This is a genomic window from Paenibacillus rhizoplanae, from assembly GCF_042684125.1.
Classification (GTDB): Bacteria; Bacillota; Bacilli; order Paenibacillales; family Paenibacillaceae; genus Paenibacillus_AQ; species Paenibacillus_AQ rhizoplanae.
The window spans coordinates 57,672-114,797 of record NZ_JBHUKY010000032.1 but is presented as its reverse complement, the minus strand read 5'-3'; the positions used below and the strand labels follow the sequence as shown (position 1 = coordinate 114,797).

The window sequence follows — 57,126 nt, the reverse complement described above, 5'->3', positions numbered from 1 at the left end:
TGAACCCGCAGCGGATTATCTACTCTGGAGAAACGTACGGCGATCTGACCGCACTCGGTGTACAGGCCATCGGCTATCCGCTCTCCATGGGTGAAGGCCAGGTATTCGAGGACAAGCTCACTGGCGTGGAAGATGTAGGATTCCCGATTAACCTGGAGAAGACGATTGAGCTTCAGCCCGACCTGATCATCTATGCCGGCATTGAGGAAGCAGATTACGAGGCTCTGTCCAAAATTGCTCCAACAATTATCTTCAATACCTTCGCCCCGCTGAAGGAACGGATGCTGGAAATCGGGGATATCCTGGGCAAGAAGCCTGAAGCGGAGGCGTGGCTGGCTGAATACGGAGCGAAGGAAGAAGCGATGTGGGCGCAGCTTAAGGCTGCGGGCATGAAGGACGGCGAGACGGCTTCCGTCTTCACTTATTATCCGGGAGACCGGCTGTTTGTAATGGCAACGACCGGCCTCTCGCAGGTGCTGTACGGAGAGCAAGGCTTCAAGCCTTCCCCGGCCATTCAACAGGTACTGGACGACGATATGGGCTTTCAGGAAATCTCGCTGGAGGTGCTGCAGGAATATGCCGGGGACCGGATCTTTCTCCTGACTCCGGTAGCTGAGGAAGCCAAGCAATCGACGGACAAGCTGCTGGAGAGCGCGGTGTGGAAAAGCCTGCCCGCCGTTAAAAACGGCTACGTCTACACACAGGACATCACGAAGACCTCCAGTGATGCTACCACAAGAGAATGGCTGCTCGGCGAGCTTCCCGCCATGCTGGGCAAGCAATAATCCCGGATAATCATTCTCATTAAATCAAATTCTGATCTGCCCTGAAAGGAGAACCAAGCCTTGCGCCAGCCTGCCCATCCCGCTCAACCTCTGTCGCCGCCCCCGCCCGCCTCTCTCCGTTCTCTGCTGTTTCAAATGAAGAGCATTGAGCTGGTGATGCAGAGTGCTGACACCGTATCGGCCGTGCGGACTGCGGAGCAGCATACGCTTCTGCTGTTTACGGGCGGCCGCGGTGAACTGCACATCACGGAACAGGCCACACTCTCTGTACATACGGACAAGTGCTGTCTGCTGCCTCCCGGAGCCTCATACCGTCTGGATAATCAGGAGCTGACACTCTATTATTATCTGCTGTCCTTTAACGCCGTTACTACTGGGGGTTCCCCTGCGCTCTGCCTGGATGAACTGCTCCCGGGGCGGACAGAGCTGATCTTCCACCCCTTCACCCGGGTGATCCGGCTGGCCGAAGAGCTGCTTGCACACCCTAACGGCGGGGATGATCTCCAGCATTTCAGACAACAGCTTCGCTTCCAGGAGCTGCTGCTCCTGCTGTTAGAGCAGAATTACTCTACCCGCCAGCTGCCAAGTCCGGCGCAATCTGTAGAGAGTACGGTTCACTTCATGCAGAATCATTATAGGGAGAGCATCACAGTGAAGCAGCTCGCGGAGCTGGCCGGTGTCTCCCCCTGGCAATACACTCCTATCTTCCAAAAGCTGACCGGAAAGCGGCCGCTCGATTATCTGACCGATCTGCGCATCGGGCACTCGAAGCATCATCTGCTTGCATCCGCCGAGCCGCTGCGCGAGATTGCCCGGCGGGTCGGCTTCTCCGATGAATATTACTTCAGCCGCCGCTTCCGGCAGAAGACAGGCGTGACGCCCGGGCAATATGCCCAGTCTCAGCAGCGCCGGATTACCGTCACAGATTGGACCGGACATTCCGTAGAAATCCCTGAGCGTCCGAAGCGGGTTGTCTACCACGGGGAGACACTGGGGGATGTGCTCGCGCTGGGGGTTAAGCCTGTCGGAGGCGATGAGGCATTCGCCCGGGGCAGCGTCTATAGCCACCGGGTCAAGCATTTAGCCAATGTAGGATTTCCGCTGGACCCGCAGCTGACCCGGTCCATCCGGCCTGACCTGATTATCCTCGCAAGCCCGGATGAACAGGTCTACCGGAGTGTAGCCGGCATCGCTCCGTCACTCACCTTCGATTCCTTCGCACCGCTTGAGCAGCGGCTGCGGATTCTTGGGGAGTGGCTCGGGAAGCAGCGCGAAGCAGCGGTCTGGCTGCAAGCCTACCATGCCAAAAACGCCGCCATGTGGCAGCGTCTGTACGCCGGGGGGCTCCGGGCAGGTGAAACAGCTTCGGCGCTATTCTATGACCATGGCAACCATCTATACGCCATGGGAATGACCGGCTTGTCCACGGCCTTGTATGCGCCCGGCGGCCTGCAGCCGACAGCGGAGATCAAGGACATTCTGGACAAGGACCTGGGGTTCCGCGAAGTGGACCCTGCGATGCTGCACAGCTACGCGGGGGACCGTGTCTTCATGCTGATTCCAGAGCGGGAGGACTCCCGGAAAGCCATGGAGCAGCTGCTCCAGACGGAGCTCTGGAGCAGTCTGCCTGCCGTGGAGCAGGGCCATGCCTATATGCTGGATGGAGCCAAATGGAATTCCGGCGATGCGCTGACCCGGGAGCGGCTGCTCACACTGCTGCCCAGACTGCTGGGCGGTCAGAAAGGGGAGTAGCCTGAGCACCCTGCTAGGGCTTGAGAAGCCCACGGATGGCTGCGAGCCGCTCGGGGTCTACCGGCTTCAGCGGGTCGCCGTCCTCCCGGACTGCCGAACCGAAGTGTACCCGGCGGACACCGGTCCGCGTAACGAAATCCTTCAGGTCTGCGGCATTCAGGCCGCTGCCTGCGAGGATGGAGAGCGAGGAACCGGCAGACAGCCGTTCCAGCACAGCAAGCCTCACCATACCGCCAGGCGTATTGGCAGCAGCAGTCCCGCCGGAAGTCAGGATATCCGTAATCTGCGGATACCGCTTCAGGACCTCCAGGGCTTCAAGCTGGTCCTTCACCTCGTCGAACGCACGGTGGAAGGTGACCTCCATCCCCGCTGCCCGCTCCAGGAGCCGGTTCAGCAGTTCTTCATCTATCGTCCGGTCCTGGCGGAGCATTCCCATCACCACATACAGCCCGCCTACCCCGGCTATGTGGCGGATATCGCGCAGCATGGTCTCAACATCGGATGTATCATACACGAAGGAGCGTGCATGCGGCCTTACCATCACTCTCACCGGAATGCTGACCTGCTCCCGGACCGCTTCAATCAGGCCCAGACTGGGCGTTAGTCCGCCCTCCCGGATGCCTGTGATCAGTTCAATCCGGTCAGCACCATAACGCTCCGCTATGACCGCATCATTTACTGTAGTAGCTATAACCTCTAACAGCATAATTTGCTGCACTCCCCTTCTTGGTCTTAATTCTTGTAAACCGCCTTACCCTTAGTATAATGAGAAACATAGTAAATAGCAGGAAGGAATGTTTGCAGATGAGCGCAGATCATACATTACGAGTAGTATCCGTTCAAGAGATTAGCCTGGAGCTTAGAGAGGAATTAAGCTCTTTATTAATTGCTGTTGTGGAAGATGGCGCATCCATCGGATTCCTGCCTCCGCTGGGGGAGGACGAGGCCGCTGCTTATTGGCAAAGTGTCTCCGGGCCTGCGGTGCGGCTGTGGATAGCGCTGGAGGGTGAGACGGTTGTCGGCACTGTGCAGCTGCATCTGGTACTGAAGCCCAACGCTCCGCACCGGGCGGAAGTCGCCAAACTGATGGTCCATCCGGCACACCGCCGCAAGGGAATTGCGGGCGTGCTGCTGGAGACTGCCGAGCAGGCTGCTGCCGCCGGGGGACGGACACTGCTGGTGCTGGACACCCGCGAAGGCGATCCATCTAACCTGCTCTATCAATCACGGGGATATATAGAAGCCGGGAAGATTCCTGACTATGTCATTTCCGCCGGCGGAGGTATGGACGCCACGGTGATCTATTACAAACACCAATAACCGGAAGCATTACTGGACCAGAGACCAGGATTTTTCCCGCCTTTTGGAGAGTGTGTTCTCTGGATGAAGCCTCTATACTGAAGAAGTTGAAATTTGGAAATTCGGAATGGAGCGGCCTGAATGATAAGACAAAGTATACACGCGTGGAAAATACTAATGCTCTCCCTGCCCAAAGGAATCATCGCTTTCGTCATTGCTGTTACAGGTCTGAGTGCGAGCCTGCCTCTGATTATTGTATGGGTGGGGCTGCCTCTGCTGGCCCTGACCTTGGCCTGGTGCCGCAGCATGATGTCCAGTGAACACAAGATCGTTGAAGCCTGGTCCAGCGGCAACAGCCGCCAGGGAACCGGGCAGCCCGCTGCCGCAGATCATGCTCCCGCCTTCCGCTGGGAGGGGCTGCGGACATTAGGACACCAGCTCCGCGAAAGGGAGTCGTACCGGGGAATCCTGTACAGCCTCCTCCAGCTGCCCGCAGGCATTCTGGGCTTCACGCTTGTGCTGGTCCTGCCTACGGTTGCCTTCAGTGCTCTTCTGTCGCCTTTGGCCCAGCGAATCAGTGCATCGGTATTCTCCTATGATCTGAATATGCTGGACCCGGAGTTCTTCTTCTTCCTGTCCGGCACAACCTCGGACGAACGCTCGTGGATTCTATGCGGAACCGGATTTGTGCTGCTGCTGATTCTGCCGCTGCTGCTTGTGGCTCTTGGACGTTTGTACGCGGCCTGGATCAGCGCAGTCTCAGGAACACACGTGAATTCCGCCAGTACCCCGCTTGAAGTCATACATACCTGATCTCTTCCCGCATATCTATTAATAGTTCACTTGCCAAAGCTTACGAAGCGGGTTGTGCCCGAAGTGAATGCAGGAAGGGCGGCCCGCACAACCTTGTGAGGAGGCGGTTCAGTGCTCATGATCCTGGTGTATCTGTTTGCTGTGCTTGGCGTGTCTCTCCTGCTGTTGGCTGCGGTTCTTCAGTACAGACTCTCCCGTCCCAGGGCAGCGGGCCATAGCGGGGCTACCCATGCCCTGTCAGCCTTCAGCCTGAAATTCCCCCAGCGGTTCATTACCCCGGACGAATCCCATCTGATTGCCCTGGATGAAGAAGGCCAGGCACTGGCCATCGGTCTGCTGCATCCGGGGAAGCCGGAGCCGGCGACAGCCACCATGTATACGTTCGATGCCATCCTTGGAGCAGAGATTGTCGAGAATGCCCTGACTCTCAGCAAGGTCAGCAAAACCAGCCGGATTAGCACCAGTGCACCCAGAACACGGGCAGGTGCCGCCGCAAGCTATGAGTTCACAGAGGCGGTCCCGGACAGCATTCCTGCCGAAGAGATCCGCGAGCTGACACTTAGAATCTATTTTAGCAGCGCAGATACGCCTGTGGTATCCATTCCTTTTCTCCCGCCGCGCCTGCCGGCCCGAAAAACAGATCTGCAATATTCCGCAGCCCTCCTTGAGGCGCAGCAGGTACATGAGAGAATCCGCGACATCGTCTCTGCATAAGGGAAGCCGTATCCTTCAGAATCAGCAATTACCGGACAACCGCTGTAAAATCCTCCAGAGCCCGCCCCTGTCTCAGCTTATCGATGATGGTCAGCAGGAAGCTCTCCGCGAGGCTGCCTGGTAATATCGCGTCCGCAGCTTCATCCAGGGTGAACCAGGCTGCGTGGTCCAGCTCGTCGCTCATGGCACTCAAGTCCTCCGTATCGGCCACACTGATGTAATTGAGCATTAACGTATTGGACGGGGCGAAATACTGGCTGCGCATATATTCATAAGCAATCACTTCAAGCCCCGCTTCTTTCTGTAGGCTTCCGAACGTACCACGGTAAAATTCAAGAAACCCGTCCTTTATAGCGCAGGGAACAGGGTTTCTTGGCGTGATGTGGAATATAATATAAGGGGCCCGGACACTACGGGCTGCATTAACATCATAGAGATGGAGGGAACTACTCGACATGAACATCATTAATTTCGCGCATCGCGGCGCATCCGCAGCCGCCCCGGAGAACACAATGGCGGCCTTCCGCAAGGGTCTTGAGCTTGGCGCAACCGGCATTGAGACTGACGTACAAATGACCAGTGACGGAGCAGTGGTAGTGATCCATGATGAGAGTCTAAACCGTACCACTTCAGGCAGCGGTTATGTGAAAGATAAGACGCTTCGTGAGGTGCTGGAGGTAGACGCAGGCTCCTGGTTTAGCCCAGAGTTCGCAGGAGAACAGATTCCGACACTGGACGAGCTGCTGGATCTGCTGCAAGGCCGGGAGACGATTCTAAATATAGAGCTGAAGAACGGAACCTTCCTCTATCCCGGCATGGAAGAGAAGGTAATCGCCGCTGTCCGGGAGCAGGGTATGAGTGAGCGGGTCGTGATCTCCAGCTTCAATCATTATTCCCTGGCGTACTGCAAGTCGCTGGCACCGGAGATCCGTACGGGTATTCTCTACGGGGAGGGACTCTACCGTCCTTGGAATTACGCGGCTACCCTGCAAGCGGATGCGCTGCATGCCCATCACTCCTCGGTACTGCCGGAGTTCGTGAATGCCGCAGCGGAGAAAGGCATTGTCTATCATCCGTGGACGGTTAATGATCCCGAGCGGATGCAGGCGTTAATCGATGCTGAGGTGGCGGGGATCATTACGGATCATCCAGATGTTCTGGCCGGGCTTTTGGCTGCCAGAGGCGTCTGAATTATGTTACACAGCTGCGCTGTCCATAGGATGGCGCAGGCTTACTTATAACACTTATAAACCTTATTGCGCTCTTGAGCTGCTGAGCAGCTTCACGGAAGGAATACGGCTCTCCTGCTTGTATACGGCATAACGTCCGCTGCCCAGCTGCTTGGCGTTGTACATGGCGGAATCCGCCTCCTGAAGCAGCTGCTTCGGATCGATACGGCCCTGGCTTATCGTGATCCCGACACTTGCGGACACGAATAATTCATGGCTCTCCAGCTTATAGGTACGGGTGATGCGCTCCAGAACCTTAAGAGCAAGCTGCTCTGCCTCCTTGCGGCTGTAGCGTTTGGCGATAATGACGAATTCATCTCCGCCCACCCGGAAAATATGCCGCTTGCCCTTGCAGGTGAATTGCTGCAGGCTGGTTCCAACGGCCTCCAGTAACAAATCCCCTGTATGATGGCCGAGGGTATCGTTAATCGATTTGAACCGGTTCAGGTCCAGATATAATACCGCAAGCTGCTCGCTCATTTTGCAATGATCCCAGAAATGATCCATTCCGTTCTTATTCAGCAGGCCGGTCAGCGTATCCCGGTATGCCAATTCCTTGAGCTGCTCACGCTCCCCAAGGATCATGCGCATCCGCAGGAACAGATACAGAATACCGGCGAGTGTCAGCATGTACAGGAACAAAGAGATCAGCAGGCTTCTGCCTTCTGTAGTGAAGCCGGTTAAGCCTCTTCTGCCGAGCAGATGCATGCCCCCAAGTCCTGCACTAATCACCAGCACCACAAGACTCGAGCGGACTGCCCGGGTTCTTTGCGTTTGTCGTGAGAAATCACTTGTCAGTCTGAGCGAGCTATATACGGTCAGTACCCCTATAAGTATGGATAGAATTGTCAACATATAATTGCGGGCCTCTTCCACTGGTCTTACGCCCTCCTTCAGCCTATCAATGAATTTATAGATTTATCGCTTTCAAGCGCTACTGTACAGGAACAGACTGAACAAATTCTGAACAACTCCGGCAAGAGATGCTGTAAATGAATACCCGTTCAGGATGAGCACTAAGCATATTATCGGCAGGACCGGCGCTTTATTGTAATGAAATGCCCGGAAATATCCCGTTCTATCCGTCCATATGCTCAGCGCTATTGTACAATTCACAGCTCCAGCTGTCATTCTCCTTGACCAGGCAGGTGATGGAGGTGTTCTTCAGCAGCACGCTCACATCAAGGGAAGGCACAAGCCCGGCCAGCGTACTCCGCAAAATAGCCCCATGGCTGACTACCAGCACATTGCTGCCGGGATGGCGCGCAGCAAGCTCTTCAATCGCCCGGACTCCCCGCTCGCGGGCCAGCTCCTGACTCTCCAGCTTCAGCTCCATCGTCTTCCACTGGCTGCCGAAGCGCTCGATCCGCTCACTCTCGGTAGTTCCTTCAATCAATCCGCCGTTCATCTCCCGGATGCCCGGAACGAGACCGGCCAGCGGGATGCCCAGCCTTCCGGCGATGGTCTCCGCCGTCTGTCTGGCCCGCAGCAGGTCGCTTGAATAGATATAATCCCACGCTTCACCGCTAAGCCGCTCCGCAAGCACGCCGGCCTGCCGGAAGCCTTCCTCGTCCAGAGGATTATCCGTATGACCCTGTACCCGGCCCTCCTGATTCCAGCTTGTGCTGCCGTGCCGGATTAAGCCTATTCTTGTCATGATCGCTACCACCCTTATATGTAGATATTCTAATGTGATCCCATTATAAACTAACAAGCTACTGGATGCATGCTCCATTGACGGTAACGGGAGACGATTATATGATGGTAGCTCAAGTGCTGCATTTTGGGGCCTGTTCCAGTATCATCCTAACCTGCAGATTAAACTGCTACAACCTAAAGGAGATTTTGTGTATCATGAAAAAAATGCTCACCCTCTTTACCGCCTTCTGTCTGCTGGCTGTCCTTCTTCCAGCACTGCAATCCGGTGCCGCTGCGGCGCCGCAGGCCAAGCTTGCCGTATATGTGGACAAGGAGAATCACTCCTTCATCCCGCTCCGCTTCCTGAACGGCTTCGCCGGTATCCAGTCTGTACTCACCGCTTCGGGCGGCCAGATTCAGATGTCACGCGGCGGGAATTCCATTATCTTCACTCCAGGCAAGCCTGGGGCTTCCGTCAACGGCAAGCCCGTTACCGTAAGTGTCCGGCCTTTCAGTGAGAACGGGACCACCTATGTCCCCTTGTCTCTTGTAAGCCAGACACTCGGCATACAGCTCCAGTGGAATAGAGAAGCTGGGTCGCTTACGCTGACAAGCGGGGCTGAAACAGGCACCGCTGAGACAGCCACCCTGCCTGTACAGAACGGCAGCCTGATCAAGAGCGGCTCGCCCGCTGTAGTCAGCGGACATCATACCTACAAGGTCGGCGGCCGCTCCTTCAGCGTCCAGACGGTCACGGTCTCCCTGCTGCATCCTTCGGTGAAGCTGGACGCCGTTCTGGCCGGGAATACCGTCGGCAAGACGGAAGCCCTTGCCAGCATCGCCAAGCGCAGCAATGCTGCTGCCGCGATCAACGGCACGTTCTTCGCTGCCTATACTGACGGCGCCTTCAAGGTTCCTTACGGCTACATCATCAGCGGCGGGAAGATGCTGAAGAACAGCTCCGGAGACAAACGGGCTGTCTTCGCATACGATAGTAATATGCTGGCTGAGCTGATTCCGGGCAGTGAATTCAAGGCCCGCTTCGATTCCGGTTCCGTTCTTGGCGCACTCCAGGCAGGACCACGGCTGCTAGTCAACGGGAAGGTCGCGCTGAATGTGGCGGGTGAAGGCTTCCGGGACCCCAAAATCCTGACCGGCGGAGGCTCCCGCAGCGCGCTGGGCATCACCCGCGATCATAAGCTGATTCTGCTGACCTCCGGCGGGGCAACCATCCCCCAACTGGCGGAAATTATGAAGCAGGCCGGAGCCTACCAGGCAATGAACCTCGATGGCGGGGCCTCCAGCGGCCTCTACTACAATGGCAAGTATCTGACCACTCCGGGACGCCTGATCAGCAACGCGCTGGTTGTCCAGACTAAATAATGCAGAGCTGATTTATTCTAATACGCTGAATCCTATGAAACTGCCTTGATGGAATGCTGCGAAGCTGCCATTCCTAAAGGGCAGTTTCTTTTTTTTGATACCAGCAATTCCCCTACGCGCTCAACTCCATCCGTACATCAGGCAGAATAAGGAATCCTCCTGCGGGGGATAATACAGGGAGCACATCCAGATTTCAGCAGACAGGAGCCCCCGAGATGCCTCAGCAAACGAAGAAGAGCCGCCAGACTACCAAAGATCCCGTAGAAACCTCCGTGCCTGCACCGCTTCCGCTGAAGCTCTCCCTTGAGGATAATTTGCAGGAACTCAGCCGCCGGATCGGCAGCAGCTCGGATATTGTCATCCGCCATTATAAGAGTGAAGCTCAGCCTCCCCTTTCCCTTGCCTTCATCTATATTGACGGTCTGGTCAACGCTGATACTGTCAATCAGTCAGTACTCCAGTCCTTAATGGAGAACAGCACGCTGAACGGAGATCGGATTACCACAGAAGCTGCCTTCAACCTGATTAAAGAGCACATCCTGCCCGTTGGGGGAGTTAAGGAGGCCCGGACCCTGGAGGTGCTGCTGCCCTTGCTTTTTGACGGCTATACCCTGATTCTGTTCGAGGGGCTTCCGGTCGCACTGGCCGCCGACACCTCCGGCTGGGAGAAAAGAAGCATTAATGAGCCGACCTCCCAAGGGGTTATCCGCGGGCCCAAAGAGGGCTTCACAGAGAGCCTGCGCACCGGGACCTCCATGCTGCGCCGCCGCCTGAAAACCACCGATCTGCGGATTGAGGAATATAAAATCGGCCAGCGTACCGGGACCGGGATTGCCCTCGTCTATTTGAAGGGCCTCGCCAGTGAACAGGTGCTAACCGAAATCCGCCGCCGGTTGAACGCCATCAATACCGATGCCATTCTGGAGAGCAATTATATTGAAGAATTCATACAGGACGGCGGCCTGACGCCTTTTCCCACCATTCAGAATACCGAACGTCCCGACGCCATAGCCGGGGGCATTCTGGAAGGTCAAGTCGGGATTATCATTGACGGCACTCCCTTTGCGCTGCTGGCTCCGTCTACCTTCTTCAATTTCTTTCAATCCAGCGAGGATTACTACCAGCGGTATGATATTTCCTCCTTTCTGCGGCTGATCCGCTATGGAGCGTTCTTCGTCTCTATGCTGCTGCCGGCACTCTATATTGCCGTCACTACCTTTCACCAGGAGATGCTGCCGACCACACTGCTGATCAGTCTGGCTGCCCAGCGGGAAGGGGTTCCGCTCCCCGCCTTCGCAGAGGCACTGCTGATGGAGCTGACCTTCGACGTCCTGCGTGAAGCGGGGGTACGTATGCCGCGGACCATCGGACCGGCTATCTCTATTGTAGGTGCGCTGGTGCTGGGGCAGGCTGCCGTTCAGGCCGGGCTGGTCTCGGCGGCGATGGTCATTGTGGTTTCTTTTACCGCCATCTCGAACTTCGTGATTCCGTCACTGGCCATCGCCAACTCCATCCGGCTGATACGCTTTATAATGATGTTTATCGCCGCATCGCTTGGGTTGTTCGGCATCATGTCCTTCTTGATGGTACTGCTGATTCATATGGCAGGCCTGCGTTCCTTCGGGGTGCCCTACCTGTCTCCGGTAGCGCCGATGATTCCGCGTTATCTGAAGGATATCTTCATCCGCGTTCCGCTGTGGAGCATGGACATACGTCCCAAAACTAACCTGGGTAAAGAAACCCGCAGACAAGCACCGCACCAGAAGCCCAAGCCGGCGGAAGGCGCGAACGGGCCCACCCAGGAGCAGCAGAATCCGCAGGGGGAGGGTCCGGCATGAACGGAAAAATCGGCACTACCCAGGCAGCCATGCTCATCGTTAATACCATATTGCCGACGGCCACCGTCGTGCTGCCCATCATTATCAGCACCTATGCCGAACAAGACGCACCGCTGGCCATCATTATGTCCACCCTGGCCGGTCTGCTGATTGCCGCGATCGTCGGGACTGTGATTCGCAGCAGCAACGGCGCTCCTTTTCTGGACTGGGTCGGGGAGAAAAGCTCTCCGGTTGTCTCAACCATCCTGGGTCTGCTGATGCTGCAATTCTATCTGGATACCTCGGCAACGATCCTGCGCGAATTCGTCAATTTCATCAAAGACAATGTGCTGATCAACACGCCGGTCACGGTGCTGGTAATTCTGATCCTGTGCATTACGATCTATATGGTAAGACAAGGCATCGAAGCCATCGCCCGGGTGAACAGCCTGATTATTCTGCTCTATCTGTTCTTCGCACCGCTGTATCTGTTCGGGTTATATCATGATCTGAATGTGCACCAGCTGCTGCCGATGTTCGATCATACCCTGGCGGAGCTGACACTGGCCAGCCTGACGCCGACTGCCTGGATGTCCGAAGTAGCCGTGATGCTGTTTCTGGCGCCATACCTGCAGTATCCCCAGAGGGCGCGGATCATCGGCTGGACGGGCCTGCTGTTCGTCGCTACGCTGATGATGCTCTCTCTAGTCTCCGCTCTGATGGTATTCGGAAGCCAGTTTATCAAGCTGACGGCCTATCCGGGCTTCTCCACCGTGGGGATCGTCAGAATCGGCCGGTTCATAGAGAAGCTGGATATTCTCTTTATCTCTTACTGGGTGCTGTCGATCTATCTCAAATTCGGGATCTTCCTGTTCGTGACGGTAGAGTGCTTCAAGCAGACGTTCCGGGTCAGCAGCAGCCGGCCCTTCATCGGGGCGCTGGGTCTGGTCATTGCGCTGGAATGCCTGTTCTCCTGGCAAAGCTCAGCCGAGCTTAATGACTACAACAAAGAAGGACGGTTCGTGGTCTTCTTCCTGTTCAATGTGCTGGTTCCGCTGGGGGCGGTTCTGCTGAACAGAGTGCAGAAGGCCAGATCCAGGCGGAAGGGGCTTGGGACATGAAGAACAAACAGAGAACCCTGCTGTGCCTGATCCTCTGTCTCCCGCTTCTGTCTGTTCTTCTCTCCGGTTGCTGGGATGACCGCGAGCTTAATGAACTGGGCATTACCTCCGGCTCGGCCTATGACTGGGAGAACAATCAGTGGAAAGCGACCTATCAGGTGATCAACCCTTCATCGGGGGCCAGCGGTATGGGGGGCGGCGGAGGCGGCAGTACCAGTTCGCCGCCGTTCCTCACCTTCACCGTCAAAGGCCGGACGATCATGGAGGCCATTGAACGAACCAATCTGACCAGTACACGGGAGATGTTCTTCTCCCACTCCAGAATAACCGTCATTGGTGAGAGCCTCGCCAGGCACGGGATTAATCAGCTGATTGATATGTTCCTGCGCAAGCAGGATGCAAGGGAAACTGTATTCGTATTTATAACCCAGGGGGACGCCGGTGATATCCTGGATCAGCTTATGCAGATGACCAAAAATCAGGGGGCCGGTATCCAGCTCATGATTGAACAGGAAGCGAAGCTCGTATCCTATTATCCCGGAACCCGCCTGTATGAGCTGGCTATGGCCCTCTCCTCCGAGTCCCGAAGTGCCGTGTTGCCGGAAATTCTCCTGACGGGTCCCCAGACGATGGATGAGACCAGCGAGACAGGCGTTACAGATCTGCCTTCGCGCCTGGCGCTGGGAAGACTCGGAGTCATCAAAGGGGATACGTTCGTGGGGTGGCTCAGCCAGAAGCAGGCTTTTGGCCTCTCTTTTCTGACCAATAGCATCGACTCTGCGACCATCGCCTTCGCCTCTCAGCCTACGAAGAGTGACAAGCTGGACGCCTCATTTATTCTGCAGAATTCGGCCACTACGGTTCGCCCCGTCTGGGATAAGGATCATTATGTGATGAATATTGAGGTCAAAGGCAGCGGAGTACTCACCGAGCTTGGGAGCGTCATGGATCTGAATGACCGCAAGGCCATCCGTGAGATGGAAGCCTCTCTTGAACAGCGGGTGCTGAGTCTTGTCAATGATTCATGGACGGAGGTCAAGCGGCTGGGGGCCGACGTCACGGGATTTGCCGTGAGAATCCACCGGAGCGACCGCAAGCGCTGGAAGCAGATCGAAGAGGAGAAAAGCTGGGACCGCGTATTTCAAGAGATTGAGATCCGCCCGCAGGTCTCGATCAAGATTGAACGGACCGGCCTCAGCAATAAATCGTTCAAATCCGTTCAACAGGAGTAAAGGAGCCTATCTATGAAAATAGCTATAACTCTTATACTCTACGCGATTGCTTATCTCTGGGGGTGGACGAAGCTGCGCGGAGAAGGCCGCCGCCTGCAGCGTCTCTGGTTCGGCTGTATTCTTGGATACTGCGCCTATATTAACCTATGCGGGATAACCAGAACCCCCCATGTATCGCTAAGTCTTCTATATACGGCGTTCTTCCAGCCTATCGGCAGAGCCATCATCTATTGGTTAGGAGGCTGATTCGTAATCATGCCCAACAAAGAACAGGTCTCTTCCCTCCAGATTGCGTTCATGATTATGCTGTTTGAGATCGGCAGCACGCCGCTGTTCCTGCTCGGAGGCACGGCGAAGCAGGACTCCTGGCTGGCGATGTGTATAGGCTCCGCCGCCGGATTCATCCTGCTTCTGCTGCTGATGTGGATTCAGTGGCGCTCTCCGGGCACAGACCTGATCGGGATGCTTAAGCTCCATTTCGGCAAGCTTCCGGGAGCCTTCATCGGCGGTGTCTATAGCCTGTATTTTGCCTATCAGTCCATGCGTAATGTCCGCGATCTCGGGGAACTGACGGCGATGACCATGCTGCCAAGAACACCCATGTCTGTCACGATGCTTGTTTTTGTGTTGCTTGCGCTATACGCCATCTGGAAGGGGGCCGAGGTTGTATTCAGGCTGCCCGAGGTCCTGCTGCCCGTGATGCTTTTCTTCTATATCCTGCTCGTTATCATGCTTGGAATGATGGGATCTATCGACTTCGGCCGTCTGTCACCTGTCCTTGGGGGCGGGCTGATGCCGGTGATTGAAGCTGCGCTGCCGGAAATCGTCTCGTTCCCCTTCGGGCAGATGATTGTTTTTCTGATGCTGTGGTCCTTATGGGAGAAGCCTGGTCTGCCTGTAAAATATACGGTGAATGCCTATCTGCTCATCAGCCTGTTCCTGATCTTCATGAACGCGCTCAATGTGGCTGTCCTTGGCCCGACCATCTCGGGAATCAGCCAGCTGCCTTTTCTCAAAACCGTCCGCACTTTATCCAACCTCAAATTTGTGGAACGGCTTGATATCCTGGTGACTGTCCAGCTCTTCGTGGGGCTGCTGATCAAGATGATGATCTTCTATTTCTGTTCCGTAAAAGCTCTTGCAGAGCTGACCGGCAAACCGGCCAAATGGTGGGTCTTCCCTGTGGGGGCAATCATCTACGGCTCCTCCTTCCTGGAACGGGATTACACCCAGCATATCGCCATCGGCCTGGGGCCAAGCCTGAAGCTTGACCCGCTCTTTCAGGTCGCCATTCCGCTGCTGCTGGCCCTGTCGATCTGGGTGCGGGGCCGGTTACAGCGTTCAGCTTGAAGCAGATTGCTCCGGCTGTTACTGCTGGTCGAACTTCAGATTCTGCGGCCCGGACGGAAGGTTCTCCGCACCTGTAGAGCCATCTGTTACGGGTACATCCTTGCCTACTTCCTCAAATTCACACTCCCCCAGCCACACCTTCCCGCTTCCGCTCAGCAGAATTCCGATATTGATCACGTCAGCTTCGGACGGAATATCCATTACGCAGGCATAGTGGTTCCATTCCGTGGTTCCTTGTATGCTCCGGTTCTGCATGTTATCAAAAGCTAACATATTCTGCTGATTATCATCCACTCTCATCCACAGGCCGCTCCAGCCGGTGACATCCTCCGTTCTTACGAACCCGGAGAAGCGCATCCGTCTCCCCCGATACTCTCTTGCCTGAAACTGCTGCATCAAGGTTCCAAAACCATTGTCGTCCTGCGTAGCCTGTTCATTGGAATGAAGATGCATGGAGGGACTTGTCTTATAGCAGACGCGGGGATCGATCTCTACCTTATAGTTCTCCGGGTGGGTACCTGTAATATACCAGCCTGTAATCTCTGACATTGTAAATACCTCTCTTTCTTGAATCAATAGTCTCACCTGCGATCTGTACTGGGCAGGCGGCAAATCATAAATTTCCTTGAAAGCTCTTGTAAAAGCCTCCTGACTCTCAAAGCCGCACTGCAGCGCAATCTCAAGAATACGTGTCTCGGAGTACAGCAGGAGATTGGCTGCTTGGCTGAGACGGCGGGCCCGGATATATTCATGGACATTTTTATTCACATATTTCCGAAAAATCCGGTGAAAATGATATTTGGACAACCCCGCTGCCTTAGCCACCTTCTCCAAATCCAAATCCTCTTCCAAATGCTGCTCAATAAACTCGATGCTCTTGTGAATCAATTGGTAGTGCATTACTCTCACCCCCTCCACAACTCAAAGTATATAGCAGACACCGGAAACACTTTTGATAAATCTTGCTGTATTTATCTTTCCCTAGGGAAACATTATTGTTGCAAGGACAAATTTATTTACGTATACTAATATTGTGGCAGGATGCAATATTCTGTACCCTGCACAATATACTATACAAGTGCATACTTCATACTTAAGGATAACTATAACTATTCATTCATTAATCATACGAAAGTGGGAGAGCTTATGGCTGGAGCCGTAATTCCATTGTCTGAAGCTACGAACGGCAGCACACTGAGGATCAGCGGCATCGAGGTTCAGGGCGTGCTGCGGAGAAGACTGCTTGATCTCGGGTTTGTTGTCGGCAATGCTGTAGAGGTGCTGCGGCGCAGCCCGCTTGGAGACCCTACGGCTTACCGGATCAGCAACACTACTATTGCCCTGCGGCGGGAAGAGAGTTCCCTGATTTATGGCGAACTGATTGGAGGCGGAGAAGGATGAGTGAGTATACCGTAGCTTTTGCCGGCAACCCCAATACAGGCAAGAGCACGCTGTTCAACCTGTTGACCGGGATGCGCCAGCACACCGGCAACTGGGCCGGCAAAACCGTAGTTACCGCCGAAGGGTACTTCACCCACAAGGAGCATACTTACCGGGCCGTCGACCTTCCCGGCACCTATTCGCTCTACTCCAACTCCGCCGATGAAGAGGCGGCCCGGGACTATATTATTTTTGAGGAACCGGATGTAACGCTGGTGGTTCTGGATGCAACGTCGCTGGAGCGCAACCTCAATCTGGCCCTGCAGGTGCTGGAGATTACCGGACGCGCCGTGGTCTGCATCAATCTGATCGATGAAGCCAAGCGGCTGGGGATTGATATTAATCTGAAGCGGATTGCGGAGCGCCTCGGGGTGCCTGTCACGGCCATTTCGGCCCGTAACGGAATCGGCATCGAAGCGCTGCTGGATCAGGTCGCACGCGTAGCGACCGGTGAATTCAAGGCAGAGCCGCTGAAGATCACCTACAACGAGGAGATTGAGCAAGGGATTGCCGAGCTGATCCCGATGGTGGAACAGACGGTCGGCGCCAGATATCCGGCACGCTGGATTGCCCTGCGCCTGCTGGACGGTGATCACAGCCTGCTGGCTTCCCTCAGAGCCCATATGGGACGCAAGGGTATATCTGTAGCGAAGGAGGTGGCCCGCCATGGAGTCACCGCATGCCATTAACGGCCAAGACCCGCTCGATTCGCTGCTCGCAACTGCGAAGAAGCTGGCAGACAAAGGGGCGGTCCGCGACGAGATCGTCAGCGGAATCTACGGCGTATCGGCCGGAATCTGCAGCGATGCTGTCACCTATCACGACAAGAAGAAGCTCGGCAGCACCTATAAGCTGGATAATATCGTCACCTCGAAAATCTGGGGCTTCCCCATTATGCTCGCCGGCCTTGGCCTGGTGTTCTGGATTACCATTGCCGGAGCCAACTATCCTTCCGGCTGGATTGCCTCCCTCTTCAGCTGGATCGAAGGCTATCTGACCGCCGGCTTCGAGGCTGTTCATGCCCCGGCCTGGCTGCACGGCGTCCTTGTGCTGGGACTATACCGTGGAACCTCATGGGTCATCAGCGTCATGCTGCCGCCTATGATGATTTTCTTCCCTGTGTTCGCGCTGCTGGAGAATTTCGGGTATCTGCCCCGGGTTGCTTTTAATATGGACCGCTTATTCAAGAAATCCGGGGGGCATGGCAAGCAGGCCTTGACGATGTCGATGGGCTTCGGCTGCAACGCTGCCGCTATTCTGTCCACCCGCATTATTGAATCGCCCCGCGAACGGATGCTGGCCATTCTGACCAACAACTTCGTCCCGTGCAACGGCCGCTGGCCTACGCTTATTCTGCTCTCCTCCATGTTCATGGTCGGGGCAACAACCACCGGGGCACTGCGTACCTTCTCGACTGCGCTGGTGCTGATGGGGATCGTGCTGGTCGGAATTATCGTCACCCTGAGCGTATCGTGGATCATGTCCAAAACGGCGCTGCGCGGTGTGCCTACCCACTACACCCTGGAGCTGCCGCCTTACCGCCGCCCGCAGATCTGGAAGACCATTGTCCGCTCCTCCAAGGAAAAATCACTCAATGTCCTGACCCGCGCCATCATCGTGGCCGCTCCGGCAGGGATCATCACCTGGATTCTCGGCAATCTGTTTGTCGGCGGTGAGAGTGTGCTGAATCATATGGCGGCCTGGTTCGATCCGTTCGCACAGCTGCTCGGCATGGACGGCTTCATTATTATGGCCTTCATCCTCGGCCTGCCCGCTAACGAGATTGTGCTGCCTATCCTGCTAATGGGCTACATGTCCTCCGGGGCCATGGTCGATATCGAAGGTCTCGGCAGCATTAAGGACATCTTCCTGAGCCACGGCTGGACCTGGCTGACGGCGCTGAATATGATGCTGTTCTCCCTGCTCCACTATCCTTGCGGCACCACACTCGTGAACATCTACAAGGAGACCAAAAGCCTGAAATGGGCCGTGCTCTCCGCTGTAATCCCGCTCGCTATCGCTATCGGCGTAACCTTCGCGGTGGCTTCGGCGGCGCGGCTGTTCGGCTGGGTGTGAGCGCAGGAGGCTGTGGGCGGGGCTCCGAGTGAAGTAGGAGCGCAGGCTTTTTAGGCAGACTAAATGCTCGGTTTTTCTGTGGAAATACGTCTGGCACTGCGATAAACGCACGGCCTACGCCGCGCACCCAGTCCAATTGTGTTCGGTTTTTCGAGTACATTTGGTCCACGAGCCGCACGCTGGCACATTGTATGCTGTTTTTCGCTTACATTTGCTCCACTGGCCCCTGCGCTGGCACATTGTATGTTGTTTTTCGCACACATTTGGTCCACTGGCCCCTGCGCTGGCACATTGTATGCTGTTTTTCGCATACATTTGGTCCACGAGCTTTCATAATGCCCTCCCTATCCGCATAACGCCGCGGATACGGGAGGGTTTTTAGGTGCGCAGAACCACCTGTTCCTCTGCCATTTGACTCTACCTCTCCCTACATGTTAGGGTGATTTGGAAGCCATAATTCTACCTTGGAGGGATGTTCATGACAGCAGTGAAGCTCAGCATTGATTACGATGGATTTGAAGAAGGTAAGCGGATGGAGACGGAGATTGAACGCTTAAGCGCAAGCCCTGAAGCCGCCGGCCTGACCAGCCTTACGATTGGCGACTGGGGACAAGCCTATGAGAACAGCTCAGAGGAAACCGTTCAGGCACTTGTGAAGCATAGCGCAAGCTTCCCGGCACTGCGTAAGCTGTTCATTGGGGATATGAGCTACGAGGAATGTGAAATCTCGTGGATTACCCAGAGTGACCTCTCCCCGCTGCTCCCTGCCTATCCGGAGCTTCAGTCATTGACCATCCAAGGCGGCACCAGTCTGCGGCTAAGTCAGCTGCAGCACGACAAGCTCGAAGAACTGATTATCATTACAGGCGGACTCAGCAAGGATGTGCTGGCGGATATCGCCGGCTCCACTCTACCTAACCTGCAGAAGCTCGAACTCTATCTTGGGGTGGACAATTACGGCTTCGACGGCGGGCTGGAGGACCTTCTGCCGCTGATCGAGCCTGGGAAATTCCCTAAGCTAACCTATCTCGGACTCAAAAACAGTGAGATACAGGACGAAATTGCCGCAGCCCTGGCGGATGCGCCGATTCTGGACCAGCTCCATACCTTGGATATGTCACTGGGAACGCTTAGCGACACCGGCGCAGAAGCGCTGCTCGCCAGCGAGCGGGTCAAGGGACTGAAGCTGCTCAACCTGAGCCATCACTTCATGTCTGACGAGATGATGCTGCGTCTGAAGAACAGCGGCTTGCCGGTCGATGTCAGCGACCAGCAGCAAGCCGATGACGATGATGACTGGCGTTATCCGTCAATCACAGAATAATGCAGCCCGCAGAGCCGCTGGTTGTCTTCTGCCAGCCCGGCGACCGGCGCTCAGCCGGTATCCAGCAGGCGCGCTCGCGTCTCGGGATGCCACCGGCGCTGCTGATTCCCTACACCGGGCTGCTGGAGGGCCAGCCGCTGGCTGATCTGCTGGAGCGGGCTGTGCAGTCGCAGGTCCGGAACGGAGCGCCGGCGCAATCCCAGCTGGAGTCCCCCGGCCGCCGGAGCGGCGGGCACTCCGCGCCGGGGTCCGCAGCGGGAACGCCGCTGCTGCGCCTGGAGTCCCCCGGCGGCAGCTTCACGCTGGAGCGGGCGCTTATCGCGCTGGGCGCACCGGATGCGCCGGACGCGGACGACTCGCTGCACCCGTTCGGGCAGCAGCCGGACCTGAGGCCGCTAAGCTTCAAAGCGGCCTCCGCCCTGAAGGAGCTGCCCGGCGTGCTGCATCACCCGTCCCAGTGGTTCCGCGGCTACTGCCGCCTGCTGGCGCGGCTCCGGCAGGAGGCCGGGCAGCTGCTGCCCGCCTCACGCTGGACCAACGATCCGGCGGAGATCGCAGCCATGACGGACAAGCGCCGGACCCAGCAGATTCTCGCCGAGTCCGGCGTCTCTGTTCCCCGGCCGCTTCGCGGCAGCGGCGGACAAGTCCCCGTGGACTATGCCTCCCTGCGCGAGCTGATGCTGTCGCAGCGGATGCACCGCGTGTTCATCAAGCTGGCCAGCGGCTCCGCCGCCTCCGGCGTGATTGCTTATCAGCTGAACCCGGCCACGGGGGCTGAGTCGGCGGTTACCACCATCGGAGTCGAGAGCTACATCACCCGCCCTCCGGTGTATTATAATTCCGGCAAGCTACAGCGCTATACGGATTCTGCCCGCCTTGCCGGAATTATCAACTGGCTCTACCGCCACGGCGCCTATGCCGAGCAGTGGATTCCAAAGCCCGGTCTAAACGGGCATTCCTTCGACATCCGCCAGTTGGTTGTCGCTGGAGATGCCTGCCACGCTGTCGCCAGGGTCAGCACCACACCGATTACGAATCTGCATCTGCGCAGCCAGCGGATGACTCCGGCGGAGGCCGGGCTGAGCGAGGCACAGCAGGCAGAAGTACGCCGGACAGCGGAGGCCTCCCTGGCCGCTTTTCCAAACTGCTCGGTCGCGGGCATTGATGTGCTGGTGGGAAGCTCCGGGCAGACGTATACGGCGGATGTGAATCCTTTTGGCGACTTATTGTACGATGTTGAATACCAAGGCTGCAACACCTACGAATGGGAAATGAAGCAGCTGCCTTAGGAGGAATCCGGCCCCATGACCGATATGAATGCGATTGTCGGCACCCACGATATCTTAATGATCACACTCGATACTCTGCGCTACGATGCGGCTGTGCTGGAGGAGGCGAATTGCCCCAACCTGTGCGGCAGCGGCTCCTGGGAGCAGCGGCATACCCCCGGCAGCTTCACGTATGCGGCCCATCATGCCTTCTTCGGCGGCTTCCTGCCCACTCCGGCTAACACGAATAAGGCTGAGCATGTGCGGCTGTTCCACTCCAGGAATACCGGGATGAAGACCCATCCCCATACCTGGCTGTTCGATACTCCGGATATGGTGTCGGGGCTGGCAGCGGCGGGTTATCAGACGGTGTGTATTGGAGGCGTAATCTTTTTCAGCAAAAAAGTACCCCTCGCCCGCGTCCTCCCCGGTTATTTCCAGCAGAGCTACTGGCGGATGACCTTCGGGGTCACGAACCCGCGCTCGACGGAGCATCAGGTGAATCATGCGCTCAAGCTACTCGGCAACACCCCGCTGGACCAGCGGCTGTTCCTGTTCATGAATGTGTCGGCGATCCATGGCCCGAACCATATGTTCCTGCCGGGCGCGCGCAAAGATTCGGTGGACAGCCAGCGTGCAGCGCTGCGTTATGCCGACGGGGAGCTTGGGCGTCTGTTCAATGCGTTCCGGGGGCGCGGCAACCCTGTCTTCTGTCTGGCCTTCTCCGACCACGGCACGGCTTATGGCGAAGACGGCTATCAGGGCCACCGGCTGGCGCATGACACGGTATGGAATGTTCCGTACCGGGAATTTATTTTATAGGCATTGAACTGAAATTCGATCCCGCACAAGGAAGGAGAACGTATGACGTCCATCCGGCAATCTCTGCATCACACGAACCAAGACGGACACCCTCCCTTCTCCGCTGGGGAGCTTCAGCAATGGACGGAGCAGATCACGGCCCATCCTTACCGCAATTATCTCTATTCCTATCCGCACAAAACCGCTTACCGCGAGTTCGCGTCCCCCCTTCCTTTAGAGGAGCTGTGGCGGGATGAGCCTGCGGAGAGTTTGTTCTTATATATGCATATTCCGTTCTGCGGCGCGCGCTGCGGCTTCTGCAACCTGTTCACGCTGCCTGATAAAAGAGCGAATGTACACGCAGAATACGTGGATGCGCTGGAACGGCAGGCCCGGCAGTGGGCAGCCTTCACCCGTCACAAGCCTTACGCACGCTTCGCCATCGGCGGCGGGACGCCCAGTCTTCTGGCTCCTGCGCAGCTGAACCGGCTGTTCAGCATTGCTACGGATATTATGGGAGTGGATCTGGGGACCACTTCCATCTCCGTGGAGACCTCACCCGAGACGCTGACGGAGGAGAAGCTGACGATTCTGAAGGATCATACGGTGGACCGGGTCAGCATGGGCATCCAGAGCTTCGTGGCCGCCGAGTCGGCTGCGATCTACCGTCCGCAGGACCCCGAGGTGGTGTACCGTGCGCTGGAGCTGCTGGGGCAGTTTGATTTTCCTATCCTCAATCTGGATCTGATCTACGGACTCCCGGGGCAGACGGTGGACTCCTGGCTCTATTCGCTGAATCAGGCGCTGCTGCATGAACCGGAGGAAATCTTCCTCTATCCGCTCTACACCCGTGAGCATACGATTGTGAAGCCGGGCGACCTGGTGAACCAGCTGGATATCCGTCATGAATGCTATGAAGCGGCACGTGCTGTGCTGGCAGAGCGTGGCTACCGCCAATACTCGATGCGCAGATTCGCCAAGGAGGATGCCGGGACCGGCAAGGATATTCTTGATTACAGCTGCCAGGAGGAAGGGATGGTCGGCCTCGGCTGCGGCGCGCGTTCCTATACCCGGAATGTGCATTATGCCTCCCGCTACGGCGTCAGCCGCAAGGCCACGGAGAGCATCATCGCGGATTATGTTGCCGCTGAGCATTATAATACAGCCGATTATGGCATCGTCCTGAGCCTGGACGAGCAGAAACGGCGGTTCATTCTAAAAGCAATCCTGCACAGCGAAGGGCTGACGATTGCGGACTATAACCAGCGGTTCGGGACTAAGCTATGGGAGGACCATCCTGAGCTTGGCCTTTTGGTACAGAGCGGGTTCGCCACGGATGATGAGGGTATTCTGCGGCTGACTCCAGATGGGCTGGGCTACTCCGACTCCATCGGTGACTGGTTCATCTCCGGCGAGATCCGCGAGCAGATGCAGGAGTTCATCCTGCCATGAAGGCAGTCCTCTACTACCGGGGCTCCCTCTCCTCCTGTAACTATGACTGTCCTTACTGCCCCTTCGGCAAAACCAAAGACAGCGCCGCCACCCTCGCCAAAGACCGCGAAGGTCTGGAAACCTTCGTCCGCTGGGTAGCGGAGCAGGGGGCCGCAGGCCACCGCCTGTCTATCTTTTTCAATCCGTATGGCGAGGGCTTGACGCACCGCTGGTACCGGGAGGCGCTGATTACCCTGTCCCATCTGGAGCATGTGGACAAGGTCGCCATCCAGACCAATCTGTCGGCCCGGCTTGATTTCACTGCTGAACTGAACCCGGCGAAGGCCGCCTTCTGGGCGACCTATCATCCGGGTCAGGTGAGTGAGGAACGGTTTCTGGCGCAGTGTATGAGCGTATACCGGCAGGGCATTCCGTTCAGCGTGGGCAGTGTGGGGGTGCGCGGCGCTTTTCCGGCCATTGCCTCGCTGCGGGCTGCCTTGCCGGAGGATGTCTATCTGTGGGTGAACGCCTACAAGGACAAGCCGGATTATTATACGGCGGAGGATATAAGCTTCCTGAGCGGGATAGACCCGCATTTCCAGATTAATGCGATGGACTATGACAGCCTCGGTGCCAGCTGCAACGCCGGCAGCAACGTGTTCTATGTGCAAGGGCCGGGCCTGGTGAAACGGTGCTACAAGGACCGCGCAGTCATCGGCAACCTCTACCGCGACGGACTGGAGGGCCTTGCAGCTGAGCGGAGCTGCCGCATGAAGGTCTGCGACTGCTACATCGGCTATATTCATATGCCCGAGCTGGGCCTGGAGCAGATCTACGGCTCCGGCCTGCTGGAGCGGATTCCTTACGGCGCGGGGAGGACAGAGTAGTGACTACTGGTAAGCTACAAGCACACAAGACCTCTGCCGGTTTAACGATATGGCTTACCGGTCTGTCGGGGGCGGGCAAGTCTACGCTTGCCGCGCTGCTCACAGACCGGCTCCGGGAGCAGGGGCAGGCGGTGGAATGGCTGGACGGCGATGAACTGCGGCGCAGCCTGGGGCGGGGACTCGGCTTCAGCCGCGAGGACCGGTTCGAGAACATCCGCAGGGCAGTCTATCTCGCCGGGATGCTGAGCCGGCATGGCGTGATTACCGTCGTATCGGTAATCAGCCCTTATGCCGGCATGCGCAGCTATGCCCGGCAGGAATTGCCGGGCTTCGTCGAGGTCTATGTGAACTGCCCGCTTCCCGTCTGTGAAGCAAGGGACGTCAAAGGGCTGTACGCCAAAGCCCGCTCCGGTGAGATCCCGGCCTTCACCGGGATCTCCGATCCTTATGAAGCTCCGGCTGACCCGGAGCTGACGCTGCACACAGCGGAGCGTACACCGGAGCAATGCATGGAAGAGCTGATCAGCTGGCTCACGGAGCATCGGCTTTATCGGCTATGATGGAATAGGAGCAGACGGAATAAGGAGGGGCATTAGTGCCCCTCCTTTGTTTATTTAGCGCGTATTCGGGGAATTCGGGTGCACTAATGCTCCTCATTCGCTCATTTAGCCCGCATCCAGCTAATTTAGGTGCACTAATGCTCCTCATTCGCTCCTTTAGCGCGCATCCAGCAAATTCAGGGGCACTAATGCTCCTCATTCGCTCATTTAGCCCGCATCCAGCTAATTCAGATGCACTTCAGTCCTTCCTATGTCTAACGCTCCCCGTCCGCTGCATTCTGGAGTTACGGATACTCCAGATGCTCTAGATTACTTGCGCGAGTTAGATTGGCGGCGCAAGAGAATCAGTGCGGCGGCTCCAAGGACTACGATTCCGGCACCCGCTCCGGCGTATGGCAGCCAAGATGCAGATGTGGTTTCAGGCTCAGTTGTTGGGCTATCTCCAGAAGCTGGAGGGCTTGCTGAGGTTGGATGGTTACCAGAGACCGCCCCTGGATCATCAGCGATCCCGGGCGGCTCCGTGGGCGAGCCCCCTGACATCCCTGCGCCAAGCTCATTCAAATCCTCCTGGGCACCAGAGAATAATGCGGTCCGGCTGCACAAGCTGACTGTAAGTTTAGTTGTCCCTCCCTTACCTTCTCCTTCCTCTCCGCCTGCATATACGATGTAGCGTTCCCCCTTGGTGAACTCGAACCCGCAGCTCGCCCCCGACAATGCCGTAGTTACAGTAACCTTCTCCCCCATTTCACCCTTCCACCGCGCTCCCACTTGAAAGGTTACACGCACCGGATCAGCGCTGGACTGCATAATTTTAAATTTCTCTTTAATCGAAACTACTGTGCCCTCAAAAACAGCTGCACTCTTCTCCATTGCTTCCAGCGGTGAAGGAGACACTACGCAAGAACAGGCATAGGTTACCTGCGGGCGTACAGTCAGCAGTGTCATGAAGACCATCAGCGCACAGAGAATCATCAGCCAGGCGCCCCGCATTTTCCTTATCGTTACCATCATCATCACGCTCCTCATAACCCTCAGACGGAAATTTCCAGAGAAAGGTTACATACTCCCGTCATCTACTCCCCCGCCTCAATCTCCCGCGCAATGGCGGTGAGCCGCTGCATTCCCTCGCGCAGCAAGGCTTCACTGGCGAACGAGTAGCTAAGGCGCAGCCAGGACTTCATCTCCCCCAGCGGATCACAGATTTCACCCGGTACGAAGGAGATCGAATGCTCCAGGCAACGGGCCAGCAGCTTAGTTACCGGAACACTGTCCGGCAGCTTGACCCACAGATTAAGTCCGCCCTGCGGGGGCGTCCATTCCCAGCCGGTGGCCGCGAGCTCTTCCTCCATAATCTCCTTGTGCACCTGAAGGGCAATCCGCAGCTTGCCAAGATGCTGCTGTAAGCGCGGCGAGGTATAATAATGCAGAAAAATCTTCTGATTCAGCAGTGGCGTCCCGTTATCCGCCAAGGACTTGGCGGCGATCAGCCGCTCCATGAACGGATAACGGCAGGCCACCGCACAGATCCGCAGGCCGGGGGCCACATATTTGCTGAAGCTGCTGATATACATGACCCAGCCCTCTGTATCATAAGCGAAGAACGGCGGGGGCGGCTCCTCTAAGAAGTACATGTCGCGGAACGGATCATCCTCCACGAGCAGACAGCGGTAGCGCTCTGCAAGCTCCACCAGCAGCTTGCGCTGCTGGACCGGAATCGTATACCCCGTCGGGTTATGATGGGTCGGGTTGATGTAGAACATCCGCGGCTTATTCTTACGCATCAGCTCCTCCACCGCCGCCAGATCATAGCCCTGCGGCGAGATATCCACAGCTACCAGCCGCGCTCCTGCCCGCCGAAAAATATCCAGCGCCACACTATACGTAGGCCGCTCCACCAGCACAACATCCATCGGACCGAGCATGATCCCGGCAATCAGATTGATGGCCTGTTGTGCACCTGAAGTAATCAGCAGCTCGCGGGCCGACAGCTGGAGCTTATACCGCTCCTCGAAATGGCTGCTTAGCGTAACACGCAGCTCTTCGTCCCCTTCCACGGAGGAGTAGGTGCCCATGACCTTCGGGTAGAGATCGAATACTTTTTTGACATAATCGGACAGGAACAGGTTCGGCAGCAGCCCCGGATCAATCAAAGCCTGAGAGAACTGGTGCGTGACCGGCAGCCGCTGAATATCGGACATCGGGCTCCTGACCATATACCCCGGCACTGCCGCCCCATCTTCCGCCGGAGGGTCCAGCCTGCTGCCCAGGGCCACATAATAACCGGATTTGTCTTTGACATACAGCTTACCGCTTTCAGTCAGCGCCCGGTAGGCCTTGAACACGGTCAGCCGGTGAACCCCCAGCTCCTCCGCCAGCAGCCGGATCGACGGCAGCTTGTCATCAGTCTTCCACTCTCCGCGCTCCATCCGGTTCAGCATGAACTCATAAACTTGGCGGAATAAGGGATTATTCTGCTCGGCACCCGCTATTTTTGTCATCAATCTGCCGCCTCTCTGCAACCTATAACGGGGTCGCCCCCGCTCCATCGCTCAAAATTCACTCGACATGGCTCCTGCTAACGCTTGCCGACGTCTACACAACCTCGCACGCCCAGCTGCTAACTTCTCTTAACCTTATTGTACAGCATTCCCCTCCGTAACTGTTCTGCTATCTCTAATCTGTTCTGTGTCTATAAGGATATGATTAACTGAAATCTTTAAGACGCTGCCACATTACCACCACAAAGGGGAACTGAACCATGATTCTGTTAGCTTATTCACTTGTCTGTCTGATCTTCGGCACTACCTTCCTGGCCATCAAAATCGGCGTAGACGCCGGAGCGCCGCCCTTCTTCTCTGCGGGACTGCGTTTTTTCACGGCGGGTGCGGTGCTGTTCCTATTCATGGTTCTGCGGGGCAAAGCCCGCTTCTCCCTGCTCCTGCGCAAGGAAATGCTGCTCACAGGAGCTGCGCTGACCTTCGGCACCTTCGCCGCGCTCTACTGGGCGGAACAATATGTATCCTCCGGACTTGCCGCCGTATTGTCTGCCACCGGGCCGATGATGATTCTGCTCATGCAGATGGCCTTTATGCGCCAAAAAGCGCCCGCCTATTCTCTATTCGGCTGTATCATCGGCTTCACCGGCGTCCTGCTGCTGGTGCTGCCCAGCCTGGCGGCTGACGTCACTCCGCTCTGGCTGATCGGCTGTGTGGTGGTGCTGATTGGGGAACTCTGTTATGCGGCAGGGGCGATCTATTCCAAAAAAGTAATTACCGCCTTCTCCGCCGAGTCCCCCGTAGCTTTGAACGCAGCCCAGATGATGTACGGCGGGGCGCTGCTGTTCATCATCTCCCTGTTCACAGAGCCGGTGCACCCTTCCTTCCTGTTATCGTTCCAAACCGCCGGCTCTCTGCTCTACCTGACCGTTATCGGCTCCATGGTTGGACATACCCTGTTCTACTGGCTCGTCTCGAAGACGAATCCCGTCTTTCCGTCCACCTGGCTGTACATCTCTCCGCCGATTGCCGTCGGTGTAGGCTTCCTGTTCTATAACGAGGCGGTCACCTGGGTAACGCTGCTTGGTGTAATTACCATTATCGCGGGAACCATCCTTGTGAATGCTGGCGCGCTGAAGCAACTGTTCTTCAAGCCTAAACCGGTAATACCTGTTCTGCTAAAAGCAAGTGTTGAACCCCTGGTTCAGGAGTAACAGCTGCGCTTCTCCCCGAACACAAACAGCCTGCACCCTGACTTAAAGGGATGCAGGCTGTTCTGTTATCTTCACAAGCTTCACGCCAATGGGTGTCTACGGCTTCTCTTCCGAACTGAAATACAAATTCAGCGGCAATTCCTCATCACTCTGGTTGCTGTTCGATATCTTGTAGGTGATATACAGCTTATTCTCACCCTCACCGTAAGTCCATGATTCTTCGATAGATCCAGTCAGCGGCTTAAGCGGAAGCGTCATCCGGCCAATCTTCTGGATGGATTGCTCAACTTTGTCCGCCTCTTCCTTATCCGCAGGCTTGTAATGTTCCAGGAATACGCGCACAAGCTCCCTCGCATTCTCATATCCGGACTCTGATCTGGGAAATACTGTCCCGATCCGGTAGCCAATGATCTTATCCGTTGGTACATCTGCCGTAATCTGCTGGATGAATTCCATATCATTCACGGTCAGGATTTCATCCTGCATCACTGTCCCCAGAGTTGTATCGTATTCCCCTACGGCATCCGTAATTTCCAGAGCAGCAAGCCCTTCTGCTAGCGGCTGCCTGAACACAGCCTGGTGCTTTTCCACCTGTGTGAACAGTTCTGCGTACTTCGGGGTGTCCTTGCTGCATCTTTCTCTCCAAACCTTACCATATTTCCCAACGTCGGACACAACTCGCCTATCTTTTGTTTGCCCAAGGCTCAATAATTTTATATATGACGTACTATATGTTGCATTTATGATCATTATTGCGTATTATATAACCAAGTTAGGGAATAAGCTTCCATTAGGACGTCTGATTGAAAGGGGGAATCGGCAGAACGGTACTCCTTTTCTATAGAGAAGTACCTGCATCTATTCGTATACCGGAAAGCGGAGGAACATTGTGATCGAACTGACAGCCCGACAATTGCAAATTATTGAGATTGTGAAAAAAAGAGCGCCGATTACCGGTGACCAAATCGCCGAAAGCCTGGGCCTCAGCCGGCCGACCATCCGGGGAGACTTGTCCATCCTGGTCATGCTCGAATATGTGGATGCGAAGCCTAAGGTCGGCTACTTCCCCGGCACCAAGGCGGCAGCGCGCCATAACAGCCGGGGCCTGCTGCAGGATACCAAGGTTAGCGATATCCAGAGCATCCCGGTCATTATCCGCGAGAATACGACGATTCAGGATGCTGTAGTTACACTGTTCCTGCAGGATGTCGGTACGCTGATCATCTGCGATAGCAACGGTAAGCTAACCGGGGTCGCCTCGCGCAAGGACTTCCTGAAGGTCACGCTCGGTAATCCCGGAGCGGTAACCATGCCTGTGAGCATGGTCATGACCCGTCAGCCCAAGGTAGTCACTGTTTCGCCCGATGACACAGTGCTTGACGCCGCGCAGCGCATGATATATCACGAGGTAGACAGTCTGCCGGTAGTTGTTCCCGGCAACGGGGAAGGGTCCGCCACTGGGCTGGACGTAGTCGGGCGGTTGACCAAGACTTCCATCGTAAAGCTTCTCCTCGAGCTTGAAGCCAAAGGATAACGGAGGAATTGATAGAGCATGGAGCCATCCACCCATTTCATTACGATATGCTCGGATTCTATTGGAGATACGGCGGAGGCTGTTGTGCAGGCCGTGATACACCAATTTCAGAATCAGCGTGTCACCATCAGAAGATACGGTAATGTCAGACATGAAGATGAACTGCGCAAGTTAATGGAAGAGGCCGCTCAGCATCAGGGCTTCGTAGCTTATACTCTCGTTCAGCCTGAACTGCGGGAGGTGATCCGTGAAGAGGCCGTCCGCCTCGATCTGCGGGTGGTTGACATCATGGGGCCGATGATGCAGGCCTTCATTGATATCTTCGACGATGCGCCCCAGGCTCGTCCAGGACTGCTGCACCAGCTGGACGAGGATTACTTCCGGCGGATGGAGGCTATTGAATTCACCGTAGCCTGCGATGACGGGCGCGACCTCGGTGCGATGCTGAAGGCGGATATCGTCCTGCTCGGCATGTCCCGCACCTCGAAGACGCCGCTTAGTATCTTTCTGGCCCACCGGGGCAAAAAGGTTGTGAATTATCCGGTTGTGCCGGAGGTAGGCCCGCCGCAGCAGCTCCTTAGCCTGCCAGCAGGACGGATCATCGGGCTAACCATGAAATCCGAATATATGCTGAAGATCCGTTCCGAGCGGCTGAAGATGCTGGGTCTGCCCACAGGCTCACAGTATGCCAGCCTTGAACGTATTACAGAGGAAATGGAATATGCGGCAGCCCTATTCGCTAAGCTGGGTTGTCCGGTCATCGATATTACGGATAAGGCCATTGAAGAAACGGCCGGCATTATTATGGGTTATATCTAATCAGACTGAACTGGAGGGAATCTTATGGAACGCGAATTGGCACTGGAAATTGTACGGGTCACTGAACTTGGGGCATTATCCTCAGCCCGCTGGATCGGCCGGGGCGACAAGCATGCGGCAGATGAAGCTGCCACAACTGCAATCCGTTCCATGTTCGATTCCGTCTCCATTGACGGGACCGTCGTGATCGGTGAAGGAGAAATGGACGAAGCCCCGATGCTCTACATCGGGGAACGGGTCGGTAACCGTAACGGTCCTTCCGTCGATGTGGCGGTGGACCCGCTGGAAGGCACTGAGGTGGTGGCCTGCGGGCTGCATAATGCCCAGTCTGTCATTGCCATTGCGGATAAGGGCAGCCTTCTCCACGCGCCTGACATCTACATGGAGAAGCTGGCCTGCGGACCGGAGCTGGCCGGCAGGCTCAGCCTCGGGGACCAGGCGGAAGTAACGCTGCACAAGGCCGCCCGGATTACCGGCAAATCGCTCTCCGAGCTGACGGTGATGGTGCTGGACCGCAAGCGGCATGAGCGGCTGATCGCCATTCTGCGCGAAGCGGGCGTACGCATCAAGCTGCTCAGCCACGGCGACGTTGCCGGAGCGATTGCCGCCGCGCTGCCGGACAGCGATGTCGATCTGTACATGGGCTCCGGCGGTGCACCGGAGGGCGTACTGGCTGCCGCCGCACTGCGTTGCCTGGGCGGGGAGCTTCAGGGCAGGCTGCTGCCCGAAGGCCCTGCAGAGATGCAGCGCTGCCTGCAGATGGGCCTGGACCATCCGGCACGGGTGCTGTCCATGGAGGACATGGTCGGCACCGGTGATGTGATCTTCGCCGCAACCGGAGTGACCTCCGGCGAGTTCCTCAGCGGCGTCCGCTTCATCGGCAAGGAACGCGCCGAGACCCATTCCGTGATCATGCGGGCGCAGAGCCGCACGATCCGTTACATCCGCAGCATCCATTTCCTGCCCGGCAAGGAGATCCCGCAGATCGCTGCGGCCAGGCAGGATGCGGCTTGGATGTAGGTTTCTGCCCGGCAACTTATCCGCCAAGCAGGAACAGGCTCCGCCATCCTTTTAATAGACGTCATTCGTTGCAGCGACAAACAAGGGTTTCCCTGAAGTCCGGCGGGACTTCGGGAAACCTTTGTTTGTGTCATTCACATGTTACATTCATCGCTTGCCAGCTGCGACCATGCTCTGGTCTAGCAGCAGTTCACTATAACCGTCCGCCCTCACGGCTCTGGCCGGCTCGCGCTCCCTCATTCCTTGCAGCATTCTGTGCCTGCTTCTCCTCCAGATCCGCCAGTCTGCGGTCCGATGTATGATCCGGTGTCTTGTCTATGCCGTTACGCGTGCCGGAATACAGATCTCCTGTCATTCCCGGCCGTTTCATATCCTCCACTGCGCTTCGCTCCGGGAGATCATGCTCCGTGGCTGAATTCATGGTATCCAGCCCTGTATCATGTCTGCCTTCAAGACCTGAGCCGTTGAACGCCGCATCCACGGCATCTGTGACGGAGTCCCGCGGGGCATCCCCGGCAGCACTTGTATCATTCATATAACGGTCAGCGTTCGCTGAATTATGATTGCGGAATACAGAATACACTTCACTTTCCCGCTTGTTATCTGCATCCACCATGACCAGAATGCGGCCTTCATCCACATCATTATCGTAGCTTGCCGCTTCATCCTCAGGAATACCCAGCCCGATCAGACCGCCCACGAGACCGCCCGTTCCTGCCCCTACGGCCACTCCGGTCAATGTCGCTGCGATCGGTCCTGCTGCGATAATCGGCCCGATTCCCGGAATCGCCAATGCGCCAATGCCTGCCAATAGTCCAGTCACACCGCCCAGCACGCCGCCAGTCGCCGCCCCGGATGCCAGCCCCTCGGGCGCTTTGGTGCCTGTCTCTTCATTGATCGCTTCCGCATCGCGTCTATTTCTCGCTATCACTGAGATATCCTCTGTCAGAAATCCATGTGCCTTCAGGTCTTCAATAGCCCGCGAGGCTTCATGCTCCGTATGGAATACCCCTACAATTTTCTTATTCATAACGATTCCCTCCTGGTAGCTGATTTGTAATTTAGTTCTCGCTTAACTTTCACACCCCTTACTTAACCAAACGCTCCTCCGCGAAACTGGTAACTTTCAATCTTTGCCCGGGTTCCACAAAAAAAATTATGAAACAGGAAATTGCCTGCCGGACACATTTTCCACAAATTCAGTGGTTTGAAGTCAGCTTAGATTACACTGAATTCTCCGGTTCATGGCAGTTATTAAGCCTTTGGGAACAATGCTCTAATCTCCTTACAGCGCCGCCAAAAGAGACTATACTCCTCGTATAACAGGTAAGCTACTCTTATAGAATCCAGGGGGAAACCGCGATGAATATGCGTCTGAAGGTACTTAAGAAGCATCTGCTCTTCTGCTGCAGTGAGCACTGCAATAACCAGGACGTAGAGGATGTCATGCAGGAATTCAAGGAGCAATTGGTGGAGCAAGGGATCAACAAAACGGTCAAAATCAACAAAACCAGCTGTCTCGGCCTATGCGGCAACGGCCCTTTTGTCATCGTGTATCCGGACGGGGTCTGGTATTACAATGTAACGACGGAGGATGCGGCCCGTATCGTGGAGGAGCATTTAGTGAACGGTCAGCCCGTAGAAGAGCTGGTTATGCTCAAAATAGAAGCCTGATTCCCAGCAGCCCCAGCCAGCCAGCCTTCAGCCTCATACTCCTAGTCCCTCCCCTTCCCGGGCTGGGACTATTTGCGGTTGTCCGGTCATCCTCCTTCTGAGGTATACTAGAGATATATGTTCATTAGGAGTGCCATCATCCTTCAGGAAGTGAGGCTGTAAGCATGACTGTATTCAAATATAACGCCCATCGCCCCCACCGGGCCAATCCTGACCTGTATCTGCATTACTGGGGCCAGGAGCAGTGCGCCCCCGGTCATTCGTTCGGACCCGGGGTGCGAAGCCTGTACAAAATCCACTTCATACACGCCGGAACCGGCAAGGTAACCGTCGGTGAAGCCACACATACACTGGGCGCAGGGCAGGCCTTCCTCACTTATCCGCATGTGGTAACGCATTATGCTGCAGATCAAGATGACCCTTGGCTGTATTCCTGGATTGCTTTTACCGGGGAGGAGGCGGGTTATCTGCTGGCACGGACTTCACTGACCCCGGAGCAGCCGGTGTTCCCGATGGACCCGGTGCTGATGCCCTCTCTGTCTGCCAGGTTATCTGAAACGGGGAGCAGCAGGGATCTGCTGGATCTGCCGCTGAAGGTGATGCTCTATGAGTTTTTCTCCCTGCTGCTGCGCACGGTCCCGGCTGCCGACAGCCCGGCTCCGCGCAGCAGAAGTGTCTATGTCGAGCAGTGCCTGCATTACCTTCAAGCCCACTACGCCGAGAATGTGACGATGGAGAGCCTGTCCGCTTCCCTGAAGCTGGACCGCAAATATATGTCGGCGCTGTTCAAGCGGACGGTCGGCTTGCCTCCACAGCAATATTTGCTCCAATTCCGTATGTCCAAGGCCTGCGAGCTGCTGACGGAGACCGGCTGCACCATCGGGGAGATCTCGCAATCCGTGGGGTATCAGGATGCTTTGCTGTTCTCCCGGATGTTCAAGAAGGTGAAGGGCTGCTCGCCCAAAGAGTACCGGCTCCGCCATGCAGATACAGACATTGTGCTATAAAAATCATCCATGCTGACATACGATTGAAAGCGTTTATCCGCTACAATTAGGAAGGTATGAAGTCCCGCACAACTTAAACTTAGGAGGAATCCAATATGTATATCGCCAATCCTGAACGTTATGACACGATGAAATATAACCGCACTGGACGCAGCGGCCTGCTGCTGCCGGCCATCTCCCTCGGGCTGTGGCATAATTTCGGAGGCAATGATGTCTTCGAGAACGGCCGCGCTATGGTCCGCCGTGCCTTCGACCTGGGGATTACCCACTTCGACCTTGCCAATAACTACGGCCCGCCCGCCGGCTCTGCTGAAGAGAGCTTCGGCCAGATACTGAAGAAGGACCTCGCCCCTTACCGCGATGAGCTGATCATCTCCAGCAAAGCAGGGTATTATATGTGGCCTGGCCCTTACGGGGAATGGGGCTCCAAGAAGAATCTGGTGTCCAGTCTGGATCAGAGCCTGAAGCGGCTGGGACTGGATTATGTCGATATCTACTACCACCACCGCCCGGACCCGAATACGCCGCTGGAAGAAACGATGTCCGCCCTCGATCTGCTGGTGCGGCAGGGCAAGGCGCTGTATGTCGGCATCTCGAACTACAGACCTGAAGAGGCGCGCGAAGCGGCGCAGATTCTCCGCCGCCTGGGCACGCCTTGCCTGATTCATCAGCCGAACTACTCGATGATGTCGCGCTGGATCGAGGACGGCCTGCAGGATGTGCTGGAGGAAGAGGGCATCGGCACCATCGCCTTCTCCCCGCTGCAAAAGGGGATTTTGACCGACCGCTACCTGAACGGCATCACGGCCGATTCCCGCGCAGCCGGACCGAGTGTCTTCCTCTCGGAGAAGGAAATCACCGCAGAGGTTATCGCCAAGGTAAGCAAGCTGAACGAAATTGCGGCGGCACGCGGACAAAAGATGTCCCAGCTCGCCTTGTCCTGGGTCCTGCGCGGCGGCAAGGTGACCTCTGCACTGATCGGGGCAAGCAAGATCAGCCAGATCGAGGATGCCGTAGCTTCACTGAATGCGCACGAGCTAAGTGCAGAAGAACTGGAGCAGATTGAGCAGATTCTGCGCGGATAAGCGGGGGCGGATAATACACCTGCTGAACCTGCAGATCACAGAGCACAGATCATGACGGCAATCCTGCCCACCCGCTTATTCGCGCGGTGGTGCAGGATTGTTTTTTTGTGCAGATATCACTAACTAGTAGAGCGTCAGATTTAAAATGGTGGAGTAGAGGCTTAGCGATGTCAGAAGGGCTGAAGGCGTGGAGCTATCTCCCTTAGGTGTGGGTTCGGTCTTATTGGGGTGTTTGGCTCGGCGTTACGGACTGAGACGCGCTTATTTCGAAGGAGAGTCACAACTTGGGCAAGTTGCGGACACCACGACCCTTATTAACTAATATTCCACTCCTAAACGTTCTTTAGAGAGACAATAAGCTCCACTCGGTCCGTTACTCCGCAAAAAGTTCCTTTTTCTTCAAATTAACGGCTTTGTGGTCCGTAAGGAACAGACTCGGTTGTTCTGGTTTCTTTTCACCGAACCCCTGAGATATGTCCTTGCCCACAGATTTAATTGGATCAGTAAGACGACACCGCCTAAACTATTATGTTGGGTTTTCCGCATACATTGGGCCTGATATCTTCGCGCAGGCACATTGTATTCGGTTTTTAGCATACATTGGGCCTGATTACCTTCGCGCAGGCACATTGTATTCGGTTTTTCACATACATTCGGCCCGACATCTTCGCGCAAGCACATTGTATTCGGTTTTCCACATACAATTTCTCGCAATTCTTTTACTTTTTTAAAACTTCAGGTCTCATCAAGCCCAACCACAATTTAAAGACGGATGCTGTACCAGTTGAACCTTGAAGCAGTCCCGTCCGAGTGCTTACGCTGTGCCTGAATGCTATAATGAACTCATTCATACCCATCAATACCCATCACTGCAGTAACGAAAGGACATCCGATGAAGACTAACCGATTGGGATCATCCGATTTAGACGTAAGTGCCATGGGCCTCGGCTGCATGTCACTGGGCACCGCTGAAGCGCAGGCAACCGCCATTATCCACGAAGCGCTGGACCGTGGGATCAACTTCCTGGATACTGCCGACCTCTACGATGAGGGCCGCAATGAGGAGATTGTCGGTCAGGCCATCCGGCACCGCCGCGCTGACGTTATCCTGGCAACCAAGGTGGGCAACCGCAGAATTCCCGGTAAGGAAGGCTGGAGCTGGGATGCCTCCAAGGGCTATATCCGCTCCGCTGTGAAGGAGAGTCTGCGTAGGCTGCAGACCGATTATATTGACCTGTATCAGCTGCACGGAGGAACGCTGGAGGATGATATAGAAGAGACGATTGAAGCCTTCGAGGAGCTGAAGCGCGAAGGGGTTATCCGGCATTATGGCATCTCCTCCATCCGGCCGAATGTAATCCGTGAATATGTACAGCGTTCCGGAATTGTCAGCGTGATGAGCCAGTATAGCATTCTCGACAGACGCCCGGAGGAGAGCATTCTTCCGCTGCTGGGCCGCGCGGGCATCAGCCTGATTGCGCGGGGGCCGCTGGCGAGCGGCATTCTGACCGATCATGGCAGCAGCAAGGCGCAGCGGGCGTATCTGGACTATACGGAGGCTGAGCTCACGGCGCTGCATGAGCAGCTGATGAGCCAGACCACCCTCACCCGGACGCTGACGCAGACTGCACTGCAATATCCGCTGGCTGATCCGGCGGTTGCTGCTATTATCCCTGGGGCCAGCAGCCTGGAGCAGCTGCGGCAGAATATTGCGGCTGCCCGTTCGCAGCCGCTCTCTGCGCTGGAGCTTGAAGCTGTACGGGAGACCAGTAAGGCGGGCCGGTATACCCTGCACGTGTAGAGCGCCGATCGGTAAAGAGGAACACACTAAAGAAGCTGTCCGGAAACTGTAGGCATTACAGTCTCTGTACAGCTTCTTATTTTTTGCTTATCTTCTTATTTTCTACCTATGAGCGCGTTTCCTTGCCTTAACTATCCACGTAATCAATGCAGCCACAATTACAACTGCGGTAATGAGCCAGGTCAGCAGGAACGCCATGCCCAGCCCGATATTGGCATCCAGAGCTTCCCTTCTGCTCTCCAGAATCAGCATCACGGCAAGCGGCGCTCCACTGGCTATCAGGAGAACGGTCATGCTGTAGCGGGCGAAATTCGTCCGCTTCTGAATAGCTGCGTATAAGCACAAGTATGAAGCAATCAATAATACGAAGGATAATACAGCTTCCCATTCCAGTCTAACCATCGTGTCATCACTCCTTCTCCATAGGAACCGGGGATTGCGTTATAGTATAGCGGCTGCAGCAGCCAGATGCAAATGACACTGCCGCTAAAACAGTCTAGCCAAAAAACTGCGTAATATAGACCATCGCCAGCAGCCCAAATATAAACGAATACGTCGAGGGCCGCTCAAATCCGTGGCCGTGACTCTCCGGGATCAGCTCCTTATACACGATGAACAGCATCGCTCCGGCAGCGAACGCCAATCCGTATCCAACCACATTCTGTACATAGCTGGCTGTGAAATATCCGATCACGGCCGATACCATCTCCATGAGACCGGTCAGGGCGGCTATGGTCAGGGCCTTGCGCCGGGTGACGCGGGCATTCATGAGGAAGATTGCCAGAATCAGCCCTTCCGGCATATTCTGCGCGCCGATCGCAATCGCCACCATCGGGCCAAGGCTTGTCTGCTCGCTGGCATAGCTGAAGCCTGTGCTGAGCCCTTCGGGGATGTTATGAATGAATAGCGCAATCATGACGAGCAGCGCTTTGGAATCCAGATTGCTGAGGCCGGGCTTATTCTCCACATCGATATGCGGAATATGGCTCTCGATCAGATCGAGCAGCAATACGCCGGTAATCAGCCCCAGAGTCAGCGCAGTAATGCCCGATTCCTTGATCGCCTGCGGCATCAGCCCGAAGGTGCTTGCAGAGACCATGATCCCGGCAGTGAAGGCCACCAGCACATCCTTCCACAGCTCGGACAGCCGCCTTACGAACAGAATAGGAATAACGCCCAGCACTGTTGCCATTGCAGACAAAAAGCTGCCTAAAAGTGCACCCGCCAAATCTTCAACCCCTTTTGTGGACAGGACTATAGATCAAGCATATGCTCCCGGCAGCTATAAATATGACCAAGCTTTCAGCTTGTGAAAAATAGTCCCAAATACCGTCCCAGCCCTCTGTCTTCAAGCTCTGCCTTCGGGACGAACTGAAGGGCGGCAGAATAGATATGATAATGCTGCTTCGCCGGCTCCGGCCCGTCAAAGGTCAGATACCCCAGATATGCTCCGCTCAACCTGCTGCGCAGCACGGTCCGCACCTGCCCGCCGCTATAATCGGCTTCCCGCCGGATCATCCCCTCTTCAACCGGACCTGTGAAGCTGGGCCAGCCTGTGCCGGAATCGAATTTGTCTGCTGAGCTGAATAGCGGATCACCGCTGATCACATCCGTGTAGAGGCCCTCCTCGAAGTGGTCCCAATACGCATTCTGGTAGGCAGGCTCATCGCCTTTGTTCTGGGTGACCTCATATTGCAGCTCTGTAAGCCGGCCCCGCAGCCGCTTCTTGTCCTCACGGCTGTTCCAGTGCAGCGCTGTGAAGTCGTCACGGCCCGAGCCCTTCTGATATAGCTTATAATCCAGCGGATGGGTCCGGTAATACTGCTGATGCTCTGCTTCCGCCGGATAGAACGGCGCAGCCGGCAGGATGGGTGTCACTATCGGTGCCTTGAAGCGCTTGCTGGCCTTCAGCCTCTCCTTCGACAGCTCCGCCTGCTTCCGCTGCTCTTCATTCTGCACAAAGACCGCCGGAGCGTAAGAATGCCCCCGGTCCATGAACTGCCCGCCGTCATCTGTCGGATCGATCAGCTGCCAATAGATGTCCAGCAGCCGTTCATACGGAAATAGCTCCGGATCATAGACAATCTGCACCGCCTCCCGGTGCCCGGTAGTTTCCGACCCTACCTCTTCATAGGTTGGATTCTCCGTATGCCCGCCCGTATAACCTGACACCACCGAGACGATGCCCGGCAGCTCATCGAACGGCTTGACCATACACCAGAAGCAGCCGCCGGCGAAGGTCGCCAGCTGCAGCGTATCATTCGAAGTCAAACAGACCGCCTCCCTGCAAGCTTTTCCCCTATTATATCTGAATATCCCGTTTCTCCAAAACGGTCAGGGCGATAGTTAGAGACAACAAGATCCAAACTGCTGGAATCCACAACGCGCGCATATAATCCCCCGTCCCCGAGAGCAGGATCAGCTGTGAATTCTCCACATACATCCCCGAGAATTTGAGAATCTGCGTCATTAGAGAATGCTCAGAAACCGCGCGAAGAATCGCAGAGGAGGCGTCCTTGAGATACCCGCTGAGCAGCAGGTTGCCGAAGATGAAGAAGAAAGCGGCCACCACCGCCGAAGCCGGTTTACGGATCAGCATCCCCAGCATCATGACTACAGCACAATAAGCGCCCAGATAGAGTAGGTTAAGTCCCAATGCTGTCATTCCAGCCCACAGATCCTCTGTATATCCGGCATGTCCTATCGGCGCTCCTGTGATCAGCGCTGCCGCAAGATAGAATAGATAGAATAAACCGTAGAACTCCAGCAGCCAGCCCAGAACAGCAAGCAGCTCCAGCACGTATTTACCGGTAAAATATTTCGCCTTACTATGCCCGGCTGCAATAATATTCTGCACCGAGCCATGCTCGAAGCCTTCGGTTGCAAAAAAGCAGGCATGCAGCGGAATAACCAGATAGAACAGGATAGAGAATGAAGCAGCCGTCTTGAGCGGCTCTGCATAACTACCCAGGTCATAACCACCTTTGCTGCCCAGAATTAGAACAAGTGCGAGGCTGGCTAAGGCGAAGACTGCGGTGACGCTTTTAAAGGCCAGATCCTTACGCAAATAATAGATTTCAGCTTGCCAGAGGTTCCTCATCTTCCGCCGCCCCCGATCAAATCCATATAATACTGCTCCAGATTGGGCGCCGTCAGCTGAAAGCCGTCAACCGGGATCTCCCGCTGCACGAGCAGAGACATCAGGCGCTCCAGATCCACCCCGCTGCGGGGAAGCTCGATCTCTCCGGTCTGCTTGACCCGGATATCCCCTTGCCTAAGCTCCTGCCTCAGCATCTCAGCTACGGTTGCTGCCGGAGAAGATGTGGTAATACAGATCATCACCTGCGCAGACTGCTGCAGTTCAGCAGCCGAAATCTCTTGAATCAGCCGGCCTTGATGAATGAAGCCGTATTTACCGGCCAGCAGCTGCAGCTCGCTCAGAATATGGCTGGAGATCAGCAGAGTCACGCCTTGTTCCCGGGACAGTTGCTCCAGAATATGCCTGACCTCCACAATTCCCGCAGGGTCCAGTCCATTCACCGGCTCATCCAGCACCAGGAACTCCGGCCGGTTCAGCAAGGCCACGGCAATTCCCAGCCGCTGGCGCATACCAAGCGAATATTCGCCCGTCTTCTTCGGTCCCGACTCATCCAGACCTACAATCTTCAGCACTTCCGCGCTCCTGCCCTTATCCCTGATTCCGAAGATACGGCAGTAAAAGCCCAGATTCTCCATCGCATTCATATGCGGGTAGAGTGAAGGCCGTTCGATCAGGAAGCCGATACGGCGTCTGGCCGCAATCAGCCTCTCCTTGCTCTGTTCTCCGAACAAGGCCATCCTTCCGGCTGTCGGATGCACCAGACCGCCGATGATTCTCATCAGCGTTGTTTTGCCCGCCCCGTTCTCCCCCACGAAGCCGTACACATCTCCCGCCTCAATTCTCATGCAGAGCTGATCCAGCGCTACCCCTGAAGGGTACTCCTTGGATAAGCCCTGAGCCTCAAATACCGCTGCCGTCAAAGCAAACACTCCTTCTTCCATTCAAATCTGTTGACGGCTTAACGATATCATCCGGTGTCCCTTTCGCTAACGCAAGTGTCATATTCATGCGAGATCATGTCGTTTTTGAGGATGTAAATGTATAATGTAGGGATAAATGCAAAGGTGGAGGAGCTAATGATTCATATTGCTGTGTGTGACGATGAGCCCCGCGTTGCCGGAGAGGCCGAGCGCCTGATTCTGGAAACCGGGGAAAGCCTGAACGAGCACATTGAGATTTCCATATATTATTCGGGAGAAAGCTTCGCCCGGGACCTTCGGGACGGCAGGCAGTTCGATATTATCTTCATGGATATTGAGCTGGGCGGTCTGGACGGCATTGCAGCGGGGCAGCTCCTGAGGGAGGATGACGGCAATGACCCGGTGCAGCTTATCTATATTTCCAGCCATGAAGAATACCATATGCAGCTATTTGACCTGCGTCCGTCAGGGTTCATTAAGAAACCTGTTGCGCCGGAAAGCTTCAAGCAGAAGCTGGCCCAGGCCATACATAAGACCCTCCGTCTCCGGCAGCAGGGCCGGACCAGCTTCCTTCCAGTGCAGCTGAAGAACCAGGAACTAAGGATTCCTTACCGGGAAATTCACTATCTGGAGAGCAGCATCAGACGGATTACACTGGTTACTCAGGATAGGGAACTGCAATATTACGGGAAGCTGGTAGAGGAGGAGCAGAAGCTGGCGGCCAGCCATTTCGTGCGGATTCACCAGTCCTATATCGTAAACTTCTATTCAATCCAGGCCATTAGCGCCAAAAAAATCATCCTCACTACAGGCTGCGAGCTGCCGGTCAGCGGCAAATACAGCCCCGCTGTGCGTAGGGCTTATCTGCGTTTCAGGGGGGAGCTGGTGTGAATTCTGTACTCCTCGATGAAATTATTTATCTCGCTGTACTTCCGCTCCTGGCAGTCATACTGCATCTCTTCTTCAGCCGCTTCTTCACCTGCCGTGTAGAATCGCGGCTGCGGCTGACTGTGCTGTACATTCTGTACATAGGTGTTCAGGCTCTGCTCCATCACAGCTCCCTGCCCGCCCTGCCGCTGATGGCAGGCAATATCGGACTGATCCTGGGCCTGTCCCTGCTTTACCGGGCCAGCACTGCATGGCGGTTATATGCTGTGGTATTTATCTCGGCTCTGATTATCCTCAGCGATGCGGCGGTTCCACTGCCACGTACAGATTTCGGTTACAGGCTCAGCCTGCTGTGTTCAAAGCTGCTGATGTTATTGCTCGTTCTATTGCTGCGCAGGCTGGTGAAAGGCGAGGGCCAGGGCCAGCTGACCGGATGGTTAGGATCTGTTGCCTTTCTCTGTCCTTGTCTTAGCATTGCCGTGTTGTTGCAGCTGTCCGGCAGTCCCTTCTTCCAGCTATATCCGCAGTTATTTCCTGTTGTTCCCGCCTTGCTGCTCGCTATCAATCTCTTGATCTTCCTCCTGATTGACCGCGTGCTGAGCGCGCAGTCTGAACGCAGCCAACGCCTGCTGCTGGAGCAGCAGAACAGCTATTATGTGAACCAGTATCACCGGAACCGGGAATTTCAGCAGGAAGCCCTCCGGTTCCGCCATGATTTCAACCATATTCTCCTAGGCCTGCGTTCCAGAGTCCTCAGCGGAGAAGAAGGTGCCTCTACAGCCGAGCTGGATGCTCTGCTGGGCTGGACCGGACATGCCCAAGCTTACTGCAACACCGGCAACCCGGTCATTGATTCCATTCTGGACTACAAACAACGGGAGGCCGCCGCAGCCGAAATTGATCTGCGCCTGGAGCTGAGCCTTCCGCCCCGGCTCATGCTGAATACCGCTTTAATCAGCGTTATTCTGGGCAATGCTTTTGATAATGCACTGGAAGCAGCCAGCCTGATCCCCAAAGAGCAGGGAGCAGAACGATACATCGCCATACATATGCATTACCTGAATGACAGCTTATTTATACGGATTCTGAATCCTTATTCCGGGTCCGTCCTCCAAGGACCAAACGGCGAGCTGCTAACCACCAAAAGCGATAAGCGTTCCCACGGGATCGGACTGCGGAATATCCGCCAGACGATGGAGCAGGCCGGCGGGCTGTTTCAGTTTACTTACAGCGGCCAGCTGTTTCAGCTGGAGCTGGTACTTTTTCATATTGAGAGAGATGAACGTGGCGGAGGACGGGTGTCCGAGGGGGAATGATGGGGAATGGGCCTACTATTTCAGTTTCTTGCGCTCACGGCGGGTCTTGTGCCTATGGTTGCTGTCCCATAACTCCTTGTGCATTAAGCCTGCGAATACAAGCATGACAAGCGTCAGCACCAGCACATATTCCCGCAGGATATCGGATAAGCTGCCGGACAGGTTCAGCCCGAGAATAATGTTCAGCCTTCCCCACAGCAGATTGAGACACAGAAGCGCTACTGCCCCATAAGTTACCCACACACTGCGGAGGTACAAATTATAGGTGCGCATAGGCCCTCGTCCGATGAAGTATTTGCTGTAACGGATAACATACGCGGTAAAAGCAATCAAGGCTATCATTTCCAGTGTGATCAGGATCAAGTCAATAATGTCCATGCAGATCATCTCCTCTTCTGCCTAAGCCGGTACGGTGCAGATCAATAAGCCTCTCTAGATCATTGGATTCATACGCCTCCTGAATTTGGCCCAGGGTCTCAATTTCCTGTTTGACCCGGCTGGGCTTCAGCTCGTGCTTGCGAAAGATATCGAGGAGCTTCACTTGTTGACGACCTCCTCATCATTAGGTTTTCTCTCTGCGGTTCCTCTCTCAATCAGCAGCTTCACGAGCGTACGGTTATATTCGCTAAGCTGCTTCTCATTCTCCTCATCGCGTTTCTGATAATTCTGTATGACTTTCTCTTTATTCGCAATTTGCTTAACACTCCAGATCAAGGCAGTAGATAACAGAACATTCAGCACGACCGAACCATTGTTATCCACGAAAAGGCCAGTCAATGCACTGAAATCCATCTGTATCCCCCCATTTCCTAATGTAATCGGAACGGATTCACGCCTTTACCCCTGTCCACTTTTTTGGCGCAGTCCGTTGCCGCCACTCTAACAGAATCTCCCTCAAGTTAATCTACACTAGCAATAGCAATTTGGATTGGGTAGAACAGTATATTTTCCGTACATCCGGGGCACAACCTTAGTTTCTCCAGTTGTTATGCGAATCATATTCATATTTTAAAAACCCTTGAAAGGCCTACACACAGGCCCCTCAAGGGTTTCTACACATGGTAACACTTAATGGGTGATCTTCACATTGCCGAACACGGCCTTATTCCCGGCGGCATCCCCCGGATTACTGAGCGCTATTCCGATATATACCTGGCTGTTCATTGGAATCTGCACGGTTCCGACCGTCTGCCAGCTATTCCCGTTAGATGAAATATAACCTTTGAAGGTATTTCCGGTTCTCTTCAGCTTTAGCCATTTAGGAACCGAAGCCGCCGCAGTCTGATCGGTCATAGTGCCCGCAGTCGCTGCCCGGTACTGGAAGGTTGCCCCATTCTCCGGGGTAAGCATCATATCCGCGTGCTTGGAATTCGAACTGAGCGACTCCCGAATCATAACGCCGGCCTTGGCCCAGCCGTCCAGCCCGCTAGTGGACTGCACCTTAACTATAATCTCCGCATTGCCGCTCACGGATTGATAGATATAATTCAGCTGGTCTCCATTTCCCCAAATATCCGTAGTGCTGCTGCTGAGCGTAAATTGCTTCTTGGAAGTATTATAGGTGGCACTCCCCGGCTTGGAGCCGATATTTCTGGCCTTCCAGCCTGCTGGCAGCTGAGCCGGATAGTCCTGTTCTCCCGGGGCCGTCCAGTCAGGGGTCGGCCAGGTTGTACGTTCATTGATTTGGATTAACTCGGATTCAGGCCAGGCCCCATAGGCGAAGAACGACAGGCGCTTCACACCAGGATAATTCTGGCGGATTCCCTGGTAGATCTCCTGATATTGATCATTCGTCCAATCATTATCCAGCGTCGGCACAATGTCTACTGGGCTGCCGCTGATCCGGTCGCTCGTATCCTTCAGGATACCGTAGGAAGTGCTGTACACCCAGTCGCTGTTGAATTCCCAGTCATCAAAATACGCCATCGGGGCGACGAAGTCGATATCATCCTTGAATTTGGCGACATTCTGCCCCACCTCAGTGAATTCCGGCGGCAGAATATACACGCCAAGCTCCACATCCGGATTCGAGGACCCGGTAATGTCCTGCCGGATATCACCTACATACTGGCCGATTTGTTCGGTTCTCCATTCATTCCACTGCCGCCGCTTCGCAGAATCCACATCGAAATTAATAGTGAGCGGAGAATATCCGAACGCTGCCTGATATTTGGCTACCGTATAATTGCTGACATCCATGTTGTAATTATCGAAGCGAATCCAGTCTAACACCACACCGTCCACCGCATAATTCTCAATGACCTCCTGAATGATGGAGCGCTCATACTGCTGCACTTCATGATGTAGCGGATTGACGAAGTATTCGTTGCCGTTCGCGCCTGTGAACGGAGTCTGAACCCCGCCTACCAGCGACTGCATCTGCCATTCATCGTGCGCCAGGAAGGCCTCCTGGTCATGGAACTGTGGAATCCACGCATGAACCTTAATTCCTGCGGCGTGTGCGGCTGTAATTACCTCCTGAAGGGCATCGAAGTTCTCGTAGCCTTGGGCAATCGGAGCGATATCACTCTGATAGAATACCCGCCCGGACGGGACCTCATCATCTTCATCCTGCTTCACGTTCAAGCTGATGACATCCACTCCGTATTGTTCGGACAGCTCGATAAAGTCCTCGACATCCGCTACATTTTTGAACTGGTTAACGGTTCGTACAATGACTTCCGTCTCAAAAGGCGGATTGCTCTCCTCCTCGGCCATAGCCGGAACCGAAGCACCCATTCCAGAGAAAACCAACGCCAAGCTTAACACCGCAGTGAACCTTGCTCTCAGGGTAATTGTCATAGACACGCCTCCATAATAATAGTCTTATTCGGATCACAACAAGAATTATTTCTTCGCGTTAATCTTCTGGACATTCTCCTGCCATCTTTGCGTTTTGAACTCGAGCAGCTTATCCAGCCCGGCTTTTTTGGCGTTCTTTCTAGCCGTTTCCAGCGCGGACAGCACCTCTTCATCCGACTTCGCCTGAACCATCTGGGCAAAAGCCAGGGTATGAATATTCTGAACATTCTGGGCGATGATCCCCATCTCCGTATCGGGAACCGGATCGGTATTCACGAATTCCGTAATATCCAGAGCAGTTTTCCAGGTCACCGTGGACTGCGCTACCGTCTCCCATGATTTCTGGTTGGCGGCAAGCGAAGCCTCCAGGCTCATTTTTGCCGTATCAATAAGAGTCGTGTTGCCCGCCCAGTTGAAATCTTCGAACTTCCGCATCGTTTCCGTACGCTCGTTGGCAGGTGTCGTCTTGTATTTCTCGTTCGGAACCGGGGCGCCGTCTGCATCCTCTTCATCCCAGTACAGACCCTTCGGACCGAAGAACAGTACCTTCTGTCCCTCCGGACCCGTAATCCAGTCATAGTAGGCGAAGATGGCCTCCGGGTTCTTGGCGGAGGTGGTAATGACATTGACGTTCCAGCCCAGTGTCTCGAAGCCGCTGACAAACACCTTATTCTTGTCTATTCCCGCCTTATGCACCGGCCAAATAATCTCATATCCGCTGTCCGGGTTGCCCGCAGTCAGCGCCCGGTGCCCCTCGGCTCCGTACGTAGTGATGTTGGATTCGACCATCACCGCTACCCGGCCGGTATTCACCTTCTCCTTCACCGCATCCTGGACCTGCTGCAGCGCATCCTGGGTAATCAGGCGTTCGCGGAACAGCTTGTTGATATAGAGCATCATGTCCTCAAAAGCAGGATCGTCATAGATCGGGATCAGCCTGTCGCCTTCAGGATAACCCATAAGGGAGATGAATTTGCTGGTGGCATTCTCCTTGAAACCGCCGTACATAATGTCAAGGCCGCCTCCCTTCTCACCGACCTCCAGAGGCACTACATCCGGGTACTTATCGCGCACCAGGAGCAAATATTGATACAGATCCTCGAAGGTCTCAAGCTTCGGTCTGCCGAGTGCGTTATAGATATCTTTATTGACCATATAGCCCCCGTTGCCGAACTGCCCGGAGGTGTACCAGTTGGGGATTTGATAGATTTTGCCGTCCTCAGAGCGGAGCAGGTTCAGGGTGGATTCCTTTACATATTTCTTGAAATTCGGATACTTCTCATAATACTCATCAAGCGCCACGAGCCTTCCTGCCTGCACCAGCCGCTCCACTGTGGCTCCCCGGTCAGTGAAGATCACATCCGGCAGCGCGCCGCTGACAATCATCGTGTTAAGCTTTTCTGCGGCCGCTCCCCCGGATTGCACCGGCTCAACGGTAACCTTACGGTTCTCCTGAATCCATCTCGTCGCCTCATTCTCCCCCCAAGAGGCCGTTGTAAGCCAGTCGTAGTTCCCATAGAAGCTGAAGGTAGTAGGCTTAATGCCCCCATCATCTGTGGCTGCCCCGGCCTCTCCCTCACTTGTGTTCTGCGAAGTGCCGGATTCCCCGCCACTGCTGCAGGCAGTGAGCAGCAGCAAGCCGGTAAGCAGAAGCGATACCCATTTCAACCGAATGCGCATGTTGTCCCCTTCTTTCTACACGATATGAAAGACTGCTATTCTTTCAATGAACCGATCAGTACGCCCTTAACAAAATACTTCTGGAGAAAGGGGTACGTCAAAATAATCGGGATAGTGGCGATCATCATCGTAGCCATAGTCAATGACTTCGTGGTGACCGTGCGATTCCGGTTCATATGATCCAGTGCAATGGCATTCGATGAGCCGATCTCAGTCATAATGTTGGAGTTCATGATCTGCCGCAGCAGAGTCTGTATAGGAAGCAGAGGGTCCTTCGTGATATAGATGGCTCCCGTGAACCAGTCGTTCCAGTAACCCACCGCTGTAAATAATGCAATCGTAGCGAGTACCGGACCGGAGACGGGAATGACAATTTTGAAGAAAATCCCATAGTTGCCGCAGCCGTCGATTTTGGCCGATTCCTCCAGCCCGTCAGGCAGTGCAGCGAAGAAAGTGCGGATTACAATCATGTTGTAGACGCTGATGATACCAGGAATAATCAGTACCCAGAAGGTATCCAGCATATGCAGAGAGCGGATGAGCAGATAAGTGGGGATCAGCCCGCCGCTGAAGAACATCGTAACCATGAAGAATACCATATACTGCTTGCGGTACAGCAAGGTCTTTTTGGACATGCCGTAGGCTAACAAGGCCGTGAAGAAGACAGACAAGGCCGTCCCGCTCAAGGTTCTAAGGACGGTGATCAGGAAAGAGTTCAGCAGGCGGTGATCCTGAAACACAATATAATAATTCTCGAAGGTGTATACTCTCGGCCACAGGGTTACGCCGCCCAGCGCCGTATCGCTCCCCTGATTAAAGGAGATCACAAGCGCATTCCAGAACGGATAGAGCATAATAACAGCCATCAGTGTCAAGAGGATATAGATCGTCCGCTGCATGATTTTGTCGCCCAGGCTTAGTCTCATTGTTCACTCCTCCTATAGATTGTAGGTCTACCAGAGACTAACATCTGCCCGGCGGGCGATTTTGTTGGCTGTCACCAGCAGAATTACACTGATCACCGCTTTGAACAGTCCTACCGCTGTCGCATAAGAGAATCTGGCATTCAATATCCCGACACGGTATACGTAGGTGTCAATGACATCGGAGTATGGCCGCAAGACCGGATTGGTCGCCAGCAGCAAAATGTCCTCAAATCCTGCACTGAGCAGATTACCGATGGCAAGAATCATAAAGATGATAATAATAGAAGCAATACTGGGGAGGGTAATCAGATAGATTTGCTTAAAGCGGCTTGCACCGTCTATAGAGGCTGCCTCATACAAGGCCGGATCAACGCCCGCTATCGCGGCCAGATAGACAATGCTCCCGAATCCGATCTCCTTCCACACATTGACACTCACCAGAATGGACCAGAAGTATTTCGGAATCGCCAGAAAGTTAACCGGTTCTACGATCAGGTCCAGCCGTTCCAGCAAATAATTCAGCGTTCCGTTATCCACAGATAACAGCGAGAATACGAATCCGGATACAATGACCCAAGACAGGAAATACGGCAGATAGCTGACGGTCTGGATGAACCGTTTGAACGCCATATTCCCGATTTCATTCAGCATGAGCGCAAACAGAATAGGGGCCGGGAACGTAATCAGCAGCTTCAGCAAGCTAATCACAATTGTATTTCTCATCACATTCCAGAACTCGGGCGCTTCAAAGAACATTTTGAAGTTCATAAATCCGACCCATGGACTCTTCATCATGCCGCCAAAGATATCATACTGCTGGAAGGCCATAACCACGCCATACATTGGAATGTAGCTGAATATAAGAACAAAGATAATGCCCGGCCAAACCATGGACTGTAAATCTAACTGATCCCTAAACTTATGCCTTACCCTTGGTTTCTCAGCCATCTTCATCCGTCTTCCCCCCGGCGTTAAGTCTAATGAAATAATGGCAAAAACGGTTTGTTGTGCTCCAGCATCTCATCCAGCAGCTGTTCAGCTACGGTGACTGAAGGGACCAGCGGATGATGCACCAGGGCTTGCAGGGCAATGTCCCGGTCTCCGTGAACGGCTGCTTCGATGGTCAGACTCTCATATTGCTTAACCGCCGCCAGCAAACCTCTGACGGATGGTGGAATGCGGCGTAGCGGGACCGGCAGCGGACCTTGCTTGGTCACCAGACAGTTCACCTCGATGGAAGCATCATCCGGCAGGAAATCAATGATTCCGTTATTTCGTACGTTCAGCGTCTGGATATCGCGCGAATCATTATAGATGGACCGCATCAGCAGTACCGCCGCCTCCGAATAATAGGCTCCTCCGCGCTGCTCCAGCTGCTTCGGCTTCTCCTTCAGCTCTACGTTCCGGTACAGCTCGAACAGTTCCTCCTCCACCAGCTTCACCACCTCAGCCCGCGAGCCGGTTGATGCTGCCGCTTCCTTCTGTTCCGCAAGCATGTCGTCTGTCATATAGTAATAGCTCAGATAATAGGAAGGGATCGCCTTCAACCCATTCAGGAACCGGTGGTCCCAGGAATCAAACGGTACATTGCTGGCCTTGTAATTCTGAGGATAGTCAATAAGCTCCTGCAGCTTGCTCTTTCCGTCAATCACGACATCAGATACCCAGTGCAGATGATTGATGCCCACGAACTCGGCGTAGATCTTCTCCGTAGGAAGTCCGAAGAACTCGGAGAGCCACTTTTGAAAACCGATGGGAGAGTTGCACAGCCCTACGCTCTTAACCGAAGAATATTTGTGTACCGCCTCGGTCACCATGCCCGCCGGATTCGTGAAATTCAGCAGCCAGGCTTCTGGGGCCAGCTCCTCCATATCCCTGCAGATATCCAGAATGACCGGGATCGTCCGCAGGCCTTTCATCATCCCACCGGGGCCTGTCGTCTCCTGACCGATCACATTGTACTTCAGCGGAATCAATTCGTCCCATTTCCGCGCTTCCAGCATGCCTACCCGGATCTGTGTGCAGACAAAGTGTGCTCCGGCGATGGCTTCCCTGCGGTTAAGCGTTTCCGTTAATGTTATCGGCAGGCCGGACTCCGCAATCATACGCTTGCTTAGTTCCGTAATCGTATGCAGCTTCTCCCGCCCCTCCTCAATATCCACGAGCCATACTTCGCCGATGGGCAGCTCTTGATGGTGCTTGATAATCCCCTCGATAAGCTCAGGTGTATACGATGACCCGGCTCCGATTACAACCAGCTTCAATGTTTCCTCCATGACAGAACCTTCCTTCACCATTTTCATTTGATTACCTGCTCCAGAGACAGGCGGTCCAGGATTTCATGATTCACATCCATTCCGCTGCTTTCCATCGCCAGAACGACCGAACCAACCACCGGCTCACGGTTTAATATCCTCAAGGTGGCACCCGGCGCCGACTGCTTCACTCTCTGCTCAATGGCGCGCTTGATGATTCCCGAGCGGTCTCCCTTAGTGAGCAGGCTGCCAGCCAGTACAACGTCAAAAGTATCCTTCTCCATCGCCAGTTGGCGGATCGTTGCCGCCGCAGCCAGTCCCAGCTCATCGCCTTGCCTGACCAGTAATCCAGTAGCAACCTCGTCCCCGTCCTCTGCCGCCTGAAACAGCAGCTCGGCAATATCAGCCGGCAATTCCCGGTAATGATCCAGATAGTCCTCCCGCAGCTCCGGAACGCTGGAATAGCCCAGCCGCCGGGTCAAGCGCTCTGTCAGCACCGTCTTGCCCGCTCTTCCATCATGCGCCCGCATGACACTGCGGAATACCTCCATACTTAGATCATAGCCGCCGCCAAAATCACCAAACCGGTAACCGAACCCCCCGCATTGGTGCATAACGCCCAGCGGATTCTTGCCGGCACAGTTCACACCTGAACCGCAAATCAGCACAACTCCATAATTCTCCCCGGTGCCGGAGCGCAGTGCATTCCAGGTATCGCAGGATATCTCCGTCCGGGGAAGGCTGAGACGGCTGATGATCGGCCGCAGAATCCGGAAGTCAGCCTCTCTGTCAGCTCCTGCCATTCCGAACCAGGAATACTCCAGCTGGTCCCTTGTCAACCCTGACGCCATGACCGCTTCCGATACCGCCTGCTGTAAGCTTTCTTCTGCCTGCTCGCAATTCTTTTGGTGATTTCCGTTTCCTCCCCGGCCTACAGCGATAACCTGACCCTGCTCACTTGCAATCATGGCATAGGTTTTGCTGCCCCCAGCATCCACTCCCAAGTAATACTTCACAGATCATTTCACTCCTAATGTTCAGGTTAATCTTACATTTGCTGACGATTCGCGCACGAGAAGCTGAGGAGCGAGCTTCGTTACAGCGGGCGGCATCACCTCCCCATGGATTAATTGCATCAGCAGATCAACCCCGATGCTGCCCATTTGCGCCTCAGGCTGCCTGACCGTCGTGAGCCGCGGGTAGAATTCGCCTGCGAACTGCTGATCATCGAATCCCACGACCGAGAGATCATGGGGGACCCGAATCCCCTCGTCGCGCAGCGCCTGGACTACTCCAAGAGCAATGAAGTCATCTCCGCAAAAAAAGGCTGTCGGCAGCTTATCTTCACGGACCCAGCGTTTGGCGACCTCATACCCCCCGCTTACCGTGAACCCGCAGGAATCTGTGCCGAACGACGTTAGCCCAGCTTCCTCCAGTGCCTGGCTGTACCCCCGCTTACGTTCCGCAACGCTCAGGAATACCGAAGGGCCGCCGATAAAGGCAATCTGCGTGTGTCCAAGATTAATCAAATGCTTGGTTGCCTCATAACCGCCCTGGTAATTATCGACCACGACACTGGGAACATCCTCATGCTGGAACTGGTTATCCAGCAATACAAACGGAATGTTTTTTCTTTTCAGCTCCTCTACAGATGCTTCCTCTTCCAGCGGAGACAACAGGATAATCCCGTCCACACGGTCCTTCTGAAACAGGAAGTTATCCCCTTCATCCTCATTCTCGGCAATGGATAACGCCAAGAAATACCCTTGCTCCGTCAGCTTGCGGTTGACCACACGAATTACGCGGTCATAGAAAGAATCGTTAAAGTTGTTAATCGACATCCCGATGACTCCCGTCTTGCCGCGTACCAGACTCCGCGCTGCGGAATTGGGCTGATAATTCAGCTCCTCCATCGCTTTAAGCACCTTCTGTCTATTGGACTCACGCACAGACGGTGAGTGGTTTAGCACTCTGGATACAGTCACTACCGAGAGCCCCGACTTTTTGGCTACATCATGAATATTCATCTTAGATTACCCGCCTCCTGCACTCCAAAGTTTAAACGATTAAACTTTCAGTGAAAATAAAAAATTCCTTACATATCATGATATATCCTTGTGCTCACTGATAATAGAACATTTAATGTCAGCTTCGTCTCAATACAAACCTTATTAATCTTTACAAAAATTTAAAGGTTTTTACTTTGGGTTAATATTACCACCGTTCTAAATATCCGTCAATCCAAAAGCTGGTGCCGTCCATTTTAAAAGATCGGCAGACCCGGAACCCGGGTCTGCCGAGGATTTATTTCCCATTTTCCACACTTCATCAAAGTTCACATAAAGAAACCAAACTAACAAAGAGAAGATCTAAGTCAGTTTGGTTTGTATTCATCTTATATTCAGTTCAACTCATTAAACCTTTCGAGCATAGTGGCTACCTCTGCTCTGGTTGCAAGACCCGAAGGATTTATAGTCAAATCCGTGTTGCCCTTCATAATGCCCTTGGACACAGCCCAAGTAATGGACTCTTTGGCATAACCTGAAATTTGATTTGCATCTTTGAAGCTCAGGCTTGAAGTTTTTGCTTGAAGGTCAACACCTTTAACCTTTGCGTATCTATGCAGCATAACAGCAATTTGCTCACGGGTGATGGCATCATTGGGAGCAAATTTACCCTTATCATACCCGTTAACAATTTTGCTTTGATTGGCCCAAATAACCGGATCTGAATACCAACGGCCACTTTGAACATCAGAGAATACATTTGCAAATTTAACATTCGGTTTATTCTCCATGCGATAGATTACAGTGGCCAGCATGGCACGGCTCATTTTCCCGGAGGGTGAGAATTCCGTTCCAGAGGTTCCTGTGAATAGTCCCTTGTTGTAAACATATCTTACAGAAGAATAGAACCAATCGTCATGTGCTATATCTGTAAAAGGAGTTTTTTTCGCAAAGGCAACAACAACAATGGTGTCACGGCTAACCTCTGGAATGGTGTAAATGTCATGACCTATAAATTTCTCACCGTTGACAAAGATATATTCGGTCTCAAACCCTTCATCCGGAATCATTCTGATGGTTGCAGAGGTTGTTGCGCGAATGGTCTGAGCTTCAAAGCCCTCGGCAATTTTGCCATTTCCGCCTTTAACAGAAGCTTTAACGGAATAGTACAGATCAACTGCGGTGTTATTGACTGTGGTATTGTCAGCCGGAGCAGCCCAACGTTTCGGGCCGACAATTTTGGAGTTCTCGAAATCGGAAACACCAATGCTAAGCTTTTCAATAGCTTCAGTGATTTCCGACGCCAGCGCATCCTTGTTATTAAAAACAGCCTCAGCCCCGGCAATCACCTCTCTCAGTTTTTGAGCGGATTTTGTCGGATACCAATGATCCGGATAGTAGATGTTTTTGGGATTATCCGCAATAGTAACTGAAGCAAGTAAAGCTTTTGCAGCAACAATGTCTTCATATAATAGAGATTTTGAGGGGTCCTTTATTCCAGTGCCCACAATGATTTGCACATCTTCAACCGGTTCAATGTACCGGTGTGTCGCATCTTTGTTCGTTATAATGAAGCCGCTTGAAGAGATGCTGAACGTGCCGCTGTTCTTAGCTTGAAATACAGCCGTTCCAATATTTTTCAGTATGGAATCCTCTTTTCCGTTGGCGGTCATATCCAGATAGACATAGTTGATGGCACCATCGGCATATTTCATTGAAATGTCCTTTTCCACATTCACAGCGGTATTGTCGAGTACATAAGAATCAAACTGCAGCTTTCCTTGAAAGCCATATACAGGTGCCCTTCCGGCACCCGTATAGGAAAGACTAAGCTTAACAAATATTTTTTCTCCGACTTTAAATGATGATTTTAAGGAACCCGAGCTGTCCGTTACTGTGATGCCCACACGATAACTAAGGTCTGCAGCATCATTTGCGCCATAGGCATATGATGGTAGGGCAGCCCCTAGAAGCATGATGCACAAAATGATTTTTAAGTATTTGATCATCTTTTAAGTGCCTCCATTAGTGTGAGCTGCGCATCTACAATGTCAACAATGCCGTCACCGTTTGTATCAGCTCTCATCCAATTTTCTACAGAACTAAAACCGTTGTAAACATTGTCTAAAATAGCATTCAATGTTGCCATAACGTCGATTTTATCCATAGCACCACTACCATCGGTGTCTCCACGCAGAAGAACAGGAGATTTCAACGTTGGTTCAAAACCAAGCTTGGCTGTTAATTGCTCGCCTGTGACAAGCTCCTTTGAAGCACCAATATATGCTTTCTTAAGATTGTCATATAACAAAGTTTGTTTGTTGCCTCCAATCACAACCGTTGCCTTGCCCATGTTCATTTCAGTGTATATGGTGTACAACGAGAACCCTTGTGTCTGACGAACTTCATAACGGTAACCATAATCTTTTACTTTGATTTTGATAACGTCTGACAGTTCTTTATAGACCGTCTTCCCGTCCTGGCCTTCAAAGGCAGACAGTCTATAACTAACCTTGATGGCAGTTTCGCCTGGAGCTAATGCTTCAATTGTCCCATCTTGCGAAAGTCTGATGATGTTCTGATTATAAAGAACGTCCCACACAACGTCTTCTGCTTTTAGAACGGTGCCGTTAACTGTACGGAGAGCTTTCACAGAAAGCGCCGTTGTCCCGCCTATGCCAAGCTCGATCGAATCAGGCTGATCCTCGGAGCCTTCCAGGTCAGAGATTAGTTTAATGCTTTCATACTCTGACAAAACACGATTCACAAGATACACCGGAACAGCCGTTTCGTTACCGGCATCATCAACCGCTTTAAGCATCAGGGTTTGGTTCGGGTCCTCACTCGAGGCCTTACGATTGACAACGAAGGTTCCGTCCGGACTGATAACAATTCCGTCTGAAGTGCCGTCTAACGTTAATGTTGCGGATGGATCTGTTAGACCACGGAAGCTGTAGCTTGAGTCTGCGCCAACAAAAACAACTTGATTGCTGACAGTGTTATCAACGTTTTCCTTATCAAGGCTGGTTTGAACATCTTCATCAAGGAGTAACGCAGGTGCTTTTGTATCAACAGTAAATCCAATAGCCCCTGATGACCTGCTGCCTTGGAGGGTGTCACGGTTTTCAGCAACCGCTATAAAGTCAACCAGCTGCTGGCCGTCTTCAAGACTTTCTTCAAAAGACCAGACCTTCTTAAATTCTTGAGGCGTGTTTTTATCTTCGGTGTTAAGATTTAAGGTCATTTTAACAGGTCTGTCGAAGGTGTACGTCGCCTTTAATTGGTCAGTGTTTAAGTAATAGCGATCTTTTGACCGGTCAACGTTTGTTTCAATGCTTACAAGCTGAGGTTTAGCCGTTGAAGGCATAACAAAGCTTGGCGATGATACAAATTCGGTTGACCGATAATATTCCGCCTGCTTCAGGGGAGACTCCACAATTCTAGCAGCCTGCACTTTAACAAAATATGTCTTGCCTTCCTGTAATAGAGGTTGGTTGGTTTGGCTTTCTAATGGTTTTAGAATGATGTCACTGCCCACTTTAAAGTGACCAAAGGAATTCTCGATCTCAACCCCATCCTCGTCTTCGATCGCCACAAGATAATGTGTTGCAGTATCGTCGCTTCCCGTTATAGCAACCTTCACATAGCCGTCACCGCTGTAGGC

The 57,126-nt window shown here is 54.3% G+C and carries 56 protein-coding genes and 1 pseudogene (2 of these 57 running past the window's edge); 31 read left to right on the top strand and 26 right to left on the bottom strand.

Annotated features, from left to right (window positions below):
* Both ACFSX3_RS18700 and ACFSX3_RS18695 read left to right on the top strand, forming a co-directional pair.
* On the top strand, positions 1-785 hold the 3' portion of the coding sequence (locus ACFSX3_RS18700) for an ABC transporter substrate-binding protein (RefSeq protein ID WP_209993353.1). Its footprint begins 208 nt before the window's first position; only the last 785 of its 993 coding nucleotides appear in the window; its start codon lies off the left edge, out of view; its stop codon occupies positions 783-785.
* A 60-nt stretch (positions 786-845) separates the two neighbouring features.
* Positions 846-2,537, top strand: coding sequence for a helix-turn-helix domain-containing protein (locus ACFSX3_RS18695; protein ID WP_379313124.1), 1,692 nt, complete (start codon positions 846-848; stop codon positions 2,535-2,537).
* Between the two features lie 13 nt (positions 2,538-2,550).
* Here the strand turns inward: ACFSX3_RS18695 and ACFSX3_RS18690 are convergent, their stop codons facing one another.
* Positions 2,551-3,243 carry a copper homeostasis protein CutC gene (locus ACFSX3_RS18690; protein WP_209993351.1) on the bottom strand — a complete coding sequence of 231 codons (693 nt, stop codon included), beginning with the start codon at positions 3,241-3,243 and terminating at the stop codon, positions 2,551-2,553.
* 98 nt (positions 3,244-3,341) lie between these two features.
* Here ACFSX3_RS18690 and ACFSX3_RS18685 point away from each other — a divergent pair, with 98 nt between their 5' ends.
* The 3 genes from ACFSX3_RS18685 (at position 3,342) to ACFSX3_RS18675 (ending at position 5,363) form a co-directional block, all read left to right on the top strand.
* Positions 3,342-3,857 (top strand): GNAT family N-acetyltransferase, encoded by a 516-nt coding sequence (locus ACFSX3_RS18685; RefSeq protein WP_209993350.1) that lies wholly within the window; start codon positions 3,342-3,344, stop codon positions 3,855-3,857.
* 120 nt (positions 3,858-3,977) lie between these two features.
* Entirely contained in the window at positions 3,978-4,649 is a 672-nt protein-coding gene (locus ACFSX3_RS18680; protein WP_209993349.1) for a sensor domain-containing protein, read from the top strand.
* Positions 4,650-4,760: 111 nt separating this feature from the next.
* Positions 4,761-5,363: a hypothetical protein gene (locus ACFSX3_RS18675; protein WP_209993348.1), complete on the top strand. Its 603-nt coding sequence runs from the start codon at positions 4,761-4,763 to the stop codon at positions 5,361-5,363.
* A gap of 28 nt (positions 5,364-5,391) precedes the next feature.
* On the opposite strand, the gene ACFSX3_RS18670 is transcribed toward ACFSX3_RS18675, so the two are convergent.
* Positions 5,392-5,646 carry a hypothetical protein gene (locus ACFSX3_RS18670; protein ID WP_379257677.1) on the bottom strand — a complete coding sequence of 85 codons (255 nt, stop codon included), beginning with the start codon at positions 5,644-5,646 and terminating at the stop codon, positions 5,392-5,394.
* Positions 5,647-5,818: 172 nt separating this feature from the next.
* On the opposite strand from ACFSX3_RS18670, the gene ACFSX3_RS18665 reads away from it, so the two are divergent.
* Positions 5,819-6,553, top strand: coding sequence for a glycerophosphodiester phosphodiesterase (locus tag ACFSX3_RS18665; protein WP_209993346.1), 735 nt, complete (start codon positions 5,819-5,821; stop codon positions 6,551-6,553).
* Between the two features lie 63 nt (positions 6,554-6,616).
* Here ACFSX3_RS18665 and ACFSX3_RS18660 read toward each other — a convergent pair whose 3' ends face one another.
* Both ACFSX3_RS18660 and ACFSX3_RS18655 read right to left on the bottom strand, forming a co-directional pair.
* Entirely contained in the window at positions 6,617-7,447 is an 831-nt protein-coding gene (locus tag ACFSX3_RS18660) for a diguanylate cyclase domain-containing protein (RefSeq protein ID WP_209993345.1), read from the bottom strand.
* Between the two features lie 223 nt (positions 7,448-7,670).
* Complete coding sequence (locus ACFSX3_RS18655; RefSeq protein WP_209993344.1) at positions 7,671-8,249, bottom strand: histidine phosphatase family protein; 579 nt, start codon at positions 8,247-8,249, stop codon at positions 7,671-7,673.
* A 197-nt stretch (positions 8,250-8,446) separates the two neighbouring features.
* On the opposite strand from ACFSX3_RS18655, the gene ACFSX3_RS18650 reads away from it, so the two are divergent.
* The 6 genes from ACFSX3_RS18650 (at position 8,447) to ACFSX3_RS18625 (ending at position 15,133) form a co-directional block, all read left to right on the top strand.
* Complete coding sequence (locus tag ACFSX3_RS18650) at positions 8,447-9,613, top strand: phosphodiester glycosidase family protein (RefSeq protein WP_209993343.1); 1,167 nt, start codon at positions 8,447-8,449, stop codon at positions 9,611-9,613.
* 215 nt (positions 9,614-9,828) lie between these two features.
* Positions 9,829-11,451, top strand: coding sequence for a spore germination protein (locus ACFSX3_RS18645; protein ID WP_209993342.1), 1,623 nt, complete (start codon positions 9,829-9,831; stop codon positions 11,449-11,451).
* Complete coding sequence (locus ACFSX3_RS18640) at positions 11,448-12,551, top strand: GerAB/ArcD/ProY family transporter (RefSeq protein ID WP_209993341.1); 1,104 nt, start codon at positions 11,448-11,450, stop codon at positions 12,549-12,551. Before ACFSX3_RS18645 ends, ACFSX3_RS18640 begins: the two co-directional genes overlap by 4 nt.
* Entirely contained in the window at positions 12,548-13,783 is a 1,236-nt protein-coding gene (locus ACFSX3_RS18635; protein WP_209993340.1) for a Ger(x)C family spore germination protein, read from the top strand. The genes ACFSX3_RS18640 and ACFSX3_RS18635 overlap by 4 nt, the downstream gene beginning before the upstream one ends.
* A 12-nt stretch (positions 13,784-13,795) precedes the next feature.
* Complete coding sequence (locus ACFSX3_RS18630; protein WP_209993339.1) at positions 13,796-14,029, top strand: hypothetical protein; 234 nt, start codon at positions 13,796-13,798, stop codon at positions 14,027-14,029.
* Between the two features lie 9 nt (positions 14,030-14,038).
* Entirely contained in the window at positions 14,039-15,133 is a 1,095-nt protein-coding gene (locus ACFSX3_RS18625; RefSeq protein ID WP_209993338.1) for a GerAB/ArcD/ProY family transporter, read from the top strand.
* Positions 15,134-15,151: 18 nt separating this feature from the next.
* On the opposite strand, the gene ACFSX3_RS18620 is transcribed toward ACFSX3_RS18625, so the two are convergent.
* A complete protein-coding gene (locus tag ACFSX3_RS18620; RefSeq protein ID WP_339222674.1) occupies positions 15,152-16,033 on the bottom strand; it encodes an AraC family transcriptional regulator in 882 nt (293 codons plus the stop codon).
* Positions 16,034-16,279: 246 nt separating this feature from the next.
* Between ACFSX3_RS18620 and ACFSX3_RS18615 the strand changes: the two genes are divergently transcribed.
* From ACFSX3_RS18615 to cysC, 9 genes are all read left to right on the top strand, one after another.
* Positions 16,280-16,534 carry a FeoA family protein gene (locus ACFSX3_RS18615; RefSeq protein ID WP_209993337.1) on the top strand — a complete coding sequence of 85 codons (255 nt, stop codon included), beginning with the start codon at positions 16,280-16,282 and terminating at the stop codon, positions 16,532-16,534.
* Positions 16,531-17,262: a FeoB small GTPase domain-containing protein gene (locus ACFSX3_RS18610; RefSeq protein WP_209993336.1), complete on the top strand. Its 732-nt coding sequence runs from the start codon at positions 16,531-16,533 to the stop codon at positions 17,260-17,262. Before ACFSX3_RS18615 ends, ACFSX3_RS18610 begins: the two co-directional genes overlap by 4 nt.
* Positions 17,240-18,649, top strand: a complete 1,410-nt coding sequence (locus tag ACFSX3_RS18605; protein WP_209993335.1) for a ferrous iron transporter B — start codon at positions 17,240-17,242, stop codon at positions 18,647-18,649. Before ACFSX3_RS18610 ends, ACFSX3_RS18605 begins: the two co-directional genes overlap by 23 nt.
* Before the next feature lie 478 nt (positions 18,650-19,127).
* The gene (locus tag ACFSX3_RS18600) at positions 19,128-19,973 is read left to right on the top strand and encodes an STM4015 family protein (protein WP_209993334.1); all 846 of its coding nucleotides are present in this window, start codon (positions 19,128-19,130) and stop codon (positions 19,971-19,973) included.
* Positions 19,973-21,262: an STM4014 family protein gene (locus ACFSX3_RS18595; protein ID WP_209993333.1), complete on the top strand. Its 1,290-nt coding sequence runs from the start codon at positions 19,973-19,975 to the stop codon at positions 21,260-21,262. The genes ACFSX3_RS18600 and ACFSX3_RS18595 overlap by 1 nt, the downstream gene beginning before the upstream one ends.
* Before the next feature lie 15 nt (positions 21,263-21,277).
* Positions 21,278-22,063, top strand: a complete 786-nt coding sequence (locus ACFSX3_RS18590) for an STM4013/SEN3800 family hydrolase (RefSeq protein ID WP_209993332.1) — start codon at positions 21,278-21,280, stop codon at positions 22,061-22,063.
* A gap of 42 nt (positions 22,064-22,105) precedes the next feature.
* Complete coding sequence (locus ACFSX3_RS18585; RefSeq protein ID WP_209993331.1) at positions 22,106-23,494, top strand: STM4012 family radical SAM protein; 1,389 nt, start codon at positions 22,106-22,108, stop codon at positions 23,492-23,494.
* Positions 23,491-24,360, top strand: a complete 870-nt coding sequence (locus tag ACFSX3_RS18580; RefSeq protein ID WP_209993330.1) for an STM4011 family radical SAM protein — start codon at positions 23,491-23,493, stop codon at positions 24,358-24,360. The genes ACFSX3_RS18585 and ACFSX3_RS18580 overlap by 4 nt, the downstream gene beginning before the upstream one ends.
* Positions 24,360-24,920: an adenylyl-sulfate kinase gene (cysC, locus tag ACFSX3_RS18575; RefSeq protein WP_209993329.1), complete on the top strand. Its 561-nt coding sequence runs from the start codon at positions 24,360-24,362 to the stop codon at positions 24,918-24,920. The genes ACFSX3_RS18580 and cysC overlap by 1 nt, the downstream gene beginning before the upstream one ends.
* 309 nt (positions 24,921-25,229) lie before the next feature.
* On the opposite strand, the gene ACFSX3_RS18570 is transcribed toward cysC, so the two are convergent.
* Positions 25,230-25,934, bottom strand: coding sequence for a hypothetical protein (locus tag ACFSX3_RS18570; protein ID WP_209993328.1), 705 nt, complete (start codon positions 25,932-25,934; stop codon positions 25,230-25,232).
* Between the two features lie 59 nt (positions 25,935-25,993).
* The gene (locus tag ACFSX3_RS18565) at positions 25,994-27,418 is read right to left on the bottom strand and encodes an aminotransferase-like domain-containing protein (RefSeq protein WP_209993327.1); all 1,425 of its coding nucleotides are present in this window, start codon (positions 27,416-27,418) and stop codon (positions 25,994-25,996) included.
* 260 nt (positions 27,419-27,678) lie between these two features.
* Here ACFSX3_RS18565 and ACFSX3_RS18560 point away from each other — a divergent pair, with 260 nt between their 5' ends.
* Entirely contained in the window at positions 27,679-28,629 is a 951-nt protein-coding gene (locus ACFSX3_RS18560) for a DMT family transporter (protein WP_209993326.1), read from the top strand.
* Positions 28,630-28,725: 96 nt separating this feature from the next.
* Here the strand turns inward: ACFSX3_RS18560 and ACFSX3_RS18555 are convergent, their stop codons facing one another.
* Complete coding sequence (locus ACFSX3_RS18555; protein ID WP_379257702.1) at positions 28,726-29,202, bottom strand: hypothetical protein; 477 nt, start codon at positions 29,200-29,202, stop codon at positions 28,726-28,728.
* A gap of 316 nt (positions 29,203-29,518) precedes the next feature.
* On the opposite strand from ACFSX3_RS18555, the gene ACFSX3_RS18550 reads away from it, so the two are divergent.
* The 3 genes from ACFSX3_RS18550 to glpX are packed head-to-tail and all read left to right on the top strand — an operon-like array spanning position 29,519 to position 32,002.
* Complete coding sequence (locus tag ACFSX3_RS18550; protein ID WP_209993324.1) at positions 29,519-30,163, top strand: helix-turn-helix transcriptional regulator; 645 nt, start codon at positions 29,519-29,521, stop codon at positions 30,161-30,163.
* An 18-nt stretch (positions 30,164-30,181) separates the two neighbouring features.
* Entirely contained in the window at positions 30,182-30,982 is an 801-nt protein-coding gene (locus tag ACFSX3_RS18545; RefSeq protein ID WP_209993323.1) for a pyruvate, water dikinase regulatory protein, read from the top strand.
* Between the two features lie 24 nt (positions 30,983-31,006).
* The gene (gene glpX, locus ACFSX3_RS18540; protein WP_209993322.1) at positions 31,007-32,002 is read left to right on the top strand and encodes a class II fructose-bisphosphatase; all 996 of its coding nucleotides are present in this window, start codon (positions 31,007-31,009) and stop codon (positions 32,000-32,002) included.
* A 484-nt stretch (positions 32,003-32,486) separates the two neighbouring features.
* Here the strand turns inward: glpX and ACFSX3_RS18535 are convergent.
* Positions 32,487-33,032: pseudogene (locus ACFSX3_RS18535) on the bottom strand (general stress protein); the annotation flags it as partial.
* Between the two features lie 332 nt (positions 33,033-33,364).
* On the opposite strand from ACFSX3_RS18535, the gene ACFSX3_RS18530 reads away from it, so the two are divergent.
* From ACFSX3_RS18530 to ACFSX3_RS18515, 4 genes are all read left to right on the top strand, one after another.
* Positions 33,365-33,676 carry a (2Fe-2S) ferredoxin domain-containing protein gene (locus ACFSX3_RS18530; protein ID WP_209993320.1) on the top strand — a complete coding sequence of 104 codons (312 nt, stop codon included), beginning with the start codon at positions 33,365-33,367 and terminating at the stop codon, positions 33,674-33,676.
* A 164-nt stretch (positions 33,677-33,840) separates the two neighbouring features.
* Positions 33,841-34,683, top strand: a complete 843-nt coding sequence (locus ACFSX3_RS18525) for an AraC family transcriptional regulator (protein ID WP_209993319.1) — start codon at positions 33,841-33,843, stop codon at positions 34,681-34,683.
* A gap of 95 nt (positions 34,684-34,778) precedes the next feature.
* Positions 34,779-35,768 (top strand): aldo/keto reductase, encoded by a 990-nt coding sequence (locus ACFSX3_RS18520; RefSeq protein ID WP_209993318.1) that lies wholly within the window; start codon positions 34,779-34,781, stop codon positions 35,766-35,768.
* An 892-nt stretch (positions 35,769-36,660) separates the two neighbouring features.
* Complete coding sequence (locus ACFSX3_RS18515; protein WP_209993317.1) at positions 36,661-37,569, top strand: aldo/keto reductase; 909 nt, start codon at positions 36,661-36,663, stop codon at positions 37,567-37,569.
* 102 nt (positions 37,570-37,671) lie between these two features.
* Here the strand turns inward: ACFSX3_RS18515 and ACFSX3_RS18510 are convergent, their stop codons facing one another.
* The 5 genes from ACFSX3_RS18510 to ACFSX3_RS18490 all read right to left on the bottom strand — a co-directional run bounded on the left by ACFSX3_RS18510 (position 37,672) and on the right by ACFSX3_RS18490 (position 41,589).
* On the bottom strand, positions 37,672-37,971 hold the full coding sequence (locus tag ACFSX3_RS18510) for a hypothetical protein (RefSeq protein ID WP_209993316.1): 300 nt from the start codon (positions 37,969-37,971) through the stop codon (positions 37,672-37,674).
* Between the two features lie 94 nt (positions 37,972-38,065).
* On the bottom strand, positions 38,066-38,797 hold the full coding sequence (locus ACFSX3_RS18505) for a ZIP family metal transporter (protein ID WP_209993315.1): 732 nt from the start codon (positions 38,795-38,797) through the stop codon (positions 38,066-38,068).
* A 74-nt stretch (positions 38,798-38,871) separates the two neighbouring features.
* On the bottom strand, positions 38,872-39,840 hold the full coding sequence (gene msrA / locus ACFSX3_RS18500; RefSeq protein WP_379257712.1) for a peptide-methionine (S)-S-oxide reductase MsrA: 969 nt from the start codon (positions 39,838-39,840) through the stop codon (positions 38,872-38,874).
* Positions 39,841-39,871: 31 nt separating this feature from the next.
* A complete protein-coding gene (locus tag ACFSX3_RS18495) occupies positions 39,872-40,669 on the bottom strand; it encodes an ABC transporter permease (RefSeq protein ID WP_209993314.1) in 798 nt (265 codons plus the stop codon).
* Positions 40,666-41,589, bottom strand: a complete 924-nt coding sequence (locus ACFSX3_RS18490; RefSeq protein WP_209993313.1) for an ATP-binding cassette domain-containing protein — start codon at positions 41,587-41,589, stop codon at positions 40,666-40,668. Before ACFSX3_RS18490 ends, ACFSX3_RS18495 begins: the two co-directional genes overlap by 4 nt.
* Positions 41,590-41,745: 156 nt before the next feature.
* On the opposite strand from ACFSX3_RS18490, the gene ACFSX3_RS18485 reads away from it, so the two are divergent.
* Together ACFSX3_RS18485 and ACFSX3_RS18480 are read left to right on the top strand one after the other, a co-directional pair.
* Entirely contained in the window at positions 41,746-42,480 is a 735-nt protein-coding gene (locus ACFSX3_RS18485) for a LytR/AlgR family response regulator transcription factor (protein WP_209993312.1), read from the top strand.
* Positions 42,477-43,793, top strand: coding sequence for an ATP-binding protein (locus tag ACFSX3_RS18480; protein WP_209993311.1), 1,317 nt, complete (start codon positions 42,477-42,479; stop codon positions 43,791-43,793). Before ACFSX3_RS18485 ends, ACFSX3_RS18480 begins: the two co-directional genes overlap by 4 nt.
* A 15-nt stretch (positions 43,794-43,808) precedes the next feature.
* On the opposite strand, the gene ACFSX3_RS18475 is transcribed toward ACFSX3_RS18480, so the two are convergent.
* The 12 genes from ACFSX3_RS18475 to ACFSX3_RS18420 form a co-directional block, all read right to left on the bottom strand.
* Entirely contained in the window at positions 43,809-44,171 is a 363-nt protein-coding gene (locus ACFSX3_RS18475; RefSeq protein WP_209993310.1) for a hypothetical protein, read from the bottom strand.
* A complete protein-coding gene (locus ACFSX3_RS18470; protein ID WP_209993309.1) occupies positions 44,158-44,334 on the bottom strand; it encodes a hypothetical protein in 177 nt (58 codons plus the stop codon). Before ACFSX3_RS18470 ends, ACFSX3_RS18475 begins: the two co-directional genes overlap by 14 nt.
* Positions 44,331-44,585 carry a hypothetical protein gene (locus ACFSX3_RS18465; RefSeq protein ID WP_036723207.1) on the bottom strand — a complete coding sequence of 85 codons (255 nt, stop codon included), beginning with the start codon at positions 44,583-44,585 and terminating at the stop codon, positions 44,331-44,333. Before ACFSX3_RS18465 ends, ACFSX3_RS18470 begins: the two co-directional genes overlap by 4 nt.
* Before the next feature lie 276 nt (positions 44,586-44,861).
* Positions 44,862-46,595 carry a family 10 glycosylhydrolase gene (locus ACFSX3_RS18460; protein WP_209993308.1) on the bottom strand — a complete coding sequence of 578 codons (1,734 nt, stop codon included), beginning with the start codon at positions 46,593-46,595 and terminating at the stop codon, positions 44,862-44,864.
* 45 nt (positions 46,596-46,640) lie between these two features.
* Positions 46,641-48,275, bottom strand: coding sequence for an extracellular solute-binding protein (locus ACFSX3_RS18455; protein ID WP_209993307.1), 1,635 nt, complete (start codon positions 48,273-48,275; stop codon positions 46,641-46,643).
* Positions 48,276-48,310: 35 nt separating this feature from the next.
* Positions 48,311-49,201 (bottom strand): carbohydrate ABC transporter permease, encoded by an 891-nt coding sequence (locus tag ACFSX3_RS18450; RefSeq protein ID WP_209993306.1) that lies wholly within the window; start codon positions 49,199-49,201, stop codon positions 48,311-48,313.
* A 27-nt stretch (positions 49,202-49,228) separates the two neighbouring features.
* Positions 49,229-50,155, bottom strand: a complete 927-nt coding sequence (locus ACFSX3_RS18445; protein ID WP_209993305.1) for an ABC transporter permease — start codon at positions 50,153-50,155, stop codon at positions 49,229-49,231.
* Positions 50,156-50,178: 23 nt separating this feature from the next.
* On the bottom strand, positions 50,179-51,477 hold the full coding sequence (locus ACFSX3_RS18440) for a 6-phospho-beta-glucosidase (protein ID WP_209993375.1): 1,299 nt from the start codon (positions 51,475-51,477) through the stop codon (positions 50,179-50,181).
* Positions 51,478-51,500: 23 nt separating this feature from the next.
* Positions 51,501-52,472 (bottom strand): N-acetylglucosamine kinase, encoded by a 972-nt coding sequence (locus tag ACFSX3_RS18435; RefSeq protein WP_209993304.1) that lies wholly within the window; start codon positions 52,470-52,472, stop codon positions 51,501-51,503.
* 21 nt (positions 52,473-52,493) lie between these two features.
* A complete protein-coding gene (locus ACFSX3_RS18430; RefSeq protein ID WP_173136535.1) occupies positions 52,494-53,483 on the bottom strand; it encodes a LacI family DNA-binding transcriptional regulator in 990 nt (329 codons plus the stop codon).
* A 374-nt stretch (positions 53,484-53,857) separates the two neighbouring features.
* The gene (locus ACFSX3_RS18425; protein ID WP_209993303.1) at positions 53,858-55,471 is read right to left on the bottom strand and encodes an S-layer homology domain-containing protein; all 1,614 of its coding nucleotides are present in this window, start codon (positions 55,469-55,471) and stop codon (positions 53,858-53,860) included.
* A protein-coding gene (locus ACFSX3_RS18420) for a hypothetical protein (RefSeq protein ID WP_209993302.1) crosses the window boundary here: on the bottom strand, positions 55,468-57,126 show its end. It continues 4,032 nt past the right edge of the window; only the last 1,659 of its 5,691 coding nucleotides appear in the window; its start codon lies beyond the right edge, outside the window — the gene reads right to left on this strand; its stop codon occupies positions 55,468-55,470. Before ACFSX3_RS18420 ends, ACFSX3_RS18425 begins: the two co-directional genes overlap by 4 nt.

Bases quoted from the DNA above. Each gene is read 5' to 3' on its own strand.
- ACFSX3_RS18655 (WP_209993344.1), bottom strand. From the start codon at position 8,249: ATGACAAGAATAGGCTTAATCCGGCACGGCAGCACAAGCTGGAATCAG.
- ACFSX3_RS18525 (WP_209993319.1), top strand. From the start codon at position 33,841: ATGACTGTATTCAAATATAACGCCCATCGCCCCCACCGGGCCAATCCT.
- ACFSX3_RS18620 (WP_339222674.1), bottom strand. From the start codon at position 16,033: ATGCACTACCAATTGATTCACAAGAGCATCGAGTTTATTGAGCAGCAT.
- ACFSX3_RS18455 (WP_209993307.1), bottom strand. From the start codon at position 48,275: ATGCGCATTCGGTTGAAATGGGTATCGCTTCTGCTTACCGGCTTGCTG.
- ACFSX3_RS18445 (WP_209993305.1), bottom strand. From the start codon at position 50,155: ATGAAGATGGCTGAGAAACCAAGGGTAAGGCATAAGTTTAGGGATCAG.
- glpX (WP_209993322.1), top strand. From the start codon at position 31,007: ATGGAACGCGAATTGGCACTGGAAATTGTACGGGTCACTGAACTTGGG.
- ACFSX3_RS18640 (WP_209993341.1), top strand. From the start codon at position 11,448: ATGAACGGAAAAATCGGCACTACCCAGGCAGCCATGCTCATCGTTAAT.
- ACFSX3_RS18660 (WP_209993345.1), bottom strand. From the start codon at position 7,447: ATGTTGACAATTCTATCCATACTTATAGGGGTACTGACCGTATATAGC.
- ACFSX3_RS18570 (WP_209993328.1), bottom strand. From the start codon at position 25,934: ATGATGATGGTAACGATAAGGAAAATGCGGGGCGCCTGGCTGATGATT.
- ACFSX3_RS18690 (WP_209993351.1), bottom strand. From the start codon at position 3,243: ATGCTGTTAGAGGTTATAGCTACTACAGTAAATGATGCGGTCATAGCG.
- ACFSX3_RS18590 (WP_209993332.1), top strand. From the start codon at position 21,278: ATGACCGATATGAATGCGATTGTCGGCACCCACGATATCTTAATGATC.
- ACFSX3_RS18530 (WP_209993320.1), top strand. From the start codon at position 33,365: ATGAATATGCGTCTGAAGGTACTTAAGAAGCATCTGCTCTTCTGCTGC.
- ACFSX3_RS18650 (WP_209993343.1), top strand. From the start codon at position 8,447: ATGAAAAAAATGCTCACCCTCTTTACCGCCTTCTGTCTGCTGGCTGTC.
- ACFSX3_RS18485 (WP_209993312.1), top strand. From the start codon at position 41,746: ATGATTCATATTGCTGTGTGTGACGATGAGCCCCGCGTTGCCGGAGAG.
- ACFSX3_RS18635 (WP_209993340.1), top strand. From the start codon at position 12,548: ATGAAGAACAAACAGAGAACCCTGCTGTGCCTGATCCTCTGTCTCCCG.
- ACFSX3_RS18680 (WP_209993349.1), top strand. From the start codon at position 3,978: ATGATAAGACAAAGTATACACGCGTGGAAAATACTAATGCTCTCCCTG.
- ACFSX3_RS18460 (WP_209993308.1), bottom strand. From the start codon at position 46,595: ATGACAATTACCCTGAGAGCAAGGTTCACTGCGGTGTTAAGCTTGGCG.
- ACFSX3_RS18595 (WP_209993333.1), top strand. From the start codon at position 19,973: ATGCAGCCCGCAGAGCCGCTGGTTGTCTTCTGCCAGCCCGGCGACCGG.
- ACFSX3_RS18565 (WP_209993327.1), bottom strand. From the start codon at position 27,418: ATGACAAAAATAGCGGGTGCCGAGCAGAATAATCCCTTATTCCGCCAA.
- ACFSX3_RS18610 (WP_209993336.1), top strand. From the start codon at position 16,531: ATGAGTGAGTATACCGTAGCTTTTGCCGGCAACCCCAATACAGGCAAG.
- ACFSX3_RS18580 (WP_209993330.1), top strand. From the start codon at position 23,491: ATGAAGGCAGTCCTCTACTACCGGGGCTCCCTCTCCTCCTGTAACTAT.
- ACFSX3_RS18600 (WP_209993334.1), top strand. From the start codon at position 19,128: ATGACAGCAGTGAAGCTCAGCATTGATTACGATGGATTTGAAGAAGGT.
- ACFSX3_RS18645 (WP_209993342.1), top strand. From the start codon at position 9,829: ATGCCTCAGCAAACGAAGAAGAGCCGCCAGACTACCAAAGATCCCGTA.
- ACFSX3_RS18625 (WP_209993338.1), top strand. From the start codon at position 14,039: ATGCCCAACAAAGAACAGGTCTCTTCCCTCCAGATTGCGTTCATGATT.
- ACFSX3_RS18520 (WP_209993318.1), top strand. From the start codon at position 34,779: ATGTATATCGCCAATCCTGAACGTTATGACACGATGAAATATAACCGC.
- ACFSX3_RS18475 (WP_209993310.1), bottom strand. From the start codon at position 44,171: ATGGACATTATTGACTTGATCCTGATCACACTGGAAATGATAGCCTTG.
- ACFSX3_RS18425 (WP_209993303.1), bottom strand. From the start codon at position 55,471: ATGATCAAATACTTAAAAATCATTTTGTGCATCATGCTTCTAGGGGCT.
- ACFSX3_RS18685 (WP_209993350.1), top strand. From the start codon at position 3,342: ATGAGCGCAGATCATACATTACGAGTAGTATCCGTTCAAGAGATTAGC.
- ACFSX3_RS18450 (WP_209993306.1), bottom strand. From the start codon at position 49,201: ATGAGACTAAGCCTGGGCGACAAAATCATGCAGCGGACGATCTATATC.
- ACFSX3_RS18440 (WP_209993375.1), bottom strand. From the start codon at position 51,477: ATGGAGGAAACATTGAAGCTGGTTGTAATCGGAGCCGGGTCATCGTAT.
- ACFSX3_RS18545 (WP_209993323.1), top strand. From the start codon at position 30,182: ATGGAGCCATCCACCCATTTCATTACGATATGCTCGGATTCTATTGGA.
- ACFSX3_RS18465 (WP_036723207.1), bottom strand. From the start codon at position 44,585: ATGGATTTCAGTGCATTGACTGGCCTTTTCGTGGATAACAATGGTTCG.
- ACFSX3_RS18510 (WP_209993316.1), bottom strand. From the start codon at position 37,971: ATGGTTAGACTGGAATGGGAAGCTGTATTATCCTTCGTATTATTGATT.
- ACFSX3_RS18615 (WP_209993337.1), top strand. From the start codon at position 16,280: ATGGCTGGAGCCGTAATTCCATTGTCTGAAGCTACGAACGGCAGCACA.
- ACFSX3_RS18430 (WP_173136535.1), bottom strand. From the start codon at position 53,483: ATGAATATTCATGATGTAGCCAAAAAGTCGGGGCTCTCGGTAGTGACT.
- ACFSX3_RS18630 (WP_209993339.1), top strand. From the start codon at position 13,796: ATGAAAATAGCTATAACTCTTATACTCTACGCGATTGCTTATCTCTGG.
- ACFSX3_RS18585 (WP_209993331.1), top strand. From the start codon at position 22,106: ATGACGTCCATCCGGCAATCTCTGCATCACACGAACCAAGACGGACAC.
- ACFSX3_RS18495 (WP_209993314.1), bottom strand. From the start codon at position 40,669: ATGAGGAACCTCTGGCAAGCTGAAATCTATTATTTGCGTAAGGATCTG.
- ACFSX3_RS18560 (WP_209993326.1), top strand. From the start codon at position 27,679: ATGATTCTGTTAGCTTATTCACTTGTCTGTCTGATCTTCGGCACTACC.
- ACFSX3_RS18605 (WP_209993335.1), top strand. From the start codon at position 17,240: ATGGAGTCACCGCATGCCATTAACGGCCAAGACCCGCTCGATTCGCTG.
- ACFSX3_RS18665 (WP_209993346.1), top strand. From the start codon at position 5,819: ATGAACATCATTAATTTCGCGCATCGCGGCGCATCCGCAGCCGCCCCG.
- ACFSX3_RS18515 (WP_209993317.1), top strand. From the start codon at position 36,661: ATGAAGACTAACCGATTGGGATCATCCGATTTAGACGTAAGTGCCATG.